The organism is Paenibacillus camerounensis (assembly GCF_000723885.1).
Lineage (GTDB): Bacteria > Bacillota > Bacilli > Paenibacillales > Paenibacillaceae > Paenibacillus_AQ > Paenibacillus_AQ camerounensis.
Map to the genome: position 1 here is coordinate 1 of NZ_CCDG010000049.1, position 57,671 is coordinate 57,671.

Sequence of the window (57,671 nt, forward strand, 5' to 3'; positions counted from 1 at the left end):
CTTCCAAGGGAGGGCCCCAAGGGCTCTGCCCTCTGGACACCCGCTAAGTGCAACTGGCGTGGGCGTTCAGACTGGCGGGATCTTGGGATGATGGATCGGGCATCGCTTTTCGTCCCTAACGGGACCCGCTTGACTACGGCGGTACCGGACGACAGGTTTAACACAAACTACTGCTTAAAAGATTAAGAGCGAAAACCGATTGATCATCTGATGTTGTACTATATCTGATCTAGGGTAAACCCTAAAGATTAAGATCAAAAAAGTTTCAGATCAACGGAAAGGGAACTTCATCCCGGCCTTGCCGCCAAGACTCTTGAGCTGCTTCATGGCGTTTTTCTTGCCGCCCTTGCCGCTCATTCCGCCCATCATACCGGAGAACTGCTTCATCATCTTGCGCATCTCATCGAATTGCTTGATCAGCCGGTTGACCTCGGCCACATTCGTTCCGCTGCCGGCGGCAATCCGCTTGCGGCGGTTATGGTTAATGATTTCGGGCTGGGCTTTCTCGGCTTTGGTCATGGAATGAACAATCGCTTCGACACGGCCCATCTGCTTGTCGTCCACCTTCAGGTCCTTCATGCCCTTGGCCTTATTCATGCCAGGCAGCATATCAAGAATCTGATCGATCGGTCCAAGCTTCTTGACCTGGTCCATTTGCTCCAGGAAGTCATCGAACGTAAACTCTGCATTGCGCATCTTACGTTCCATTTCCTTCGCTTTCTCGGTGTCGATATTGGCCTGGGCCTTCTCAATCAGGGAGAGCATGTCGCCCATACCAAGGATACGGGAAGCCATACGTTCCGGATGGAACGGCTCCAGCGCGTCGATCTTCTCGCCTAGAGCAGCGAATTTGATCGGGCAGCCGGTTACAGCTTTGACGGACAATGCAGCACCACCGCGTGTATCGCCGTCAAGCTTAGTCAGTACTACGCCGGTAAGCTCAAGCTGCTTGTTGAAGCTCTCAGCTACGTTGACGGCATCCTGACCGGTCATCGCATCGACTACGAGCAGGACTTCATCAGGATTCACTGTACTATGGATCTGCTTCAGCTCATCCATCAGTGCTTCATCAATATGCAAGCGGCCTGCAGTATCGATGATGACATAATCCAGATTATTATCCTTCGCATGCTGGATGGCCTGTCTGGCAATCTCTACCGGACTGACCTGATCACCGAGTGCGAATACAGGAACTTTAATCTGCTCCCCTAGCACCTGCAGCTGCTTGATCGCTGCCGGGCGGTAAATGTCGCCTGCTACGAGCAGCGGGCGGTGATTGCCCTTCTGCAGCAGCTTAGCCAGCTTGCCTGAGGTCGTCGTCTTACCGGCTCCCTGCAGACCCGCCATCATGATTACAGTCGGCGGCTTATTCGACTTAGCCAGCTTCGCCTGGCTTCCGCCCATCAGCTCGGTCATTTCTTTGTTAACGATGTCGATGATGACCATGCCGGGAGTAAAGCTGTCCATTACTTCCTTGCCGACTGACTTCTCCTTCACCTTGGACACGAAGTCCTTAACGACTTTGAAGTTAACATCGGCTTCGAGAAGCGCCAGACGCACTTCGCGCATGGCTTCGTTTACGTCATCCTCGGATACCTTCCCTTTGCCGCGCAGCTTGCTGAACACATTCTGCAATCTTCCGGTTAAACCTTCAAATGCCATAGGCGGCTTGCTCCCTTCATGCTACTCTAACCTCTGCAAACGATCCACAAGCTCTGTGAACCGCAATTTATATTGCTCAGGCAGCATCCCATTATCAGGCAGTCTGCGCAGTTCTTCTAAATACCGGTTACGGTCGTCATGTTTGGCCAGCAGGCCAAGCTTCTCTTCATAATTCTCCAGCACCTGCTCGGCACGCTTGATATGCTCATACACGGCCTGGCGGCTGATCTCAAATTCCGCGGCAATCTCCCCCAGGGAGAAATCATCGTGGAAATAATATTTCAGAAACGTTTGCTGTTTATCGGTAAGCAGACGTTCATAGAATGCGAATAACAGGTTAATCCGGTTCGTCTTCTCGAGCCTATTCTCCTGACTCATCAAGGGCACTCCCTTCGTCAAGGAAAAACACTTTACAGCATCACAACGTCCCTTATGATACCGAAAACAAAGAAAGATGTCAAGCTTTTTTGCTTGTCATCTTTTTTTGTATACAAAATGCATCCGCTCCCTGTTATTTTACGGCTTTTAACGGATCGGCAGCAGGTAGATCAGAACGGCAAAGAAGTGTGTCACACTGCCGGCCAGCACGAAAATATGCCAGACCGCATGGTGGAACGGAAACCCTCTCCACACATAAAAGATCGTTCCCAGCGTGTACAGGATACCGCCAGTCATCAAGAGTGCCATTCCGCCGCCGGCAACAGCCGCTGACAGCGGGCTCCAGGCGATTACGATCAGCCAGCCCATGGCGATGTAGAAGATCGTGGACATGAACAGGAACTTCTTAACAAAGAAGGCCTTGAAGGCAACACCGAACAACGCTACGCCCCAGACAATACCGAACAGGCTCCAGCCCAGCGGTCCGCGGATCGCAACGAGCAGGAACGGCGTATAAGTGCCGGCAATGAACAGATAGATGGAGGAATGATCGAAGAACTCAAACAGATCCTTCGCTTTGCCCTCCCGCAGACTATGCACCAGTGTTGAGTTGAGGTACAGCAGCAGCATTGTTGTCCCGTAGATTGAGAAGCTGACCACATGCCAGGCCGTTCCTTCCAGGCTGGCATACACAACGAGCAGAACAAGAGCAGCTACACTCAGCACCGTACCGATACCGTGCGTAATTGCATTTGCCACCTCTTCCCTGCGGCTGTAAGTATAAGTATTTGCCATAACAAAATCCTTCCGTGTGCGGTTTTCTTCTATTATATCCTGTTAAGGGCTGTCATTCCAGCCTGCTGGGCACACCCGGCAGCTGAAAAACTACAGATTATAGAGTTCTTTATATTTCGTTTCCAGATAATCCGCCAGATAATCCGGGTTCAGCGGCTCGCCGGTTACCTGCTCAATAATTTGCGACGGAGTCAGGCTTTTGCCGAAGCGGTAGATTTTATCGGTCAGCCACTCCTTGATTGGAATCAGGTTGCCATCAGCGATCAGGCTGTCGAATTCAGGCAGCTCTTTGCGGAGCGTATTCAAGATTTGTGCGGCATACATATTCCCCAGCGAATAGGAGGCAAAATAACCGAAATCTCCCCCGGACCAGTGTACATCCTGCAGTACACCCAGCGCATCGGATGGCGGAGTAATACCCAGATATTCCTGATATTTGGCATTCCAGGTCTTAGGCAGATCTTTAACCTCCAGCCCTTCATTAAAGATCAGCTTCTCGATTTCATAGCGGATAATGATATGCAGGTTATAGGTCAGCTCGTCTGCTTCAATCCGGATGAAAGAGTTCCCTACACTGTTGATTGCACGGTAGAAGTGCTCCACTTCAATACCGGTGAGCTGTTCAGGGAAGTGCTGCTGCAGATCACCGTAATAACGCTGCCAGAAGGCGCGGCTGCGGCCGATCATATTCTCCCATAGTCTGGACTGGGATTCATGGATACCCATGGAGGTGCCCCCGGACAGCGGCGTTCCCACCAGCTCCTTGCTGATATTCTGCTCATAGAGGGCGTGTCCGCCTTCATGGAGCGAGCTGAAAATCGCACTCGTTACATTATCCAGCAGATAATTGGTTGTAATGCGCACATCCCCCGGATTGAGGCCGGTAGCGAACGGATGCACACTCTCGTCCAGGCGTCCTGCATCAAAGTCATAGCCCATCTGCTCCAGCACGAACAGGCCGAACTTTTCCTGCTGCTCTTTGGCGTAGATCTGGCTCAGGAATTCTGTATCCGGCTTGTCTGGGGCTGCGCTAATCGCTTCTACCAGCGGCACCAGACGGCTGCGCAGACGGCCGAACAGCTCGTCCACCTTGGCAACAGTCAGGTCAGGCTCGTACATATCCAGCAGCGTGTCGTAGCGGGTATCCTTAACGCCCCAATAATCGATGAACTCCTGTTTGTAGGCGACGATTTTGCTTAAGAAGGGCTCAAAGGAGGCAAAATCATCACTCGCCTTGGCTTCCTCCCAGATGCTCTGGGAACGGGCAGCCAGCGCGGCATACTCCTCGAATGTTTTGGACGGGATACTTTTGCTGCGTTCATACTCCTTGCGGCAGTCCTTGACGATTTTGTTCTGGATATCGCTCAACTGGCCCGCTACCCCGGGACTGCTGAAAAAAGCTGTGAATTCGCCCATCTCCTCAGACGTTTCCAGCCGGAACAGCTCCCCTGTGAGTATGCCGATCGTTCCTGAGCGGACCTCTACGCCTTTACGGGGCGCACCAGTCTGCATATCCCAGTGCAGAAGTCCAATTGCTTCGCCGTAGCTGCTGATTTTAGATAATAGTTCCTGAAATGCTTCCCATCTGTCCTGAACTGCCTGTTCCATTTCCATCCACCAGCTTTCTCTATTTTCCTTATTCTTCTTGATGATACTTTTTTGAATGGGGATAAGCAACTATGCTGTATTATATGGACATTGCTGTACGGGTATTGATACACGCAGCCAGAAACGATATGATCTCACCAGGTAAAAATCACCGCTTCAGTTCCAAGCCACTTTTTGGGGCACAAGAATATCAATCAGCCGTTTTCCCCATCAGCGGGCCGGCGATGCCCCCTTTTTCAGTGATGCTAGACACAGGTTATTGACGACCATCATTTATAATCCTTATAATCATCTCAGAGCTTTCAGCTTCAAATTTGAAATAGTTCATTCATTACCAAATTGGTGAATAGACATTACGTACATACGTAAAGCCTACATTACACAATACTACTTTTAGGAGGAAGCATGGTCATGACACACGTATCGGAGATTTTGGATTTTAATAAGAAGTTTGTTGAGGAAAAAGAATACGAAACCTATCTGACCAGCCGCTTCCCGGATAAAAAAATGCTGGTCATCACCTGTATGGATACGCGGCTGGTTGAGCTTTTGCCAAAAGCGATGAATTTCAAAAACGGTGATGTCAAAATTATCAAAAATGCCGGTGCCGTCATCTCCCAGCCCTTCGGATCGGTTATGCGAAGCGTTATGGTCGCGCTTTATGAGCTGGATGCGGATGAGGTTATTGTCGTCGGACATTATGAATGCGGTATGGCTTCCCTGAATGCGGACAAGATGATCAACTCCATTAAAGAGCGCGGCATATCCGAAGAAGTACTGTCCACGCTTGAGAATTCGGGAATTAAGCTGACCAAGTGGCTGCGCGGGTTTGACAATGTGAAGGACGGGGTAATTCAGACTGTGGAGCTGATTAAGCGCCATCCCTTACTCCCCCCAAACGTACCTGTTCACGGCATGATCATCGATCCGGCTACCGGAGCGCTTGAGCTTGTATCGGAAGGTTACGTGGAGAACAAGGCAACTCTCTGACAAATGTTTTGGCGTGGACGATATGTCCACGCACTTTTTTTTGTCCGCACATCATCCGGATAAAATAATTTGAAATTATTTTATTTAAAATTGAAACCTCCAAGGACATACTACGTATTACCGGGCAGAACTACAAATCTTGAGACAACCTTAGGAGGGTACTCGTACTAAATGAAATCGATGAAACGTGTAATGATGATTGTAATGGCCTTTACCCTGTTCTTTGCTGTAACCGCTCCCGATTTTGCGGATGCGCGGCGCGGCGGAGGGTTTAAATCCGGCAGCCGCGGCTTTACCACGACTCCGAAGAAATCAACTACGGATAATGTTAAGAAAAGCGATAGCACTACTGGTACGACAGCCGGAACCGCCGGCACAGCAAACCGGGGATTTTTTAGCGGCGGCGGCCTGATGAAAGGCATGATGATCGGCGGTCTTGCCGGTTTCCTGTTCGGCAGCATGTTTGCCGGAATGGGCGCCTTCGGTAATATTCTCGGCTTCCTGGTCAATATGCTTGCCATCTACCTTGTGGTGGTGCTCGTAATGTCCTTCTTCCGCCGCAGAAGAGAAAGACGCAGACTTGAAGAAAGAGACGGCCGCTACTAATGTCTACGACTGTTCTCAGCATGGATGAAATCATTAATTCGATCTGCCTCCACATGGCTGAACGCAAGGATGTCCGTGTTCAGGACGTCCAGGTCGAGCTCAGCTGGGATGAAGATACCGGCTATTCTGCCGAAGTCTGGATTCAGGGACGCAGCCAATACCTGGTGGAATCCAATATGATTGAAGCCATTCTCCGTTATCTGTACAGCGAGTACGGCATCCGCGCTTACCGCGAGAATGTACGGCTGGATCTGGATGAGGAAATTACCGCAATTGTGAATATGTAATAAGGAATAAAGAGGCAGCCCGGCGGACTGCCTCTTTATTCGCGTGTATGCATGTATGTACCTTTTATATATTATTCATAGAAATATCGTTTAACCGTCCCCCGGCCGTTAACGGCCTCTACCTCAGCATAAGCGCCGTTAACCAGCGTCATTTGCGGCGGAACATGCCCGTAATCAAGGTCATAAAGGACCGGGAGCTGCAACTCTTCTGCCAAATCACGGTATACGTCTTCTGCAGTATAGCCGAGCACCGGCTGGTTCCCCCCGCTCCGTCCGAACAGTATCTCCCGGTCCGCAAGGTGATAGCAAGCAGCAGGAGGCTGATGTCGGAGAATCCCATCACCCATTTGGGTCTGATCCGGTCAAAATCAATAAACTCCAGCATTTCAATCAGCAGTTCTCCGCCCCATGGCGGAATAATCAGATCTATATCCTCATCCTGCATCATCTGATTACATTCAGTTCCCCATTCTCTGCCCGGAGCAGACCTTGCTTTGTCATTATTTGTAGACGGTCTCACCGAGGGTTACCCGGTATCCTCTTTGCCTCATACGTTCGACAGCCTCGTCAAAAAAGACATGACCGATTAAGCTGCACCGCTGCAGCAAAAACGGACCATGCCTTTTGTAATACCCAATACCGTAGTTAGATCAAAGAGATGGCAAGCAGCTCGAACAGCACCAGCGGCAGAATGACATTGTTGTTCACAGGTCCCGGATAAGGATAGCCCGGCCCCGGATACGGCTTGTAATAGGGGTTATAGAAACCGCGCGGTGACTCAACGGTGACAGTGATCATCAGGTATATATTTTTGCTGTCCATTCCGGCAATAATGCCTTCGTGTGTCATTCCGTCAAGCGTCTGCACCTTTACCTTGTGGTTTAAGTATGGCTTACAGGACTGATGCAGCGAATCGCGGACCCCGTGTAAATGCTGCACAACCGCCGGATCTGCCTGATAAATGACCGCAGCCGTCTGGCTGGTATTATATGTCGACATAGCGTATGACCTCCGTTAATGGATTTGCTCCATTCTATGCAGATGCCTATACGATGGTGTCATTCCGGCGGCCGCCCGTTGGTCTCTATGCGATATTGCCTTGCCTGAGTAATTTAGAATCATCCACGCCAAAAAACCGTACATCTGCTGACAGCCAGGTACGGTTCTACGGGCTCTAATAATTATACGGATGAAACCAGGCACAGCTTAAAAGGCTACACCAATTCCGCCTTCACCGGCGTATGTCCCCATAACCGGCCCCATACTGGAGAATACGACTTCTTTGAAGGGATGCTTTTCGAGAATACGCGATTTGATCTCAAGTGCCAGCTTCTCACAGTTGCTGTGAACGATGGCAATCGCCGCTTTTTCATAATCATACTGCTTCTCGTCCAGCTTGCTCAGCAGCAGATTCAGTGCTTTGGGCAGGCCGCGGGTTTTCTCCACTACCTCAACTTTGCCCTCGTCCTCACTGATCTTCAGCAGCAGCTTAATATTCAGAACCGATGCTACAGCGCCTGACAGACGGTTTAAGCGTCCGCCCTTTATAACGTTTTCTAAAGTGTCGAGTGTGAAATAGGCTGTTGTTTCCCCTACTTGCTTAAGCACCTTTTCCTTTAGTTCGGCCAGGCTGCAAGTCAGTGATAATCTCGCAGCTGTTGCCACGATGAGCGACAGGCCTCCGGAAAATCTTTTGGTATCTATAACTTCAATCGCGTTCGGATGTCCTTCTTCCTCATACATCTCCTTGGCAATCGTGGCTGTCTGATAAGTACTGCTGATATTGGATGACATGCAGAGGACCATAATATCTGTACCAGGTTCCACCTCCTTGAATGCTTCGAGGAAACTTTGCGGGCTTGGACTGGCCGTTGTCGGCAGCTCCTTGGATTCACGCATCATTTCATAAAAGACTTTGGTCTCTGTGTGCTCAGGCATCAGATCATGCCCGAAATGAACCGGCAGATGAACAATCGTCACATTATACTTCTCAACATACTCAAGGGGCAGATCGGAACCGCTGTCCGTAATTATCTTGATGACCATCAGGGTGCTCTCCTTTCAAATTCTATATCATTATAGACAGGAGTACAGATTATCAATAGTACATTTTGTAACTTGTCAAAATAACACTTTTATGCTTAGGGCTTGCGTTATGGAATTATTCCCTTTATTACCCCAGCAGCAGACGAAAATACACAGGCGCTTCTATAGCTCCGGTGCTTTCTAACCTTTTCCTGATGTGATATGGTGTATTAATAAGCAGAATGAAGGAGTGTAACGAGTGAGAAAGAACAATGCATGGAACCGGGGCAAGCACAACGGCGGAGGTCTGCCTAAACGGCAGCACCCGGAAGCAATAGCGGCAAGAACACAGACACCTGATGAAAATACCCAGGAACCGGTTAATCCGCGGATTGACGCCGTTAAGCCGATGAACCGCAGCAACTGGGTCAGCCGTCCGGCGCGGGTGGTTCCAAAGGAAAATGGACGTAAAGAGAAATAATAGGGTACAGGAACGGGGCAGCCTGCTTGAATATAGCTAATTTGCCGACAAATAAACATGATTTCAAGAGTATTGAACGGTTGTCCTGCCTGGAGGAATTCCAAGTAATACCTCTGATACCGGAGCTGCTGGAATGGCTGCATATTCTCGACACAGCAACGATAACCAGAATGATGGAATAGGCTTATCCGACTTCAAGTTCCAACTATCTAGTTGGATTTTCGCCACTTAGTTTCTGTATTTCTCGTCCTCCACAACGATTAGCTGGAAATTCACCACCTATTTCGGGCTATTTTCCGGCTTGAAGGTAATTTCAACATAATTAAGTGGCCTTTTTCCAACTAGATTTTCGATAGCGGGGTTTAGCGGTGAATTAGATGGCGTTTTTCCATTTAGATAAAGTTTATTGTGGCCTTCTATTCGGGATAGCCGTAGCATTTGGCCATAGTTCGCGTTATCCAGACATGTACATGACTTCTCGGCAAAAAAAGATGACTCCGTAATACCGGAATCATCTTTTTTCGTTGTTCCTATACGTTTAGAGCCATTCCTGCTCCTCCAGATGCGTTACAGGCTCACGCTTCTCATCCCCTGCTCCGGATAACGCATTCCGGCCGCGCTGCCTTTGGGTGCTGCCTCATTAATACGCTCCAGGTCGCCGTCACTCAGCCGGATCGCCAGTGCGCCGGCATTCTCCTCCAGGTACTTTGTCCGTTTAGTGCCCGGGATTGGCACAATGTCTTCACCCTGGGCGAGCAGCCAGGCCAAAGCCAGCTGTGACGGCTGAACCTCCTGTTCGGCGGCAATCTCTTTGATGCGCTCTACAAGCTCCAGGTTTTTGTTGAAGTTCTCGCCCTGAAAACGCGGGGAATTCCGGCGGTAGTCATCCTCAGCCAAATCCTCAAACGTGCGGATCTGCCCGGTCAGAAAGCCCCTGCCAAGCGGGCTGTACGGCACAAAGCCAATGCCAAGCTCACGGCAGACCGGCAGGATCTCATCCTCAACATCCCGGCTCCAAAGGGAATATTCCGTCTGCAGCGCCGAAATCGGATGCACCTGGTGAGCACGCTGAATGGTAGCTGCTCCGGCTTCCGACAAGCCGAGGAAACGGACTTTACCCGCCTGAACCAGATCCGCCATCGCGCCTACCGTTTCTTCAATTGGCGTATTTGGGTCGACCCGGTGCTGGTAGTACAGGTCGATATGATCGACGCCCAGCCGGCGGAGGCTGGCATCACAGGCCTCCTTTACATATTCCGGCCGGCCGTTAATGCCAAGCATTCTCCCGTCGCTGCTGCGCACATTACCGAACTTGGTAGCGATGATTACATCGTTACGGCGGCCTTTTACCGCCCGGCCTACCAGCTCCTCATTCCGGCCGACTCCATACATATCTGCGGTATCCAGAAAATGAATGCCCAAATCAAACGCACGGTAAATCGTCCGCAATGACTCCTGATCATCCCGCCCGCTGTAGAAATCAGACATCCCCATGCAGCCGAGTCCAAGCGCTGATACGTTCAGCCCTTCACGTCCCAGTGTTCTGGTGTTCATTACATATTCCGCCTCTCCTAAGGATTGTTTGTACAAACAGATTCTCAGATTCTCAGATAATCACATTACTCCGCTCAGGAGTAAAAAGCAAAAAAGGATGCACGGCTGTAATGGCCGTTCATCCTTTTACCGTTCATCTTAACCCTGCTTTACTGATCCTTGCCCTCATAGCGGAAATGTGCAAAATCCGCGAAGCTGCCGGCGAACTGGTTCATATCATGGGCAGCAATGCCGACGAAATTACCGGTGAAGCCGCCGGAGAGGAAGCCGAGCTTTTGGGTTCCGTAAAGGGCTGTCCAGTCCTCCGCATCACTGCTGCGGTAGAAGAATTGCCCCGTTGCACCATCCACGGACACTGCGAGCTGTACAGGCGACTGATCGTCTAACACAATAGCCGCAGGCTCATAGCTGAAGCTGTCCGCCTCGCATTTCATCAGCCGCAGCACGCGGTCCTGGCCCTGCTCCTTCGTGATGTAAGCGTACAGGTAGTTATCTTCATTCAGATAGAGCAGCAGGCCGGCCATCTGCAGATAGCTCTGCGGCTGATATTCAAGCTTCGTTTCTGCACGGAAGCTTATATCACTCTGCCGGACCGCCAGGATATGGTGCTTGAACAGGCTCTGCACCGACTCCCCGGCAGTCAGCCGCAGATAACCGGGACGCGCTGCCAGCGAACACCAGCTGTCGTCAGCCAGAATCCGCAGCGTATTCCATGTCTTCTTCAGCTGCGGACCGTCGAAGCTGTCTTCGAACACGCTGCTGCGGGGAGTCCCGTTCACGGTTACCCCCTCAGGTGCAGCAAGTGTAAGCTGCGGTTCATTCCCGCCTGCACTGAGGCGCAGCCAGCCTGCTTCGTCCCAGTACACCTGCTGCAGCGCTGTCTCGCGCCCGAGAATGGCATACTCGCCGTCCACCGGACGGGTGCAGAGATGAGCCATGTACCATTGTCCGCCCGGTGTCTGCACCAGGCTGCCGTGTCCGGCACACTGCAGCGGCAGGTCCGGGTTGTTCCGCGAGGTAAGCATCGGATTGAGCGGGTCCACCTCATAAGGACCGGCAAGCTCCAGGGAACGGGCTACTGTAACGGCATGCCCTGTGCCTGTTCCGCCTTCGGCGGTAATCAGGTAATAGTAGCCGTTCTGCTTATAGATATGCGGCGCTTCCGTCTTCTTGAGCGGCGTACAGTCGAACAGCTTGGCGGGCTCGCCGATCAGCCGCTGTGCGGCAGCGTCATACTCCTGGATCACAATACCGCTGGACTTATTGCCCTCCAGTATGCGGTAATCCCATAGCGCATTAAGCAGCCATTTCCGGCCGTCACTGTCGTGAAACAGGGACGGATCGAAGCCGCTGCTGTTCAGATAGACCGGCTCTGACCAAGGGCCTTCGATGGAGGGTGCCGTCATCAGGTAATTATGGCAGTCCTTGAACGGCCGTTTGGTGCTTTTAACATCGGTGTACAGCAGATAGAACAGATTATCATGATAGCTCAGCTGCGGTGCCCAGATGCTGCAGTTCTTGGGATTCCCGCGCAGTTCCACCTGCGTGGTGAGAATGTCGGTGCAATGCGCCCAGTCCGCCAGATTGGCAGATGAATAGATCCGCACCCCCGGCAGCCATTCGAATGATGAAACAGCGATATAATAAGTCTTCCCGACACGCAGAATGCACGGGTCCGGATTGAAGCCGGGCAGTATCGGATTACGGATGATTGCAGTCATAAGCCTGTTAACCCACCTTTCTAGTATCTTCTATTACTAATTAACTCGAACGCTAACCTATTTTAAGTGGAAATCCGCCGCCTAATATTTCATTAAACAACGTAAAAACAACATTAGCAGGAAAAAATCCACTTAATTCTGCCGAATTTCCCGTAAAGCTAGATTTTGCCCGAATTAGGCGGAGGATTTCCAACTAATGGATTTAACATCGGCGAAATCGGCAATTTAGATGGCCAAAATCGACCTAATTGCTGGAACAGACACGGTAGCCATTGGCATGCACCCGACAGGCTTTGGCACCGCTCAATAGCTCTAACACAGCATCTTTCATCCAGCTCAGCATCTTTCAGCTAACACAGCACCTTTCATTCAGCTCAGCAACTTTCAGCTAACAAGCAACTTTCAGTCACCCTCAGCAAACTTTCATTCACCTTCAGCAAACCATGTAACACTGTACTCTATAGCCTTCAGCTGCTACTCACTACCTACAAATGCTCCGCCAAAAAGGCCTGCCAGGCCACCCGCATTTCCAGCGTCTCCATGTGTCCGCCTGTTGCTGTGACATTCTGCCAGAGCTCCGGCTTGCCGGCGGCCTCATAGGCTGCAGACAGGCCCTCGTCCAGCAGCTTTATTCCTTCGGCCGGGCACATCCGGTCGCTGCGTCCGTTCAGGCTCATCCGCGGCCGCGGCACGATCCGCTGCTGTATCGCAAGCGTCGTGTAGTGCTTGAGCAGACCTGGAACGTAGGAGTAGAAGCCGTGATAGTCCAGACCTCTTTTGTCGATCAGGGTCTGGGCATCCACCTGCCCGCAAATATCGACGGTTACCTTGACCCGCTCATCCAGCGCCGCCAGCCACCAGGCCATCAGTCCGCCCATAGACATGCCGATAGTGCCGATCCGCTTAGCGTCAATGTCCTCACGCGAGCACAGATAATCAAGTGTGCGGCGGCTGTCGTAGAGCATCATGCCCCACAGTACCTTGCCGGTCCAGAGCATTTCTTTTACCAGCTCACTCTCTGCCTTGCCGCTGCGCTCATTGAAGCCCCACATGTCTATGCAGCAGACGGCATAGCCCATATCTGTCAGCGTCCTGGCAAAGGAAGGCGATTGCAGATAAGGGCTGCTGCTAAGCAGCTCCTTACGGCCGTTCGTATAATTCCCGCCATGTGAGTGGTTGAACAGCACCAGCGGAAACGGCCCGTCGCCTTCAAGCGGCTTCACAAGCGTGGCCGGCACCTTTTCCAGCCCGTTCAGCGTAAGCAGCAGTGATTCCAGCCGGAAGCCGTCATGAATTTCCTGCTTAAGCAGCACCGCTTCTACCGGTCCCGGACCGTGCTCCGGCAGATCACCCAGCAGCGACTCTAATGGAACCTTATGCTCACTCATCCCGTTACCGTCCTATCCCTTCAGATTCAGATCAGCCCCGGCAAGCGTTACCCGCTCTTCCAGCTGCTCCGGCTTACGTGTATTCCGCGACTCGCAGCCGGTAAGCTCAACCCGGTCACCGTTCTCGATGTAGAAGGCCGGGCCTTCATGATTCTCAACCGTCACCTGATGAAACCGCACATTCCGCACATTGCCGAGGTAGAACCCGCGGTTATTCATATCCTCCATGCCGGTCATCATATCCGGATGGCCCGGCACCGCATTCTCTGCCATTGAAATATCAACATTGCTGAACGTTACCTCAGACACATACTGCTCGGCCAAGCCGTACAGGAATCCCGCAGCAGCATGCACATTGCGCGCCGTAATATTCGCAAAATGAACGCGGCGGAAGCATGGCGTCTCCTCTGTAACCGGATACGGGTTCTTGTCCCAGACATATTTCTCCTTGCCGCGTGGGCCGCAGAAGTAATATAGATTCATTGTGAACGGACACAGCACATGGTCCATTACAACGTTGGAGATGCGGATATCCTCAACGGTTCCGCCCCGGCCGCGCCGTGACTTCATGCGGATACCGCGGTCTGTCTCCTTAAAGATGCAGTTACTGATGACGACATTGCGGATATCTCCGCTCATCTCACTGCCAAGCACCACAGCGCCGTGGCCGTGGGCCATCGTGCAGTTCGTGATCGTAATATTTTCGCAGGGAATCCGTTCTGCCGTATCCTCGGTACCTGCCTTAATCGCGATACAGTCGTCCCCGACATCAATGCTGCAGTTGCTGATCCGCACACCGTTACACGACTCGGGATCAATGCCGTCCGTATTCGGGGAATCGGCCGGATTGATAATGGACACATTGTCCACAGTGACATTGCTGCACTCGATCGGATTAACCGTCCAGCTTGGCGAATTGAGCAGCGTTACATCCTTGATCGTTACCCGGCTGCAGCGGTCAAAGCTGATCAGCTTCGGACGAGGATAGGCAAGCTCGCTGCGGCGGTTACGGAATACATCCCACCACGGTCCGCCGTTGCCGTCAAGCGTTCCGCTGCCTGTGATCGAGATATTAACCAGGTCGCTGCCGTAGATACAGGAGGCATAGACCTGCTGCCGGACGCCTTCCCACCGGGATTCCACCACCGGATAATCTCCCTGATCCGTACTGAAGGACAGCACAGCCCCTGGGCTCAGATGAAGCTCGATGTTGCTTTTCAGAACAATGGCACCGCTGAGAAAACATCCTGCCGGAACATATACCGTCCCGCCTCCGGCTTCACTTGCCGCTGCAACCGCCTCATTAATCGCGGATGTCGCGAGGATTCCGCTGTCCCGCTGTGCGCCGTAATCGGCAATATTATACTGCAGCATGAGAACCTCCTTGTCCGGAAACTCCGGAGCCTGCTCTTAGCTGCTCATATTCCGCACAGGCCTGCAGGAATGCCCCAAGCCCCTTCTGGTCATTCGTAATGATCGGCTCACTGATATAGTAGGCATACGTTCCGTCACGTTTATCCGCGCCGCCGAGCCCGGCAACCTGGCAGTTTTTGTTCAGGTTAACCAGTCCTTCCTTCGTAACAAGCACAAATTCGGTGATCAGTCCGGTGTAGCCGCGGTCCAGCATCTCACTCCAGCTGTCATCCAGCACACCGAGACGGATGCCTTTGCCCAGTGCATAGACGATCATGCTCGAAGCCGATGCCTCCAGATAGTTGCCTTTGCGCTCTGCCAGATTAACCACCTGGTACCACACGCCGGTTTCAGCATCCTGATAGCTCTTCAACGCGCCGAGGGTATCCCGCAGAATGCGCACCAGCTCATTATAGTCAGCGTGATCCGCAGGCAGCAGCTCCAGCACATCCACCAGCGCCATCAGGTACCAGCCCATCGAACGGCCCCAGAAATTCTCGGACAGGCCGGTCTGCGGATCGCACCACGGCTGAACCTTTTTTTCATCCCAGGCATGGAACAGCAGGCCGGTTACCGGGTCCTTGGTATGCTTTTCGCACAGAATAAACTGCTTTGTTACATCCCCCAGATCCGCCCCCTCTTCAAAAGCCAGCAGATACTGCAGATAGAACGGCGAACCCATATAAAGGCCGTCGAGCCAAATCTGATACGGATATATATTCTTGTGCCAGAAGGCGCCCTCAGAGGTCCGGGGGTGGGTCCGCAGCTGATCCCGCAGGTGACCCGCCGCCAGCTTGTATTTCTCAAGTCCTGTCTCTGCGTAAAGAGTGAACAGCAGCTTGCCGTTGTTGATATGATCAATATTATTCTCATCCTGGCGGTATCCGCGGATGCTTCCGTCCTCCTGAATGAAGTAATCCATATTATCAGCAATATAGCTGAAATATTTACGGTCGCCGGTCTGCTTCCAGAGCAGCTCATACCCTTTCAATACCACGCCGTAATCGTAAGACCATTTACCGTTGTAACCCTTGTCCTCATAGAGTCTTGGCAGACGCTCCATCAGCGTATCCGCCATCTTTACAGCCCACTTCTCTCCCACTTTGCATCCTCCTCTTATAGTTACAATAGCGCCTTCAGCATTATCCTTTAACTTCAGCCAATCCAGTCCGTTTCCCCGCCGAAAACGGCTTCAGGTGTAAGCTGGTCCAGCTCACGCTCACTCAGCTGCCTGGACCAGCCGACCCGCTTGTCCGCATGCGCTCCCGGTCCCTCAGAACCGGCTTCACCGTAATGCACGGTATGCCAGACAGCAGCCTTGTCCCAGTCACTCCAGCCCTCACGGCAGATATGTGCCCCCATCCAGCAATCTATAAAGGCCGTACGGGCATAGTCACGCCAGGGTCTCCCCAGATACACACTGCCCCCGGCTGCATCGCTGACCAGCCGGCATTTATGAAACACAAAGCCTGTCTGCTTATCCTCAGGGGTAGCGGCAGCCGTAACGAAGCCGTTAATCTCCTTGCCAAGATTCAGGCTGGTAATTTCGCATTCATGAAAATAAGCCGTCGCCGAGCCAAAAATAAAATCGATATCCCCGGTGATCCGGCAATGCTCAAAATAATTACGTCCGCTCCGGTTCAGCTTTTCTTCCTTCGGTCTGGCCAGATAAAGCGTATCCTGCGCCGCCAGAAAGGTGCAGTTCCGGAAAACAACCCGGTCCGCATCCACATACAGGGCAACCGCCTGACCCACCTCATCACTGCTGCCGGCCGTATTCTCAAAAATGATATTTTCCGCCGTAATGTTATCACCGGTAATGTAAGTGCTGCATGAGCCAAAGGTGCCGATGGGCGTCCCTTCATTCCCCGGCTTGCGCGCATAATCGTCATAGGACAGTCTGACTTCACCTTGACCTATCAGCTGCAAGTTAGGTCTATTGATGCGCAGCTTTTCATAATAAATTCCTGCTTCTATGTGCAAGACTGTAATCTCCGCACACTCTTCCGGTATGCTGTCCACCGCTGCCTGAACAGAGCTGAAGTCGCCTCCGCCTGTCCTGCTGATCACTATATGCTTCATCATCTCTCACCTCAGCCCCTGCTAATCCTGCACAACGAACCCACCCGGTGGGGGTGGGCTCGCCAATTGTAACGCAGATTCAATATCTTACTTCTGAGTCAGCTTGTAGGCTGCTTCATATTCTTCAGTAATCTTGGTACCGCCGGAATCCTTCCAGGTCTGTACCGCCTTTTTGAAGTCAGCTTCATTCGATTGTCCCATGATGTACTTGAAAGTCGCGTCAGTAATGATCTTAGCCAGCTCCGTACCCTGCTCGTTGTTTGTTGCGGAATCGAGCGGCACAGTCGGATCAAACACGGCATACTGGTCGTTCTCACGGATCAGTTCATTAGCCAGCTGCTTCTCCGGATTGGCATCCTTCAGCGTATAAGCAATTTCACTTGGTCTGCTGGAGGAGAAAGGCTGTACATCTGCCTGCCAAAGCTCTTTATCAAGAATTTTATAAGCGCCGTTTTCGTCATACTCGTAATGTGTACCTTCGATACCGCCTGTCATGAGCATGAATGCTTCTTCGTCGATCAGGTCATTGACGAACTGCAGCAGTCTTTTCAGCTGTGCTTCGGTTTTAACCTCGGATTTCGGGAATGCCATCAGACCGCCGACGCCGCTGCCTTCGGACCAGATGTGGTACTTGCCGTCACCGTTCGAGATTTTGTTAATCGGCACGAGCTCAAGGCCTTCCTGGAGATCCTGGGACAGTGTTCTCAGGCTGGAGATATCAACCATACCTGTGTAAATACCGGTTTTACCCTGGGCGAACTGCTGCTGCTGGTCGGTTTTGGCTGTAACTGCGAAGTCCTGGGCCAGGTATCCGTTTTCATACAGCTTCTTGGAGAAATTCAAAGTGTCCAAGTATTCCTGGGTATCGAATTCCGGCGTGAATTTGCCGCTCTCATCCACTTTCCAGCCGTTCGGCGTACCGAAGTAGGAGCTCAGTGTTTTAAAGCTGCTGTAACGCAGATCGGAACGGTCACCGAAGCCGGTTGTATCTTTTACACCGTTGCCGTCCGGATCATCCTCTGTAAAAGCTCTTGCCACTTCATATACTTCATCAAGGGTAGTCGGAACCGGCAGGCCCAGCTTATCCAGCCAGTCCTTACGCATGATCAGGCCGGAGCGGGCCAGGTTCTTCTGGAACGGAACACCGTACAGTACGCCTTCAATGGAAGCAGCCTCACGGATTTCCGGAGCAATCTTGGACAGATTGTCATAGTCATCGAGATAAGGGCCTACGTCCCAGAACAATCCGGATTTCAGCGAGCTTCTCACCGAAGAGTTGGTCATCATCGTCAAGGTCACGATATCAGCCAGCTCGCCGGAAGCAAGCGCTGTAGTGATACGTTCTTCCTTGGATGCATCCGGTACCCAGTTGAAGGTAAGCTTAGTGTTGGTATACTCCTCCAGCAGCTTTTTAATTGTTTCTGTAGGAGGTGAAGCGGTGTGCAGGATATTCAGCCAGGTAACCTCCAGCGGTTTGCTTTCATCGGCAACGGCGGCATTTTTCTCTGCTTCTTTATCTCCTCCGCAAGCTGACAGTAATGTGGAAAGCATGGTAACACAGGCAAGCATACTGACCCATCTTTTTTTCATAACTCTTCTCCTTTAAAAGTAGATTAATTGACACTGCCTTAGTAAACGCCGTCTTCGCCCATCTTTTTGGCCAGCTTGTTGGAGGCCATTACGAGGATTAAGCCGACTACACCCTTGAACATACCTACCGTGGTACTGAAGCTGAGCTGACCGTTCTTCAAGCCCGCTGTATAGATGTAGGTGTCAAAAATTTCGGCCACTTCGCGGTTGAGCGAGTTGAGCAGCAAATACATATGTTCAAAGCCAAGATCCAGCGTGCTGCCGATTTTGAGGATCAGCAGGGTGATGATGACTGGACGGATGGCCGGCAGTGTCACATGCCAGGTTTTGCGAAGACGGGCAGCGCCGTCCATTTCTGCAGCTTCATACAGCTGAGGGTCCACCACAGTGATGGCAGCCAGATAGATAATAGTTGACCAGCCGATTTCTTTCCAGATGATCTGGCCGATATAAATCGTGCGCAGCCATTCCGGGGAAGTCAGGAAGCTGATTTTTTTGAAGCCCATGCTGGCAATCACTTCGTTAATTAACCCGCCGTCCAGCGTCATGAATACGTAGGTAATCGATACAATAATAACCCATGACATGAAGTGGGGGATGTAAATGATGGTTTGAATCCAGCTTTTGAGATGACGGTTCTTCAGCTCATTTAACATTAAAGCGACAATAATCGGCAACGGGAAGAAAATCACGATATTCAGCGCGAACAGGACGAGCGTGTTGCGCAGCAGCATCATAAAGGTAGGCTCCGTGAACAGCCGGATGAAATGCTTGAACCCTACCCATTCGCTGCCCGTGATTCCAAGGAACGGCTGATAATCCTGAAACGCTATTACAAGTCCGCCCATCGGCAGGTACTTAAATATGATGAAGTACACCAGGCCGGGGAATATCATCAGATATAAGAGCTTGTATTTCTTTGCTGCGGTCAGGAATGCGCTTCCTTTTTTCTTGTCCAGATTCAGATTTGATGGTGCGGTGATACTTGGAACTTTCACTTGTCAGCCTCCTTTGGTCATTCGGGGATTACGCTCCCTAGACTAAAGAATTTCCGGCGTTACGTATATAATCATTATGTGATTGCGTGGCCCGGACCCTTGCGGCTGCGGCGTTTACGCTTTCCTGACCTCCTGTGATGATTACAGAATAAGATAATGATTATGTCATGCTTGTATAGCATATCCCGGCCTTAAACCCAATACCTCATGCCCGGATTATATACGTAATTTGTCCCTCTTGGTACAGTTGAAAGGTAACCGAATACGAGGAGGATATGAAATGAACCACAGCTCACGAAGAAAAGAATCACTCAGCGGACAGATCTTTACGATCGTAAACGCGGGTGTCCTGATTCTGCTCGCCCTTGCCTGTCTGTTGCCCTTTGTAAACATTATCGCCAGCTCCTTCGCGACCACCCAGGAAGTGATTGCGAAAAAATTCATTCTGTTCCCGACCACCTTTTCACTGGACGCTTACCGCTACATCCTGTCCACACCGACAATCTTCAAGGGTCTGGGCGTATCCGTTGGCGTCACTATTGCAGGTACCGTTGTAAGTATGATTCTGACTGCGCTGATGGCCTATGGGCTGTCCAGAAGATACCTGCCGCTTAGAAACACCATTAACTTCATTGTAGTGTTCTCCATGCTGTTCAGCGGGGGCATGATCCCTACGTTTCTGGTTGTAAAATCGGTCGGCCTGATCAACTCCTACTGGTCGCTGGTATTCCCGGTGGCGATCAACGCTTTCAATATGATTATCATGCGTAACTTCTTCCAGGCGCTGCCTGACAGCCTTGAGGAATCCGCCAAGATTGACGGAAGCAATGACTTCGGGATTTTCCTGAAAATCATGCTGCCGCTGGCCCTTCCTTCTATCGCTACAATCTCCCTGTTCTATGCCGTTGCTTACTGGAATACGTACATGAATGCTATCCTTTATATTAATGATTCGGTAAAATGGCCGATCCAGGTCCTGCTGCGCCAGATCGTTATCGTCTCCAGCGGTATGCAGGCCGAGGGCACCTCAGTCGATATTATCCCGCCGGCCCAGACGATCAAAATGGCTGTTATCGTTGTCGCAACAGTTCCGATGCTGATCGCTTATCCGTTTGTGCAGAAGCACTTTACCAAGGGTGCACTGATGGGCGCTGTGAAGGGTTAATTGTCTAATACAAAAACGGTACCGCCTTTAATTAAGGGCGGTACCGTTTTTTGTGCACCGTATACCGGTTATACAGGTTGTGATGATTATTGCAGTAACCTGAGGATTATATCTCAGTGCTAGGCCTCCTGCTGCAGCTTGCGGTACGTACCCGGTGTAACCTGCTCCTTCTTGCGGAAGGAACGGATAAAGTTCTGCGGATTATGGTACTGCAGCCGCTCGGCAATCTCGCGGATTGTCATATCCGTCTCCGACAGCCATTTTTTGGCCATCTCCAGCCGATAATTCATCAGATACTCACTGAACGAGGTGCCGTATTCCTTCTTAAAGATACTGCTGAGATAATTCGGATTATAGTGCAGGCGCTCGCCAATGCCTTCCAGCGTCAGCTCCTGATCAAACTCGGAATGGACAATTGCGGTAATCTTGTCGGACAGGCAGCGGAACTGCTTGCTCGTCTTCTCCTTCATAGCTGTAGTCATCGGGTAGATGACCTCCTGTACCAGCAGGTGTTCAATCTCCTCGGGATTGCGGATATCCAGCACCCGGTGATACAGCTTGTTGTTATCCTGGGTCAGCAGAACCTGAATGCCGAGATGCTGCTCCAGCTGAATCAGATTGTTCACCAGCCTCACCAGCATGACTTCAAAATTAAGCGTGCTTTTGTTCTTGCCGATCAGCTGGGCGAGGAACGGATAAAGTGCTTCTGCTACTTGCTCCTTATCCCCAAGCCGGATACCGTTGAACAGCTGTGATTCCAGCTCGGCCGGGTAATGAAGCAGCACCGGACCTGAGACAACCCTGGAGATATCCTCATAAAAGATAATGGATTCCTTGCCGAGATTCAACCGCTGATGCAGCGCCTGCTTCCCCATCTCGCCGGCCTCCTTGCTCTCCAGCAGATCCCTGTAGGACATGCTGAACCCGATGCTGATCGAAACCTTCAGATAATTCCGCACCGTCTTCAGCAGCGCGGTTGCATATTCCAGCAGCTCTTTATTCAGCTCCTGCTCCGTTTGCTCCGGCATAACCAGGATAGTCGCCTGGGTGTCATCATTCAGGATAATCGGCAGCATCCGCTGACTCTTGGGAATAATCTCTTCTGCCATCTTGTTGATGGCCAGCAGCAGCACATCCTTATTCGTAGCTCCCTGATCACCAAGGCTGTCCAGCTGTACCAGCATCGTGACGTATTTCCGGCTTCCGTTAGGCGCATAGCCGAACCGCTGCAGGTTCTTCTCCAGCTCTTCAGCCGTAACACGGCTGCGGAACAGGTTGAGAATCAGCTGGGTCTCAAGCTGCGGCAGCTCTGCTTCAATCAGGCTGGCCAGTGATTCCTTCTCCAGCAGAATCGTATCAATGGACTGGATGATATATTCGAACTCGTTTTTGGTATTCACCGCAGGAACCACAGACAGACTGCGCTTGATCCGCTGGATCGGTTTTGTAAAATACGTTGAAACAACATATGCGACAACCAGAATCAGCAGAATACTCAGCAGCCCTAAAGCGAACAAGCCGAATTTGGTCATCTTGAGCGTACCGGCGATCTCTTCCTGGTCCAGCTCGGTGAGGTATACCCAATTATTATAGGAGGACTTGGAATACAGCAGCTGGAGCGGCTGGTGTCCGTCTGCCTCCAGCTCAGTCTTGCCGTTCTCCCCGCCTGCGGTAATGAAGCTGCTGAGCTCCGCAAGCTGCCCCTGAGTCAGGCTCGTCTCTTTCTTCCCGGAATCGTACAGCAGCTCACCGGATTTAGTGAGAATATACACATGCGCATTCTCATCTGTCTTGATGATCGAATCCAGTGTGTGCTGTGAGATATCAGATAAGGCGATAGCCTGCTTTTTGCTGGAGAAGACAGGCAGTGTATTCACGAACCTTATGCCCTTATCCGTCTTAACCCAGAATAAGCTCTGATTCTGGTTAACAATATACTGCTCACGCAGCTGCTCCACATCGTCTTCACTCAGGCTCGTCAGCCGCTCATTCATAATCTGCCAGTTCTGCTCCAGGCTGATCAGCGAATATTCCGTACCTTCCGCCGTCATGGAGGCAATATAGTTCAGCTGTGAATTGACACTACGGTAAGCCTCAAAGTCCTTGACCGTAATCGGGTTCGTCACCAGGTCCTGAAAAGAGCTCGTCGTGCTGAACGTATTGAACGCATATTCAATGCTCTGGATTTTATGCTCCAGATTATTTTTAACCTGTTCAACATAGCTCTGCTTGCTGCTTGAGAACTGGCCGACCACCGACCGGATCGTGCTGAAATAAATATAGCTGCCAAAGCTGGCAACCAGCCCCACCCCGAGAATTAGAATAGGAATAAAGATCCCGTAGAACATTCTCCCTTTATTCATTGCGCTGCCCCTTTATTTTTTGCTCATTAATAATAATTATAGCGCTTTCAAAAAGGGGTTTCCATGATTTTTTTAACGTGTGCAGTAAATTTTGCGTTTTTTTGTAAGATACATCAGAATATTGACCACGTTAACAATACAGACACTACGGTGGTCGACTTAGCTGTATAACTATATATTATCTGCTCTATCTAATCTGCTCTGTTGCAGCAAATTGACGCTTTACAGCTGCTACATTCATCCCTCCAGAATTCACTGAGTGTGAGAACGGTTTTATTGCCAGCAGAACCAAGAAATCATTGTTAACGTGTTCACAATAAATAAGTAATCATATATTCTATCCTTGGTATCCAGTTTATCCAATATATGAATCAAGAGGTGGGAGTTATAATTATGTAGCGGCAAAGCTGAAGTAGGTGGGCAGGAAGTAACCGCACAGTTAATCTTCGCAGACAGCCGGTTGTTGTCCAGTGGACCATTCTGTGAAAACTATCTGCCGGAGGTTCGCTCTATCATTCTGGAACTCCCATCCGGTACCCGCCTCCTATATAATAGATAACTGCACTCCGTACAACTAAAACGCCACTTTTTCCCGGGATTATCCGTTTAACTGCACTCCGTACAACTAAAGAGCCGTCTAAGCTGGTTTTGGGACAAATCAGGCTTTTTTAGTTGTATAGAATGCAGTTATACGTAGCAAATATGGGATTTCGCAAATTTTAGTTGTACAAAATGCAGTTAAAGTGCTCAAGGCAGCAAGAGACTGAGCGTCAGATTATAAAATGCAGAAATGTTGTCCTCAAAGGCGGCTCTTTCAAACATAAAACAGTAGCAATACGGATATACAGCAGCTACAGACGCGGTGGTGAGCAACTGCTTTCTATTCTATATCCCTTCTAAATCAGCACCGCTCCTTCCGCATTCGTTAAGCTGTATACTCTGCCGCCGCTTCATCCCGCGAGGGAGCCTCACCGGCCATCTGCTTGAGCAGCTTCTTCATCATGACCGAGCCCTTGACCTTCGTGGTCAGGCATGGGGACACTTCAATGGTATACCTTCCCTGCTGTACAGCTGACTTAAGCTCAGCAACGGTTGAGCAGTCCTGCTCCAGCCGGTTCACGACACTGCCGTACTGCAGACACTGGTGGCTGTCACTGCCGGCAATGACGGGAATGCCTATGCGCGCCGCAAATGGTTCAATCAACGCCCGGTACGGCTGCTCACCCTGCATGTAAATATCCTTGGCATTGAAGTCAAAAGCGTCCAGCCGGACCAGCAGCTGCGGGTCCAGATGATGCAGCGGTGTTGAGGTGCGGAACGGATGGGCGCCGATTTTCCATAAGCCGCGGGTATCGGCAAGCTCCAGCAGCTGGCGGAACGGGATAAAGCTGTCTTCACCGGTGCGGCCCTCAAGGGCATAGCGCGCTTCCAGGATATGCTCCTTTAATCCGATCAGCAAAATGTGTCCGGTCTCGGCAATATCGACCTCCATGCCTGGGAAAATCCTCAGGCCGTCAGCCTCGTAATAATGCCCGTTGTACGGGTACATCCGGTCCAGCGTCTCATACATCCCGAAGAAATTCGAGGTATTAAAATGCTCTGTGAGCGCAAGCGCCTGCAGGCCGTTCGCCAGCGCCTCCTTGACCATTTCACGGAAATATTCTTCCGAGAAGGCTGATTTCTTCGACAGCTTTCCATGGGTATGCAGATCTATTTTCATATAGGGATGACACTCCTTCATTTCCGGGTTTAGTATAGCAGATTAGGAACAGCAGCTCCCAGCGGGAACAGCAGGCCGATATAGACAACAGTGAAAGCCACAAACAGCCAGTCTCTGCGCTGCATGGCGAGGTAAGATAGACGCAGCTTTTTGACCTTGGGATTATTGACCGCATAGGTATAGCCTCTTGTCTCCAGCGCTTCAACCGTGGTCCGTGAACGTTTGGCCGTGTTCAGCATCAGCGGATAGAAGACCAGTACGAGAATCCGCAGGTAATAAGCGGCTGTCCGCAGATAGAGAAAACCATGCTTCTCCGGCCGCTGCCCCCGGAGCCTGAACGAGAGCAGAATCTGGTGGAACTCCTCCAGCAGTGTCGGGAGAATGCGGTAGCCGTACGACAGGCTGAAGGCAAAGGCATCCGGCACGCCGAGAGCAGATAATCCGTCGCTCAGGCGCTCAGGGTCAAGGCTGGAGAAAACCGTAATGCTTGCCAGCGAAATGACCGACAGCTTGAGCGTCAGGGTCAGCATCGGCAGCAGCGATTCAGCGCCTCCGCCGAAGAATAGCGACAGCAGGAACATCCAGCCGATCTGGCTGACCAGACCGAGACAGAGAATGAAAACAATATAAGGACTGACTTTGGACAATATCGTTGTAACCACCATAAAGACAAACATTCCAAGCAGAATCGTGCGGTTATAGATGAACCACGGAGTAATGGCAAAAAATAAATACCAGATCAGCAGCATCCGCGGGTCAAGCCTGCCCAGAAACGTGCTGCTGCTATTATAGGCGGTACCCAGCAGCTCCAGCTTGATGTGCTCAACCGAGATTTTATTGAGTGCCCGTTTAACAGCTTCCACCATATATAAGCTCCCCCTTTCTCCATTCCGCCATAGCCGTGAATTCCTCCAGGCTGCTGCAGATCTGCGGAAGGTTCAGCAGCCGGCTCATTTCCATGAGCTGGGTCTCGGCCAAGCCGGCGCGCCGCAGCAGCTGCCCGTCGGAGAAGACAGTCTCCTTGTCTCCGTCGGCTATGATCCGGCCTTCGCTCATCACGATGATCCGGGTAGCCCACTCGGCCACCAGAGCCATGTCATGCGTAGCGATGACAACCGTCTCGACATGGCCGCGCAGCGCCTCAAGCACCCGGGTCATCTCCTGCTTCGTCGAAATATCCAGATTGGCGGTTGGTTCATCCAGCAGCATCACTGCCGGACGGACGGCAGCACCGATCGCCAGCGACACCCGGCGCTGCTGCCCGCCGCTGAGCAGCCGGGCATCGCGCTCCGCCAGCTCCAGCAGGCGGAAGGACTGCAGCAGCTCTTCCACTCTTTCGTCCATATCTGCGAGCTTTCTCGCTTTCAAGTAATAAGCGATCTCCCCGCGCACCGAATCGTCGATGAACATATCCTCGGGGTTCTGGAACACATAGGACACCATCCCGGACAGCCGCTCCGGCGGCAGTCCGTTCACTGTAATCCCCTTAACCTGTACAGTCCCGCCGGTCGGAGCAGTAATGCCGGCAATCAGCTTCATCAGCGAGGATTTGCCCGCTCCGTTATTGCCGATCAGCGCAACACGCTCCCCCGCATACAGCTCCAGATTGATGCCCCCGAGTACCGGCTGCAGCGTCTTGTGGATCGTCCGGTAAGAGAGCCGGATCTGCTCCATCCGGACGATTGGCTCTGCCGCAGCCCGGCTAACTGCAGCTTCCATTGCCGCATACGACCCGGTGCCTGGCGAAGCTGCGGCCGAAGCCGCTGCCAGAGTCCGGCCATTGGCAGCACTGTCAGAGTCGGCGGCACTTACAGCGTCAGCCCGCCGCCCAAACCATGCCCGCCCCTCCTCGCAGCTGAGCGGATACTCCCCCGCGGCCTGCCGGTCCGGCCGGAGCAGCAAGGCCGCCCGGGTGACATCGGGCGGATAGATCCCTAAGGCCAGCAGCTCCTCCACTGAGGTGAGCGCTTCACGGACCGGCTTCTGCCAGCGCAGCCGCCCGCCGTCCATCAGCACCACCGAGCGGCAGTACTCCGCAATGAACTCCGCATGATGCTCAATTACAACAATGGTCTTGCCGTGCTGCTCATTAAGCCGCCGCAGAATATCATAGATCTGACGCGCATGCTGCGGATCAAGCTGGGCGACCGGTTCGTCGATGACCAGAATGTCCGGGTCCATCGCAAGAGCTCCGGCCAGGGCGAGCAGATGCTTCTGCCCGCCGCTGAGCTGCCAGATGAATTCACGGCCCAGGCCGCTGAGGCCGGTAAGCTCCAGCGCACGCAGCCCCCGCTCGCGGTAATCGGCCAGCCCGTAATTCAGCGGCGTAAAGCACACATCATCCAGCACCGTCGGCCGGACCAGCTGGTTCTCGAAGTCCTGATACACATAACCGATATGCCGGGACAGCTCACTGACCCGCTTCCCCTCAGCAGACTCTCCCAGCAGCTTAAGCTCCCCTTCGAAATCTCCTGTATAGTAATGAGGGATGAGGCCGTTGAAGCATTTGCACAGCGTCGATTTGCCCGAGCCGTTGCTGCCGATGACAGCAACGAAATCCCCCTGCTGCAGGGTGAACGAAACCTCCAGCAGCACCGGATGCTCAGCACCCGGATAAGTAAAGGACACATTGCTTAATTCCAGCAGCGGCTTATCCATCCAGCTGCCCTGCTTCCTGCCGCCTGCGCGACGCCTTTCGCAGGATCACCGTCAGCACTACCGCCGCAACCACTGCGGCTGCCAGCATGCTGATCCAGATCAGCATCCCCTCATTCGACTCCGCCCCGGGCAGCTCGAATTCGCCGATGCTCCAGCCTGACTCCGACAGCAGCTCTGCGCCCATCGCAATCAGGGCCAGCAGAATGGCGCCGCCCAGCAGCTTCGGCGAGAGCCACGATTTACTCCCGGAAGCATACTGCATGTTCCGTTCGCGCGGCTTCATGCCGAGCAGCGGTTCGATTTTACCGTACAAGCGGGGTACCAGATACATCGTCGGCAGCAAAGCGAACAGAATGCCTGAGAACAGCACATCATTCAGAAAGCCGACTCCTTCGATAATGACAATACTTTCTGCTAAGCCCTGAACCGCCTCAAGCTCCTCCACACCGACCCACACCTTGGCAATGTCGATGACCGAGCTGCAGAACTGGTGAATCGCCACCCCGCTGATCGCCGCGATGCCGACCTGTCTGCGGTTTTTGGGATCGGACACCATGCGGCCGGCGATATACATCGCGAGCGAGAACGTAATGAATTTCTCCAGCTCACCGAGCCCGCCGAACTGCCCCAGCATCAGCTCCCCGAAGATCACCTCGCCGACCGCCGCCCCCACAGCCGCATACAGCGGATGAAACAGCATACACAGCGTCAGCGGAATGAAGGCGAAATACTCGACCGACAGCTCAATCGGCCCCAGCTGGATACTTGGAATCAGCTCCGTGAACATGTTGGACAATCCGTAGAGCGACATGGACAGCACGAAGATCATCATTTTCTGCGATTGGGTCAGCGTGTAGCGCGTTTTTAACGTACTCATTTCGTAATGGCCCCCTTCAAGAATTTAACTTAAGTATAGAAATAGCGTGTCAGCACAGCTTTTCCCGTTTGTTAAGAGGGTGTAATCTTTTTTCCATGATTTTTAACGCTGTAAAAATATTTACATCACACTGGCAGGCTATAGTGGAGAAGCATCATCATCCCAGGAGGACAACTGCCTATGTACAAGGACTGGAACCGCCGTCCCTTTTCCCCGAACCAGCGGGTGATTGCCGATTTTATTCAAAAGAATGAGCTGCGCGTCCTCTACATGACCGAGCAGGAAATGGCGGACGAGCTTGGCATCAGCATTGCCTCGGTCTCCCGCTTCTGGAAAGCGGCCGGCTACCGCCACGCCAAGGATTTCAAGAACAGCCTGCGCTTCCGCTTCGAGTCCACCCCGTCCGAAAAAATGCGCGATGCCATGCAGCGGACCGGCGGCAGCTCCCTCCCGCAAATGCTGCTGGATGTGGCCTCACATCACCTGCAGGAGACAAACCGCTATCTGAACGAAGCCCACCTTGAGCGCGCCGTAGCCGCCCTATCCGCTGCGAGGCAAATTTACATCTACAGTCCCGGACCCTGTGCCGGTCTCGCCGAGCTGATGGCCTACCGGATGGCCCGCTACGGGCTGAATCTGAAACGTATGGCCCCCAGCGGCCATGAGCTGATGGAGTCACTGATGCATGCCGGCAAAAAAGATGTCGTGCTTGTATTCGGCTTCGTCCAGCTGCTGCCCGAAACAGAGGTTATCCTCGACTATGCGCGGGAGGCGGGCTATACGGTCATCCTGATTACCGACAGGCTGGTCTTCCCCCGTTCACAGGATGCTGACATTGTGCTGTATGCCGGGCGCGGCGAGGTGTGGGAGTTCCATTCAATGGTCGGACCCACCTACATCATCGAGAATCTGATCCTCGGCGTCGGCCTGCTCAGCAAGGACAGCAGCCTGAAGAAGCTCGACAAGCTCCAGCAGTTGCGTGCGAGATATGGCAGCAGGCTGCCTCGGAGCTGATGATGTGCGCAGCAAAAAGACGCCTGGCGCGGAACGATCCGCCGCGTTTCAGACGTCTTTGTAATTGGTTAACAAAACATAAACTTCCCCATGTAACCAGCTTGTTCGGTCCACACAATCCAAGGAGGTGATACGGTGTTTTTTATCTTAATACTGATTATTGTAGCATTCTCGGTTCTTTTTATCTTTAAGGATGAGCAGGAGCAATATCTGAAAAACTTCTCCCTGCTTGGCATTATACTGCCTTTAATCTTGGCTGTTCTATTGTTAAGCTCAGTTATTTTTGATTCCGGCTTTGACAGCTTTTCATACTTGGGCGTATATGAGCTTGAAATAACCAGCGCTTCTGCACTACTCAAAAGCTTTGCAGGCGTATCCCTGGTTTCCTTACTCCTGTATTTTTACTCGCTCACTAAGCGCTAAGCGGAGGCTCACAGCACAAAGACGCCGAACGCAGGACTTGTCCGTTCTGTTTCGGCGTCTTTTTATGGATCTCGATCAATATAGTTTGATTTTCGCCAGTTAATTTCAATGTATTTCAGGATTTACGACTTTTAGTTGGAAAAACGTCATCTAAATCGGTCCATTTCCCTCTCTAGCGGCGATTCAGGTGAAATTTAGTGGCGTTTATCCAATTAACTTCCTGTTGGCGGGATTCCTCAGAGAATTAACTGGCGGATTTCCACCTAATTCTGCTCAGCTTAACAAAGTGTCCAGTCTGCTAGGCCGATCCGCTTCATTCACACCGCATCCGGCTCCGCCATAACAATACTAGGCACCGTCTCTATCGTCACATTTCCCGCAACAGCCCGCGAGATCATGCACGACTTTTCAGCCATATGCGCCAGGCGTTCTGCTTTCTTAAGCTCGGCCTCTGACACATCTGCTCTGAGCACAATCGTCGGCTTATGCGTGATTCGTTCGTAAGTGAACACATTATTCGTGACATCAACAGTGGCCTCAGACTCCAGGGTCAGACTCTCAGGTGTAATCTCAGAACGCTCAAGCATCGCCGCCAGTGTAATCAGATAACAGGTAGCCGCCGCCCCCAGCAGCATCTCGTCAGGATTCGTACCTGTTCCCGGGCCGCCCATCTCCTGCGGAATCGAAATGACGGTTTTGAGCCCGCCTGCATCAATCTGACCCTCACTGTTACGCCCGCCGTTCCATACCGCTTTTAAGTGAAAAGGATGCTTCATCCCGCTTCCTCATTCCTCTCTATATCCTTACTGAATTCCTGCTGTACCAAACGTAGACTCTATAGCGCTTTTATAGTTATTCCATTCAAAATAAAAAGGTCCGGCCTTTACAGGCTCATTATTACTCCCCAGCCGAAAATCCTTCCATATGACCACATCGCCTTCCCTGTCGATTTTAACAGAGATATAGCCGCACTCCTCATCCGCACACCAGGGACAGACCAATATTGGGTATCTGTAGAACATATACTCATGGGGCTCTGCCAGTAAAAAATAATCGATCATGCGCCGTTGATATGCCTCACTCCCCCAGCCCAGCGCCGGAACCAGATCATGCTGTTTGAGCTTCTGGTACAGGGAATGTCCGTCAATAATCAGATCAGCAAACCTGGTATTTTTGTTTCCTTCCTGCGCAGGATCGGATTCATCGAACCGGGTTCCGGGTCTGGCCACCAAGTGATTTATTGTGTTCATTGATTCTCCTTAAGGGTGAAATAATGAAGCCAATGCTAAGCCGTATTATACCATGGCACAACAGCATCTCAATGTTCAAATCTATCTTTATCTTTTCGCACTCCATATATTTACATATTTTGTTACATATGCTATATTCTCTATGAAAGCGCCATCATGAATCAGTAGACTACAAGTTATTCATCCTATTTCATTATGGAAAGGAAGATGACGATGAAAGATTTAGTCAAAAAGGCAGGCGCATTGATGCTCGTAGTTACTATGCTGCTTGGAATGGTGAGGATTGCCCCCGCTCATGCAGAAGCCCCGCTGTTCACGATTGAAAGCGAGAATGCCCAGCTCAGCTCCGATCTCCAAGTGGTTACTCAGATTTATGGCACACCCAAGCCCGGCTACTCCGGAAGCGGCTTTGTCTGGATGCAGAACTCAGGCACCTTAACCTTCTCAGTGACTGTCCCGGAAACCGGTATGTATTCAATCAGTACCCGGTATATGCAGGAGCTCAGCGCTGACGGCAGACAGCAGTCATTGAATGTTAACGGTGTTACCAAGGGCTCGTATATGCTGCCCTACACTACCACCTGGAAGGATTTCGACTTCGGCTTCCAAAAGCTGAACCAGGGCGTCAACACCATCCAGATCAAGGCAGGCTGGGGCTTCGCATATTTCGATACCTTCACTGTCGATTATGCTGATCTCGATCCTCTGAACGTGCAGCCGCTCCTCTCCGATCCCCAGGCTACTCCGGAAACACAGCTGCTGATGAACTATTTAACGGAGGTCTACGGCAATCATATCATCTCCGGCCAGCAGGAGATTTACGGCGGCGGGAATGACGGCAATGCCGAGCTTGAATTCGACTGGATTCACAATCTGACCGGCAAATATCCGGCCATCCGCGGCTTTGACTTTATGAACTATAATCCGCTGTATGGCTGGGAGGACGGGACCACGAGCCGGATGATCGACTGGGTCAATAACCGCGGGGGGATCGCAACAGCCTCCTGGCATATCAATGTGCCCCGTGACTTTACCGCCTATCAGGCCGGCGATTTCGTAGACTGGAAGAAAGCCACCTACAAGCCGACAGAAACCAATTTTAATACGGCCAATGCAGTCGTTCCCGGTACCAAAGAATATCAGTATGTGATGACGGCTATCGATGATCTGGCGGAGCAGCTGCTGATTCTGCAGGATAACAACGTTCCAGTCCTGTTCCGTCCTTACCATGAGGCAGAGGGCAACGGCGGGCTGAACGGGGAAGGCGCCTGGTTCTGGTGGGCATCGGCCGGGGCTGAGGTCTACAAGCAGCTATGGGATCAGATCTATACCAAGCTCACTGAAACGTACGGACTGCACAACCTGATCTGGACCTACAACAGCTATGTATACAGTACTTCTCCGGCATGGTACCCGGGCAATGACCAGGTTGATCTGGTCGGTTACGATAAATACAATACGATCTACAACCGCTATGACGGTTTGTCCGGCGTGCCTAATGAGGATGCGATTACTTCGATTTTTTATCAGCTGGTCGATTTAACCGGCGGTACCAAAATGGTAGCGATGACGGAAAACGACACCATCCCGAGCGTAAAGAACCTGACGGAGGAGAAATCCGGCTGGCTCTACTTCCTGCCTTGGTACGGTGAGCATCTTATGAGCAGCGCCTTTAATTATCCGGCGACCCTGACAACGCTCTACCAGAGCAATTATGTCATTACCCTGGATGAGCTGCCTGACCTGAGTGTAAATAACCCGATTCCAAATGCATCCATTACCCCGGCAAACGTCGAGTTTGACAAATATGCGCCTAATCAGAGCGACAAAGCCATAACTGTGAATCCTAACGGCAATACACTTACCGCTCTCCGGGCAGGCACAGCTGCCTTAACTGCAGCTCAGGATTATACTTTAAGCGGAAATACGCTGACTCTGAAAAAAGCGTACCTGGCCCAGCTGCCTGTCGGCGAGCATTCGATCGTGCTGGATTTCAACCAGGGACAAGACCCTGTCCTGAAGGTAAAAATTATTGATTCAACACCGGGCGCAGCAGACGCTACAATCTCGCCGGTAACCGCAGCCTTTGACAAAGCAGCAGCCCTGCAGCAGGACATCTCCGCAGCTCTTACCCTGAACGGGCATCAGCTGACCAGTGTGACCAAAGGAACCGCTACGCTTGTCTCCGGCCAGGATTATACAGCAACAAGCACTGCGGTTGTTCTGAAAAAAGCGTATCTAGCTACACTGCCGGTCGGCCAGCATGTGGTCACCTTTCATTTTAACGCAGGAAATAATGCCGTCCTTACCGTAAATGTAACAGACAGCAGCGTTACCGTACCGTCAGGAAACCTGACGATTCAGGCCTTCAATGGCAACACCACTGCCTCCAGCAACGGCATTTCGCCAAAATTCAAAGTGATCAACAACGGAACCTCGGCGATCCAGCTTAGCGACGTCAAGCTCCGGTATTACTACACCATTGACGGGGATAAAGCGCAGAGCTTCTGGAGCGACTGGGCCAGTGTCGGCAGCGCAAATGTCACCGCCAATTTTGTGAAGCTGGCAACCCCGGTTGCCGGAGCGGACTATGCGCTGGAGATCGGCTTTACGAGTGCAGCGGGAGCCCTTAATCCCGGCCAGAGCGCAGAAATCCAGACCCGCTTCTCCAAAACTGACTGGTCCAATTACAACCAGGCTGACGATTACTCCTTCAAGGCCTCCGGCACCCAGTTCGCTAACCATGATAAAGTCACCGGTTACGTGAGCGGTCAGCTGGTGTGGGGAATTGAGCCTTAAGCAGACCAAAAGAGTGGATCAGGGGTATACCTGGTCCACTCTTTTTTTTTGCTGGGAGCTTTATTTAGTAAGTCAATTTCAGTTACAGAGGTAAGTTGATGTCTGAGACATTAAATCCCCTCACAATAAAAGAGAATTTAAGTAAACTGACTTTTCAACATCAGATTATTTTCGCATCACTCTGTAGTGAAAGATTAATTCCAAATTATATTGAGTTTGATTGAATTGAAGGATAGGAGATGTTATGATCCTCGGCCAATCATTACGTTCCTAATCATTACACCATGCTTATCGAATCTACTTACTCGTAAAAGAAATATTAAATGGTTCTGTCTATTCGTTTAAAATCAGTGATTTCAAATTTATAAGTTTTTTGTAATTCTGCCACCTTATCCTCTTGCTTTTTTTCAAGCAGCATTAATTGATGTTTTAAATATGAATTGTTAATTTTGCGTCCATCTCGACTAGCTTGATTTGAAAGTTTTAATTGTTCAATTTCCGCTTTAAGTTTCTCTTGTTCAAGTATTTCTGTTTGTTGCTTCTTTTTTGTCAGTTCAATTGATTCTCTAATGTGTTCATCAACAAGTTTTTGACTTGAATTGTTCAGTAATTTAGTTACTAAAGGAACACCTATCAAGCTTACACCTATTGAAACAAAGTCAGGATTTATCTTTTTATATTCAATTAGCTGTACAAAATTTTCGTCCGCTTTCTTTTTGTTCACTTGCCCTTCAACCAATAAACTACATGTTCCTGCTTTTCTATCTACGATATATATAAGCGGCCTACTTACTTTATTAAAGTAATACTCAAATTTATTAAAATAATCTTTCAACTTTTTATTTTTAACTTCAGTATGGTTAGACAGAGATTTCTTAACCTCTTCTATCGCAATATAATTTTTCTCATAATCTTTTAAGTTTGCTTTTGACTTTTCAAATATATCACTTAAAATGCTATCTGCTTTATCTATATCACTTTCACGTTTTTTCTTGATTTCCATTAGTATTTCAGATTTAATTATTTCTTGATGTTTATCTATAGATTCAAAATCAATCCCATTTAACAATTCACTTAAAATCCAATCAGTATTACGTTTTGAGTATCCAAACTGATTTATTCTATTTCTAATTTTTTCGACAATACTAAAAATTTCAAATAACTGTACGTTTTCTGCTGAAGGGTATAAAAAAATGGGTTTCCCAATATAAACTAACTGCATCATTTCACTTGCTGAGTTCAACTCAATTCGTTCTAATTTATCGTTTATGTTTTCAGCCTTAAAAGATGAGTCCATTATGAAAACATCCTCAGGCCTAATTCCGTCTGAGAAGGCAGTTCTCAATTCATTTAATAGTGAATTTTTATAAAAACTTGAATTTAACTTCATCAAAAAACGACTTATTTCCCAAACTGACATTCTATATTCCTGGTTTCGTTTTAGATGCAATTCTAACTTTTCCATACTCAGCTGTTCACCGTTCCTTGTCTCTCTGAAATGGTTTCTTGCTATTTAAAAACATAAACTTGTTATCATCATAACAAATATCCCCAGTTGCGTATAGATCATAAGAACTACGCTTTGATGCCTCTCGAACTGTAATTTGCAACTTCTTAGTCGATACTTTCAAAAAATTAGTAGTATTTGAAATAGAAAAAGCAGATAGTAAGAAATAAATCTAACTATCTGCTTTTTCTATTAGAATCATACGGTAACAGACAATCCACCATAAATGTAATGAGTGTTCGTTTTTAAGCAGACTGGTGGGGTAAGCCCTTTATCGCTGATGAAGGATGAAACAGTTAGAGATAAGCTCATCTAAGGAGGCGTTAAGAAATTGTACATAGACAGAATAAACACACTCATGGCGAGTGATATTCTAAGCTGGAAGTATGATAAACCCTATGACTTTTACAACAATGAATTTAGCCCGGAAGCGGTAAGCGAAATGCTTGAGGACTCTTATTTCGGAGTATTTGATACCGGGAAGCGATTAGTCGGATTCTTTTGCTTAGGTTTAGCAGCGCAGGTTCCCAATGATGAATACGTTTATTCGAAACAATATATCGATATCGGAATAGGAATGAGACCTGAATATACCGGTCAGGGAAATGGAGTCTCATTCCTTGGATTTATTCTTAGCTATATTAGTAAAACGTACGGAAACACTCCCAAACGGCTAACCGTTGCAAAGTTTAATCTCAGGGCGATCCGTCTATATGAACAATTCAGCTTCCACCGTGAGAGCGAATTTGTTAAAGGGACAATAGCATTCGTAACGATGATACAAGAAAATGATTCTTTTAGTGAACCTGGCTAAACCTTTATTCTATCTACCTGTTATGCTTCTAACACCAGCGTTCTTCAGCAGCCCGGCTATTGTTATACATTGGCATATTGCCGATAACACGCAGCTGACCGCAGCAAGCCCCATCCAGATAAAGACTGCAGAGGACATCCACACGCTGATCATGTAGTAATTGTATTGAATCAGATAAGGCCAGATCACAATTAGCAACAGGAGCAGCAGTCTGAGACTTAGAGAGAGCCCAGCTATTACTCTTTTTCGGCTTCTTGACCGTTCGTTTCGAATATCCCCCCTGCTCCCTCCGGCCAGTCTGATCCCCTTAAGGGTTACACTAATAACCGCCAGCAGGACTAAGAACGAAAACACCACGTCAATTAGATTATATGTATCATCGTATTTATAGGCTTTCATGGCATTGCCGTTTATATTTTCATATATGTTACTTGCAATCAGCGACGGAGCCGCCGAATTAAGGTTGGCGAGTACAAACACAGCTGTCTGCTGTTCCAGATTAATGATGACCTGTGAGGAATAGTTGGGATTGCTCCCGCTATGGCGGATTACCTGCTCATCCTGTTCATTGCTCCAGCCATACGAATAATATTGACCCTCCGCCTCCAACCCTGCTGTCTCAGGGCTTGCTTCATGTGATTGCCGGATTGCTTTTCTTAAATGATCCGGAATATTCCCGGTATCCAGTTGGGCATGAACCCAGCGCTCCAAATCCTTAACATTCGTTACCAGGTACCCGGCAGCTATATTACCATAGTATCTAGGGGCGTCGTACGCTATGCTTTTGCCAAAAAACACACGATAGCCCTTACTGAGCTGCTCCGGTTCCTCTTCCTGCCCTGTTGCAAAATAACTGTCTGTCATTCCTAGAGGCATTAGAATATTGTGTGCTACATAATCCTGATAGCTCATACCTGTAACCTGTTCGATAATCAGCGCCAAAATATCATAATTAACCGTAGCATACTGATATCCGGCGCCAGGGTATGTATCTAATTCAATGTCAGAAATCTTATGTATGGTGTTCTCGAGCATCTCCGCCGTAGTGCCCTCAGGAATTAACCGGATGCTCCAGGCCGGAATTCCGCTGGTATGAGCCAGCAGTTGATTGATCGTTATACCCGTCTTTGCCCCCTTAAAAGCAGGCCCGAACCATGGCAGATAGTCTGTTACCGGATCTGAATACGACAGGCGTCCCTCCTGCTGCAGCAAAATAACAGCCAGCGCTGTAAAAGCTTTCGTAGTCGAGCCCAGCTCAAAAAGAGTATCTTCAGCGATCAGCTTTTGCTGTTCAGCATCTGCGTAGCCGTATAGCTTAAACTCTGTTTTTCCCTGATTGCTTATTAAGGCTGCTACACCCGGAGTAGCTGTTTTGAGCATGACGCTTTCTGCCATTTCATCTACCGTCCCATACTTTCCTGCCGTGAACAGGCTCCCTAGCCCCTGCCAGCAGAACACCGTAAATATCACGATTATGAGAACCAAACTACCTATGACCGTCCCTTTTCCCCGACAAAATCTCCTCATTGCTTCTCTCTCCCCCAGATCATTCGATCCCTGCTAACTCCATATTCAGGTAATTCTTTATATAGAGTTTGACGTTCTATCTATGAACTTCACTGCGTCTTGCAACCATCTTCACAGAACAAATCCACCCGAATTGAGGATCTGTATATAGAGATTACTTAAGAACCTAATTGCTGACTTCTAGCAGCTGCTTAACTTTAATTTGGTCTTACCCACTTAGCCTAATGTATACGAAAAACTGAATACAATAGGCCACTAAGAGGGCAAACTGGCCTAATGTATGCGAAAAAACGAATACAATGTGGGGGTTGCTATCAGGTCGTTTCTTCCCTGTCTCCTGATTCTTCACGTCCACCCCTCCTTTATTTTTCATCGGAGTTATCCACATTTTTTTGCATTGTATAATTTCCTATACAATAAAAAAGCCCCCGCTAAAGATCAGCAGAAGCTTTCCCCTCTTATTATTCATTTTGTAAACACCGCACAGCCTACCTGTTCAAAATCACATTCACTTCCTCAGCCAGCTTATCCAGGCTCTCCTGAATGTTCAGGTTCTCCAGCCAGATCTCGTTAATCCGGCCGCCCATCAGATCCTCGATCTCATGGTATGCGCCGGTCATTGGACGCATTTTGCTGAACTCGAGCTGATCGGAAGCTACCTGGTAGCCGGGAAATGCCGCGATCGTTTCTTTCATCAGGTCCGTGTCCAGTGAAGACAGGCGGGTCGGCAGATAACCGGTGTTGGCAGAGGCGTAAGCAGCCTGCTCGGTATCCGACAGCCATTTCATGAATTCGAACGCAGCCGCTTTTTCCTGGTCACCTCCGGTATTAGCCAGATACGTATTGGAGCCGCCAACCGGCACGCCCCGTGTTCCGTCTTCGCCTGTCGGGATCATCGATACGCCCAGCTCAAGCCCGTTCTTTTGCGCCATACCCGCGAGCGTCTTGTATCCGCCGATACTCGAGAAGATCAGGGCCGTGCTTGGCTTGGCAATCGCGGCATAGAAGGCATCCGAATCGGTAACGCCGAGCACCTTGACCAGTCCTTTGGACTCCAGATCTTCAATGAAGGTAATCAGCTTGACCGCACCTTCGCTGTTGATATTCGATTCCGTTTCTTCCTTATTAACAACCGTAGTCCCGGAGTAGGAATGCAGCAGCGCCTCCATTACCCAGAAATCGTAGTTGAACAGGTACATCGGCGGTTCGCCGGTAGCGTCATGTGCTGCCTGCAGATATGCTTCAAGCTCGGCAAAGGTAGCAGGGCCGTTCGCATCAAGTCCCGCTTTTGCCGCCAGCGTCTTATTCACATACATCACCGGCACACTTCTCATATGAGGGAAGGCATACAGGTCCTCACCGACGTACAAATTGCCCAGATCCCCGATCTGAAAGTCAGACCGGTCAAAGTCCGTAGCCTTAATATAAGGCTCCAAATTCACAATAATATCATTGTCGGCAAAACCCTTGGTCATCGCCACTTCATCCACGAATACATTCGGCAGCGTACCGGCAATAGCCGCGGCATTCACCTTCTGCTGCATTTCCCAGTAGTCGCCCTGATACTCAGCATTAACGTGGATGTTCAGCTCAGCACCCTTGGTTTCATTGAACTGGTCCACCAGCGTCTGATTCACCTCTTCAACAGCGGAGGTCCAGAACTGTAGCTCGATGGTTTGATCCCCCTTCTCATAGGGTGCAGCCGATACCTCAGCATCTGTCTGCGTACAACCAGCTAACCCCATTGTTACAGGAACTGTCATCATCAGCGGCAGAACTTTCTTTTTCCACATACTCATTGTCCACTTCTCCTCCTGGAAACTTCTCTAATGTGTGTACTGCTGAAGCTATGGATCAGCACGGGAGCCCGCGGACGCTGCCGCTACTTCACTCCCATGTAAGTAAACGCCTTGATAATCTGCTTGCGCGCCACCACAAAGACGATCAGAATCGGCACAATCAGCATCATATTACCGGCCATCACAATCTGCGGGCTTAAGCCCTCAATATCCTGCAGCCTCTGAATACCGAGCGGCAACGTCCGGACAGCATCTGTCGTCGTCCACACCAGCGGAAAAAAGTAACTGTTCCACGTCCCGATAAACGTCAGCAGCGCAAGCGTTGACAGGGTCGGGATCGCGGCGGGCATCATAATCGTGTAGATGATTTTGAATTCTCCGGCATTATCGAGCCGTGCGGCTTCGAGCTGGGAGTCAGGAACCTGCATGAACGTCTGCCGCAGCATGAAGATAGCCGTACCGCTGGCGATAAAAGGAACAATCAGCGACACATAAGTATTCAGCAGCCCGGACTTCGCGAACATCACGAAGATCGGCAGAAAGATCAGCTGTCCGGGGATCATCATTGTTGCCAGCACAGTGCCGAACAGCCCATTTTTGCCCTTAAAATCATATCTCGCAAACGCATAAGCCGCCGGAACAACCACCAGCACCTGACCGATCAGCGTTCCCAGCGTAATAATCAGGGAGTTCCGCGTATAATGCAGGAAATCAATCCTGGTAAAAGCATCTTTAAAATTCTGCCACTGCAGCGACTCGACCCAGAATTTCGGCGGCATCGCCAGGACTTCGCCCAGTGTTTTGAAGGCGGTCAGGATCATCCAGTAGAACGGCGTCAGGAAGATGACGATCAGCAGCACCGAGATGAGAATTCGCAGGATCAGCCCGGGCGCTCTTATCAATGTTTTCACAAGTCTGCTCCTTTACCGGTAATGGACCCGTCTGTTAAGGGCCTTGAAGTAGAAAATCGTAATCAGCCCCACTATCGCCATCAGCACCACCGCCATCGCCGCCGCATAACCGACCCGGTAGTACTCAAAGCTCTGCTTGTAGATACTGAAGATCAGCGTGTTCGTGGCATTCGCCGGTCCGCCCTGGGTCATGATGTTGATCGTCTCAAATACCTGGAAGGAGCCGATGATGTTCATCAGGATCAGAAAGAACAGGGTCGGGGAGATCATTTTGAGCGTAATCTGGAAAAAGACCGACTGCTTCGATGCATTATCCAGCGCCGCAGCCTCATACAGATGAGCGGGAATCGAGCCGAGTGCCGAGGTGATAATCAGCGCATTGAAGCCGACCGACTTCCAGACCGACACGAGCACCAGTGAAAATAACGCCACCTGCTTATCCGTCAGCCAGCCCACCGGCCCGGCCCCGATCAGGGAGAGCAGATAGTTGAACAGCCCGGTATCGGTATTCATCAGCCACATCCAGATCAGCGAGACCGAGATCAGGGAGATAATGTTCGGCGTGAAGCTCAGTGTCTGAATGAAGCGGTTGATGAAGGTGTTTTTCTGCAAAAAGAGGGCTAACAGCATCGCCAGCACCATCACCAGCGTCACATCCATCACCATGTAGAGCAGCGTATTACTCAGGGTACTGAGAAAATCACGGCCCTTGAACAGCTCGATGTAATTATTCAGTCCGGCGAACTTCATCGGCCCGCGCATATTCCAGGTGAAGAAGCTCAGGTATACGTTGTAGAGAATCGGATAGATGTAAAAAATCGTCAGAATCATCACCGCCGGCGCAACCAGCAGATAAGGCAGCAGCTTCATGCTCTTACTACGGTTCTTCATGCTGTGTCCCCGATGGACGATACAGTCACGCCTGCTCTGCTGCCGTCTGCCGGAGTCCGCTGCTCCTGTGCGTCGAAAAAGAATAAATGCTCCTTGTTCACATACAGCTTAACCGGCTCCAGGCTGCGCTCGGGACTGTCGAAGCATTTGACGGCTACGCTCTGCCCGCTTGCCAGCACCGCTTTGTAAATTACCTCTGAGCCAAGCAGCTCGCGGCTGCCTAGAACAGCATCCAGCTCAAGCAGCTGCTCACGCGCAAGCCCCGGCTCGGGTATAAATTTTGCTTTTTCCGGCCGGAACCCGAAGAATTTCGCCCCGTGCGGGGCTTCGCTGAGGATGCCGCCTGACCGGACAAGCTCCAGAATGTTCATCGGCGGCGTGCCGATAAAATGGCTGGTGAACATATTGCGCGGCTCATTGTAGATCCCGTGCGGCGTATCCTCCTGCATAATCCGCCCGCCGTCCATCAGCACAATCTGTGTGCCCATGCTCATCGCTTCCACCTGATCATGTGTAACATAGATGAAGGTCGCGCCCAGCTTCTTATGCAGCTCAATCAGCTCGATGCGCATCTGCTGGCGGAGCTTGGCATCGAGGTTCGACAACGGCTCATCCATGAGGAAGACCGCCGGCTTCTTGACCATCGCTCGGGCCAGCGCGACCCGCTGCCGTTCGCCGCCGGAGAGAAACTCCGGCTTTTTGTGCAGATGCTTGGTTAAGCCCACCGTCTCCGCAATTTCAGTGATCAGGCGCTTCCGCTCCGCTTTGGGTACCTTGTTATTTTTCAAGCCGTATTCGATGTTCTTCTCCACCGTCATTGTGGGGTACAGCGCATAATTCTGAAAGACCATCGCCAGATTGCGCTTGCCCGGCTCCACCTGATTCATGCTCTTGCCGCCGATGGAGATTAGGCCTCCGGTCTGCTCCTCCAGCCCGGCAATCATCCGCAGCGTCGTCGATTTTCCGCAGCCGGACGGCCCGACCAGCACAGTGAAGCTTCCGCTCTCAATCGTCAGATTCAGTCCTTCTATGATGCTTTTATCGCCGTAGGCTTTGCTTACGTTCTCCAGTACAATGCTGCTCATGGTTTCCTCCTTTGGCGGGGTTAGTAACATTTGGGCTTCGCCGTGACTCCAGAGAATGTTTGGACTTCCGGCCGCTGCCCTTCTGCAGATTTCTTGATTTATACCGTTCTTAACGGTGGAAATCCACAGACTGCTTATGCTTCCGGAGCTAGCTTTTCTACGAAAAGCTTTTAGGCGGATGCTAACGCTCCTACAGTTCCAAAATTCTCCTCCGCCACTTCCCCTTATTGTTAAATTCAGTCCAAACTATACCGTCACCTTATTCAGCGCCCCCACGCCGACATCCGGCCGGTTGGTCATAATCCGTGTCACTCCGAGCTGCTGCAGCCGCAGGATCTCCGCTTCATCATCCACGGTCCACGGATTCACCTCGTACCCGCTCTTCTTGGCTATTTCCATGAACGCCGCGTCCACGCCAAGGTAATACGGATGCAGCACATCTGCCCGGCAGCTGGCCGCATATTCATCCAGCCGATAGTAGCTTTCCATAAAAGCAATCGCCGTCTGCAGCTCCGGATACCCGCGCTTCAGCCGGGCCATCGCGTTATGGTTAATGGAAGAGATTAATGTCTGTTCCTGATAGCCGCTGGCTTTTACCAGCTCTGCCGTGCGGACATTCACCTCACCGTAAGGATTGGCATAGTCCTTAGTCTCAATGTTGATGAACAGCCCATTCTCCTTGGCGAACTGCATGACTTCCTTAAGCTCAGGAATCCGGCTGCCCTCGGTGCTATACTCTCCCTGGAAGGTGTAGGAGAAGTCGTATTCCCGCAGCTCCGCCAGCGTCAGTTCGCTGACCCGGCCTTTGCCGTTTGAAGTACGGTCAATCGTATGGTCATGGATAACGGCCAGCTTGCCGTCCCGGGTCAGCTGGACATCCAGCTTGATGCCTTGTGCCCCCATCCTGCGGGCCAGCTCAAACGAAGCCATCGTGTTCTCCGGCGCATAGGCGCTTGCCCCTCTGTGGGCTAATATGGTTGTCTTGTTCATCCTGCTACCCTCTCAGCCCGATGCAGACATCCGGCCGGTCCGTAATAATCGCATCCACTCCGGCCGCCAGCATCCAGCCGATATGCTCGGGCTCATTTACCGTCCAGGCGTTAACCTGCACTCCGGCGGCGCGGGCTTCGTCCACTGCCTCACGGTTCACACCAAAGAACACCGGATGCAATGCGTCAGCCTTGGTCAGCTTGGCGTATTCAGCTCCCTGGTACAGTCCGGCAATGTACAGCAGCCCTGTTTTCATCTCCGGGCACTCATTCTTCAGCCTCACCATCGAGTAATGATTGAAGGAGGAGAAAATCACCTGCTCCGTCAGCCCGTATTCCCGCACCAGCTCAGCTGCTGCGCCGGGAAGTCCGGCGTACAGCTCCATTTTGGACAGGATATCCTTGACCTCAATGTTCAGATACAGCCCGTGCTCCTTCACCAGCTCCAGCACCTCGCGCAGCGTAGGGATGCGTGCGGTTGTATATTTTTCTGCAAAACCCTTATTGAAATTGAAGGCTTTCAGCTCCTTCAAGGTGTAGGCGGTAATGTCTCCCTGTCCGTCTGAGGTCCGGTCAATGCTGTCATCATGAATGACGACGATCTCCCCGTCCTTGCTGAGGTTAATGTCGATTTCAAAACCGTCTGCCCCCTGCTCAACCGCCAGCCGGAAGGCTTCCATCGTATTCTCAGGGGCATAAGCGCTCGCTCCGCGGTGGGCCAAAACCTTGCAGCTATTCATAATCTGTTCAACCTCCTTGTGAATGGGTCTATATAGAACATCATTAAGAGACTAGCAAAACGGCTCCAGTTCCCGCTTTAGGTACAGCGGCGGGCAGCAGTGGATCTCCCCTGCTAAAGCGCCAACCTCAGTCAGCCGGTTCAGAGTCAAATCGGTTTAAGTGTACTTTGTACAATTAAAACAGCAGAAATTAATCATTATTAGAGAATAACTGTATTCCGTACATCTATTCTCCTTAAAAAGGCCTGTTCCGGGCGTTTTCGGAAAATATTAATGTATAGAGTGCAGTTAAAACCTGCTGCGGAGCTATTTAGCCAGGTTTAGTTGCAGAAAGTACAGTTATTTCAGCCTGGCGCATTCATTATGCCGTGCCATTACCTTCAAACAGGGCAAGTGCATCACCGAGAAGAAGAAAGGGCGGGCACTGCCGCCTTTATTTGATTTCATAGGATGTTCTCGATGTGGAAGTGATAAATCGTCTTCTCATCAGGTTATAAATATAGTTGCGTGCTATATTAGCTTGTTCTTTCATGTATGATTCCCGGCAGAACAATATCGGCCAGCGTGTCCAGCACATAATGCGGCTGAATCTGCATCCGCTCAATATCCGTGCGGGAGCTCACTCCCGTTAGTACCAGTGCGGTATGCATGCCGCTGCTATGGCCCATCAGAATGTCCGTTTCCAGCCGGTCGCCGACCATCAGGCACTGCTCCGGGGCAAATCCCAGCTTGTGCAGTGCTTCCCGGGCATAGTACAGTGACGGCTTGCCCATCACCAGCTCAGACGGCTTACCGGCTGCGATCTCCAGCGCCTTGACGATGGCCCAGGTATCGGGAATATAGCCGCCCGGCACCGGGCAGACCGGATCAGGATTCACAGCGACCAGCGCTGCCCCCGATCTCGCCGCCGTCATTCCAAGCCGCAGCTTCTCGTAGGTGAAGCTCCGGTCCATGCCGATCAGCACATGCGTTGCCGCCGCCGGATCGTCCGTAACCGTCACGCCGCACAGCTCCATCTGCCTGCGCATCACGTCTTCACCGACCAGATACAGCCTCGCCCCCGGCTCCTGCCTGGCAAAATACATCCCGCTGACATACAGCGCGGTCAAGATCTCCTCTTCCCGGCAGCTCAGGCCCATTGCGGCCAGCCGGTTCAGGCAGTCCAGCGGGGTGTGCACCGCGCTGTTGGTGAGAAAAAGAATTTTTTTGCCGCGCCTGCGCAGCTCTGCCACTGCCTGCTCCACTCCCGGTAGCAGCTGATCCCCGATGAACACAGTTCCATCCAGATCAAAGCAATATGCCTCATACGAAGCGATGTCCATCTGCGGCCACCTCATTTCTCTCATGTTGCCGGTACAACCGGAATTTTGCGCACAAAAAAACCAGCTCCAGAAAGGAAGCCCTCCTCTACGCGTATAGGTATACGTTAGATCGGAACACCAATTTCTGACCGCTGGGTTTTCTCATCGTCTCCACCCCGGGGTGCTGTATGTAGTTTCAGGTCTTTCCATAATGACGCGTCGCCGATTGATACGTAGTCTGCGCCGCTCTCCAGTGCACTGCTGATCTCTTCCTCGTGCCGGATCAATCCGCCAACAATTAGCGGCTGCCGGATACGCTGCTTCATCTCACTAATAATCCTTGGCATAAGACCGGGCATCAGCTCAACCTCATCAGGATTACTCGACTTAATCATACGCAGCGCAGTCTCTATAGCCGCCGAATCGATTGCAAATACCCGCTGGATACTGGCTAGCCCGTGCTGCCTGGCTGTAGCGATGGCATTGCTTTTGCTAGTAATAATCCCGTCTACCTTAAAAGCATCAGCCAGATACTGGATCGCCGCCGCATCCCGCCCGATTCCGCCGACCATCTCGACATGTACAAAAACCTGCTTGCCCGCTTCCTGCAACGGCCGTACAAGCTGTCCCAGATTGTTAATGTTGCCGGTCATCAGGTTTACCCTGTTCACCGTGCAGCTTATAGCCTGCCTGATCTGTGATTCTACTGTAATGGAAGCAATGATAGGATTATGCTTCATACTGAGGCACACTCCCTTTCGCTTATCGCGTGGTCACCGGCTTGTATTGCTTCCGGCCCTGAAACCAATGTTACAGCTCTTTTGTTGGCCCCGTATTCGGGGGATGTAAAAGTTAGTGTTAACAGGAACGCAGGTATTTTGCTTTCTTTTAACCGAATGACCGAGAACCTGCCTGCATTGCCGCATACAAAAAAGACACCACCGGAGTGATGCCTTTCTACGAATCTATATAGTACAGAAAGTATCAGAAAGTTATAGATCGTTATAGATTGTTACAGCTCCAGACTTCCGCCGTATTCAAGCGCTGTGCCGGGAATCCCTTCCTTAGCCAAGGCATCCACAAAGCTTGCCACATCCTGACGGATCGGCGGGAAGGTGTTGTAATGCACCGGCAATACATGCTTGGCATTCAGCCATTTGGCAGCAATCAGCGCATGCTCCGGCCCCATTGTGAAATGTCCGCCCATCGGGAGAATCGCCAGGTCGATGTTATACAGCTCGCCGAACATTTTCATGTCACTGAACAGCCCGGTGTCTCCGGCGTGCAGAATGGTTTTGCCGTTCGCTTCAATGATGTAGCCCGCAGGCATGCCGCCGTAAATAATCTGCTGCTCATCGTCAAGTGTAATGCCGCTGGTGTGGAAAGCATGAATCATTGTCGCTTTGGCAAAACCGAGGTCCACCGTCCCCCCGATGTTCATCCCGATCGTCTGTTTAACACCCTTCCATCCGATATACGTAGCCAGCTCCACAGTTGCCACCACCGGCGCGTTATTGGCAATCGCAATCGGCGCAGCATCCAGAATATGATCCGCATGCGCATGGGTCAGCAGCACCGCATCTGTCTTAATATCCTCAAGCTTCGTCACCGCAGCCGGGTTACCGCTAATAAAAGGATCGATAATCAGCGACTTACCGCCTACCTCAAGCTGTACACAGGAATGGCCGTGAAAAATAACCTTCATCTCTTATCTCTCCTCTTCTTCTATCAAAGTGATGGACTTACCGTGCAAAAGCATATCGTTTACGTTACAATGACAAATGAGTACAGACGGGCTTCGCAGCTTTTGGGGTTGCCCTGCTTCCATTGCTCAATATATCTATTTTCATAACGAACGTATACATTTATAATATATTTGAAATCACTACCTGTCAAGAGAGGCGTGATAACGTTGCTGTCTGTCGAAAAAACCATGCTCTTCCTGCTGTCCCGTGTGGACCGGATGAATGTCCAGCAATTCGTGGAAATCTATGAACTGAGAGGCTACACCTCTACCTATATCCGCAACAGCCTGTCCCGCCTGAAAAAAGAGGGCTACATCGCCTCACCGGTCCGTTCCCTGTATTGCATCACCTCTGCGGGACGCGCCTATATCAAGTCCATTAACAGCAAACCGGCCCGTTATGAGCAGCAGTGGGATCATACCTGGGATGTGGTCATGCTCGAGGTCCCGGAGCAGGAGCGCAGGAAACGGGATGCTTTTCGTACCGCTATTCTGCAGCTTGGCTATGGGCTTCTATATAACAGTGTCTACATCTCCCCCTGGAATTATCGCCAGGAAGTAACGGACTCTGTTGCGAGCCTGCAGCTCACCGGCAATGTCTCCATTCTGCGCGGCGAATTTGCGGAGGGAACGATTACCCCGGCCAAGGCCTGGGACATCTGGCAGCTGGACAAGCTCGAAGCACTGTACTTGGATAAAAGCGCCTGGATCTCCCGGGAGTTTATCCCGCTTGCAGATAAGGCTATCCGCACCGGTGAGGCACTGCCGCTGTTCCTGCTGTTCCTGCAGATCGGCGAGGAGATGAGCGGCCTGATCATGGCCGACCCTTCCCTGCCGGATGAGCTGCTGCCGGCCGGCTGGCCGGGCAAAGCCGTTATCGCTGAGCTCCAGACCCAGTGGCGCAGGCTGGCTGCAGCGATTCCGCGGGATTCCTTTTATGCTGAGTTTACCTAAGTTAGCAGACTGGGTCGGAGACCAAGGGAAAAAGGGGCAGCCCGGCATGGGCTGTCCCTTCTATATTTGTGTTACACCTGCCGGCCCGTAGCCAGCAGCTCCTTGACTGCTTCCAGACTGGTAAGCGGAGCACGGCAGGCAAAGTTCCGGCATTCGTATGCCGTAGCCTGCCCGTCCACCGCCGGTTTATCCTGTAGATGAGGCAGGAGCTTGTGCAGGTCTTCGCCGTCACTGCCTGCATAATTGACAATTAACGAGGCATCCGGCAGGTAAGTCTGCTGGACCTGGGCCAGCATGCTATGCAGGACAGGGTCCTCCAGCTTGCCGGACAGCACCCATTCGCGTCCGCCGGACAGCAGCGCCAGATGCGCCTGCAGGTACATTGAATAACCCGGCGGATATTCTCCCGCCGCAGAAGCCAGTACCGCAGCTGTCCGCTCAGCTATCGCCTTCAGCTCCACATCCTGCGTAATCACCGACAGCTTGTACAGCTGCTTGGCTGCAACCGAGTTACCGGACGGCAGCGCCCCGTCATACAGCTCCTTCGAGCGGATCGGCAGCTCTTCCCCGTCTATGCCGGTGAAGAAAAAGCCCCCGCCTTCCTCGTCGCTGAACAGCGCAAGCAGTCCATCCTTCAGCTGCAGTGCCCGGTCCAGATGGACCACTTGGCCTGTTGCTTCATATAGCTCAGTCAGGCCCCAGATCAGGAAGGCATAGTCGTCCACATAGGCTGGAATCGCCGCTTCCCCGTCACGGTAACGGGCCAAGAGGCGGCCATCCTCACGCCGGCGCAGCTGCTCCCAGATGAAATCTGCCGCCGCTGCTGCTGCCTTGGCATACTCCGGCTTTTGCAGCGCCTTCGCGCCTTTCGCCAGTGCCGCGATCATCAGACCGTTCCAGGCAGTAAGCACCTTATCATCCTTCAGCGGATGAATCCGCTCCTCGCGGTAAGCGAACAGCTTCTCGCGCCACTCTCCGGTCCGCGTCTTCATGCCAAGCGGATTCATACCCATCCGTTCAGCCATATCCTCCGGCAGACCCTGCAGTAGATTCGGAATATTTGCCCCCTCGAAGTTGCCCTCAGGTGTAATTCCGTACACGTTGCAGTAGGAGTGCATATCCTCCAGATCCAGCGCTTCTGCCAGCTCATCGCGGGTGAAAACATAGAACTTGCCTTCTACACCTTCGGAATCAGCATCCTCAGCCGAGTAGAACGCCCCTTCAGGCGAAGTCATATCACGCCGCACATACGTAAAGATCTGCACGGCAATCTCCGCATACAGCGGCTTCCCGGTAATCTGGAAAGCTTCCAAATAGGCGATAGCCAGCAGGGCGTTATCATAGAGCATTTTCTCAAAATGCGGCACCAGCCATTCCCGGTCCGTCGAGTAACGGGAGAAGCCGAAGCCGATATGGTCGTAAATCCCGCCGCGGTACATACTGTCCAGCGTCTTCTCCACCATCCGCAGCGCTTCCGGCTGCTGGTAAGTCTGGCTGTATGCCATCAGGAACGACAGATTATGCGGCGTCGGGAACTTCGGCGCATTGCCGAACCCGCCGTATTCCTCGTCGAACTGGCGCTGGTATAGCGAGAACGCCTCATGCAGCAGCTCTTCACCGGGCAGCGCTCCGCTATCCCCGCCCGCCTGCTGGGCATTCTTGCGGTCCAACTCATGCAAGCTTGCGAGCAGATCATCGCCGAGCTTGTCCAGCGCATCGCCGTCCTGCTCCCACTTTGTATGGATCTGCTCCAGAATATCCATAAGTCCAATGCGCCCCAGCATCCGCCGTTTCGGGAAATACGTCCCCGCATAGAACGGCTTCTTGTCCGGCGTCAGCAGCACCGTCAGCGGCCATCCCCCGCTCCCGGTCAGCGCCTGACACACCGACATATACAGCCCGTCAATATCCGGCCGCTCCTCGCGGTCGACTTTGATGGCTACGAAGTGGTCGTTGAGAAGCTTGGCGACGTCCTGGTCTTCGAAGGATTCTCTTTCCATTACGTGGCACCAATGACAGGTACGTGTGAATCAACAACTAGCTATACCCAATAGATAGGAAGACAGGTTTATTCTCCTGTTTAGCTTTATTAAAAGCTTCTTCTGACCAAGGGAACCAGTTCACCGGGTTATGCGCGTGTTGCAGCAAATATGGCGACTTTTCCTTGGCTAATCTATTGGGTACTTTGTGAGTTGTCATGGGGCATCACCTCTTTTCGTTGGGATTTGGGTAATGTATTGCTTAGGGTTAGTTTACCCAAAAAAGTGGGGGAAGGCGCAAGGAGTTGAAATGTATTAAGATAAAATAATAACTGGAGTATGCTACGAGTGGATAGATACCCAATATTACTTCGCAGAATTGTCCCAGTTTTATTAGTATTAGATGCTAATAAAGATATATTGATTCTTTTCCGGAATTCATCTCTGGTCATTAGGGATGTCTTAAAGGTTATTTTTTTATACAATAAAACTTCTATGTCTTGATAGGATTTCCATATGGTAACTGTAACAATAAATATATTAAGGATCTTCTATAGTTAATGATTTTCTTGATTCAGTATGAAATCTCTTGATACATCTATCCAGTAATTTGTGTACAGAGGAACAAAAAGAAAACAAATACAATAAGTATCCTCTCTCCAACCCTCAATTAGTATTTAAAGATTTATATATTTATCAGCAGCTATTTTTGCTGCTATAGATAAAACATTGAAAGAACCAGTAGATTCCTACTTTAGAAAAAGTGATGATACAAAACCTTAAAGCCACCGGTTAATTTAAAATGCATAAAAAAAGACTATCAGTGAAATGAAAGTCTCTTTTAAAGAATATTCTAATCTATTTCTCTTGAATTACCACGTTCAAAATTCTTTATGTATGGAGTATAGAACTCTTTTCCATTAGGGTCATAACCATCATGATTTTTATCTACTTTATAGCCTTTAACATCCCATTGTAATGATAATCCTCCATTTTCCACACTAATCATATATGGCAAAGCACTCTCAAACTTATAATATTTCTCATCTATATCGTCTTCATCAAATGGATTCTGCTGTTCTTTTATTTCATTCTTATCAATTAAATAATCTATGTATGCATAATAATTTGTATACTTGTCATCGTAATAAACTGCCCTAAGCCTTGCTAATACTCCATATCTTAGTGACGTTTCTTCAGCGTATTTATGTATTTTCTCTACAATATCAAGACCCGGGAAATGCATATTAAGTCTTGCAGATAAATAAATAAATGAATATTCAAAATGGGCCGCCCATAATGACGGTGAGTTTGCATTGTATATCTTCCACCCAACGTGCTTAGAACTAATAGGGAAAAATTGGTCTACCAATTGAAAATTCGTTGGCTTTAATAGTTTTTCTTCAAGTTTAACATCATCCCAATAATCAATAACTAACTTACGTGAAGATTTAATTTCTTCATATGCCTGAATTAAACCAGAAGACAAAGAAGTTGTACAAACCATTAGATAACCTTCAGCATTTATCCTTTCACAATCTGTTATCAAAGAGTTAGCTTCATCTTTACCGATACTATTTCCAGAATGTGCTTTATGTTTACACTGAATAAGCCATTTTCGTTCAAATTTACTAAGCGGTCCCTGTACCTTTTCAATAACAATTAGGTCTCGGCCTCCATCGGGACCCTTTCCTGTCCAATGTACTTCATAACCTTCACGATGAAATAATTCCCTTGTTAGTCGTTCCAAGTCTGTTCCATCTCTAGGTAGTTCTTTAAAATTTATCATTATTCAATTCTCCTTTAAGTTTAAATGGTTTCTTAAAATCGAATTTTTCTAAATATTCTAAATAATAGAACTTAATTATCACAAGAACATTTCAATTAGCTAAACCAGCGCTTTGATTGATCATATTAAAGAAAAAAATCCTCACCACTTTTTTTTATTCGATCATGTAACCAAATATTAAAATTATTATCTCTGATCATCATTTTAATGAACTTTTTCTCCTCTACAGAAAGGCGAGTTGCCAACTTTGGTCTTGTCATTAGATAAATTCGTATAGCTGAAGAGAGATACATTATTACCACTTCCAAAGTTATAAAAAGTAAGCTTTTCCAATCAAAATGACCGAAACCTATTGATTTTGTAGATGAATTACTTAGTCCTAGAGGAAAAGAATGAATACTATTAGACAATATATTGTATACACCTGATTCTATATTTCTATCCAAAGGACTCTTTTTGTTGACCATTTTTGCCCAGTGATATGGAATCTTGCCTTTTATGATTTCCTTTTGCAATCCTTCAGAAAGAGAGAGATAAATAGAGTCTTCTAATAAATCTTCAGTAGCAGGTATTCGAAAAACACAATCATACATTTGAATAATGTAACCCTGCTCTGAGAAGCCAAATCTGTTAATAATCTTAAAATAATCTGTGATGTTATGGTATTTCATCAATTTTACTCGGTAATTAAACTCTTCTTGTGAAATATTACGTTCACAAACATATTGAAGTATATTATGGGTTTCAATGATATTTCTTGCGATACTTGCAAAAGTAGCAGAATCAAGATACAGTTCACTTTTTTCATCATCTTTTTTCGGCCATAATTTAAAAAAACTAATACTATACAATACTAGTTTTTCGAATATTATCTCGGCATATTTTGTCCTTTGAGTTGAAGGTTTTAAATAAGATTCCGAATCGGATATTCTCTTACATAATTCAATAAGCTTAACTAAGTCCTCTGGTCTAAAATTCATATTTGTCATATTTCCACCTGCACTAAATGTAATTCAAGCACTATCTCTATAATAGAATCTTAACCCAAATCTAAATTTGAGATACTCTCTGAGTAGCGGATAGAATCCTCAAATCAAGAATTCCTCCCCTGGCAGTTCACCTATCTACATACCTATAATCTATTTGCTTAACATGGATAATACGAGATTGAATTATCATTTTTCAAAATACCTATTGCACTAATAAATTAGAATTTATGCAGTTTCAAATATTTATTTTATTGGTAGATATACTTGGGACATTATTTTTATATCTGGTACTTCTGAATCCTCTACCTGAGTATCTAAAATCGCTCTCATTAATGCCATACAAAATTTCATCCTAACTTCTTCAGACATTATATCCTTTAAGTAAATATTTGAATTATCGTATTTCTCGGGAAAATCAATACAAAAATATGTCATTTTTTTCTTTTTTCTTCCCATATTCTATATTTCACCGTACCTTTACCATCAATTTTTCCTTCAATACCTTTTGTTAGAAATTTATCTATTTGTCCCACTTTACTCCACGTGGCTAAGTTTTTATTTATATAAACTTCATCCCATGTATCAAAAATAGGAAAATGCAATAATAAATTTCTTATAAAACTTAACAAATCATCCGCAATTATCCCTTCAAAATGAGGTCGTCCACCTTTTTTCATCCAATTAATATATTTTTTAATCGGCTCATAACTCAATAATTCTTTATATATCGAAAATGATTCTCTTAGTTTATAAAATCTTGTTTTAGCCTCCTTATTAATAAAATCATCATTTACAACTTCTTCATATAAATCATAGAATCTATTATAAAATAATGATAATACTTCGTTCTCTTTTTCGGTTGGTTTTAATTCTTCTATTTTAATCCCCTCACAAATTCCAGTTTAGATTCATTTTACATATATTATATGGAATATTATTTCATTGTATCTTTTCAAAATAAACTTAGAGCGATTCGATCTTTACTTATTATCTTTCAAATAATGTAATATTCACGAAATTCTTAATATAGAGAATCATACTGATTCATCTTAAAAATCACTTGTATTTCTTTAATAGTGTAATTTGGTTTTTAATTGAATACACCTCTATCTGTGTACCAAATTCGTTAGTGGTCGCTTCTCCATAACAAACTATTAATGAGTTCTCTATGGATTTAATAAATTCTTTATTCTTCTCTGCGTAATCCCAACTAATAAACAAGGAAAAATCATTCGTATTCTTATATATTGGATTATTCCCTTTTGTTAGTGGAATCTTAATGTTATTTTTAATAATCTGAGCAGATCTTGTATTGCCTCTCAAAATACAGATAGCTCTTTTTTCTTGCGATTGTTCTATTCTTTCAATAATTTCATCCTGACTCCCAATTAATTCTTTCAATTTTATAGTGCTTCCATCCTCTATTAAAAGCTGCAACTCCTCAAACTCCGGCTTTATTTTGAAATAATTCTTATTATCTAATAAATTTATCAGACTATATATAAATTTCTTACTTCTTTTACCCGCAAATACCCTGGCTTTTTTTGATCTGTTAACACTCAAGTTAGTTTGATTACTATTTAATCTCTTTGCTCTAGGAAGAATTGTTGATACTAATAGTTCAACTTCACCCACATTTTCATGTTTTTCTTTCTGGCTTTCTATAATAGGTATAACACAGTTATTTTTGTGACTAGTAAGAGGCCAATTTTTAAAATGAGGATCATTATGCTCTTTACCTCTGGAAAATTGAACTTTTACACCACAAAAAATACAAGTAAATTTATCTCTGGTCTTCTCATACTTGTGAAACTCGCCATCTACATCAAGTGCGCACAAATACGTTTGCTTTCTATTAAAATAAATGGCATGACTCATTCTTGACATTACTATCCTCCAATTCACATCAATTTCTGATAATGTTCTGTTCTTCATGAAACTTGACGAATTTAGACCATTAGGCTAGGAACGAGTGTGCTTAACCGCGTAGGGGTATCCGTGGTAGACTACCTACATGGATTGTCACATACGGATCGAGGTAAGTCTATTGCAATAAGTACTCCATTCTTATGTAGACTAATATGATCTTTCTTTAGAATCACTTTCGCATATTTTTGAACATATGAACATGGCAAAAGTATGGCGAATCAAAAAGTCCCCCATCATACTGCAACTTTATATTTTTTTGATTCACACAAACATCTCATCAATGACAAGTTCTTGGGTATCAACAACTAGCTATACCTAATAGATAAGAAGACAGGCTTATTGTCGCGTTTAGCGACTTCAAAATCCTCTTCAGACCAAGGGAACCAATCCACCGGGTTGTGTGCATGTTGCAGCAGATACGGCGACTTCTCCTTAGCTAATCTATTGGGTACTTTTTGAGTTGTCATGGGGCATCACCTCGTTTCAATGGGATTTAGGTAAAGTATTGCTTAGGGTTAGTTTACCCAAAATGGTGGGGGAAAGCACAGTTTAAGGAAAAAAGGTAGCAACACCTCAATGTATTAAATGTTTTCCTCATTATCTCAATTAGTTAACCGCAGATAATGCATTTTAATATCTTGTAATGCGAAACTTAAATCAAACGATGCTTCAATAGCAATATAAAAGGCAATAATACTAGCTAATAGAAATACAACTGCTACATCTTTAAGTATTTTCCTGTTCTTCTTACAAAGGTAAAAGCAAATCACTGCTACTATTATAAAGTATGATGACGATATGATTAGTTTTGAAAATACCCGTTTAATATCACTTACAGCCATCATATAATTTTGCAATTCATCTTTATTGTCGATACTTTCCTTGATAGTGGTTATATCTCCTTTGTAACCTACCCTCCAGGAGAATGAATTTCCCTCTTTGGTTACGCTGTACTCATAGCCCATACCTGTACCATCAACTATAACTCCTGAATATTCTTGTGTATCTTCTTCACTTTGGGTACAAGCCGATAATATTAAAGTGAAACAAAGCAAGACAATCGGAATATATTTTTTTATGATAATTATCCCCTCCCTTAATTAGTAAGCACCACCGACATCCCACCAAAGACAATTAGAATAGCCGATGCTCTTTATAATAACGTCCATCATCTTAGCCCTCTAGATAATGCTGACTTTCGCAATATCCTTTCCAGCCCAAAGATTAAAGCTATATCCTGATTCGAGCAATTGCCAAGGTGCTTCGTCAACTATAAAAGCAACATCAGCATATGTATTCCACGTATCTCCAATATGTCCTGTTATCCTAACCAGCACAGTCCACGTTTCGCCATAACTTGTCTTATCCTTCATTTCACCATAGTATACAACTAGGTCACGCATCCACTCGTTCACTGGGAACTTGCTCGGGTCTTTATTCCACTTAATGAGCGCTTTACACAATCTATTCTCCACAAATATCTCTCTCCATTGTACAGATTGCACGTTCATATATTTTATTTATACGTACGTATCGCCCATTCATCTTTATTATATACAAGCCAATATTCTAAGTTAGCTTTCGCCTTATGTCTTTCCATGTTGTTATATACATCATCAAAGTCCATGTTTGTTCCAATAATGTTGAAAGGGATTTCTATGCTGTTGCTTGATTTAACAATTCTATAAAAATCGACCAGTATCCCATCTTTAGCGAATAACATTAATTGTTCTCCAATATCGGGACCTAATAACGACACATTCTTTCGATAAGACTTCAATCTATTTGAAAGCAGACGTCCTAACACATCAAGATATTGATTTTTATCTTTATAGTAGATTTTATTAAACCAGCCATCATCATGCGCTAAGTACACAAACTTATTATTGAGTTTTTCAAAGAAAGGGCCTTTAAGTGGTTGTTTATAATGCCCTAAATACAATAGCTCCGCTTTCTCATGTGATGTAAGATTATCCAGGTTAATCATCTCATCAAAATCCACCCAACAAAAATCACCATAAGAATACACATTTTCTCTATACAGGTCGTTTAGATTTTCTTTTCTTACAAATTCTAGCCTTAGCCCATTATGAAAGTCCTCACCTGTATATCCAGATGCAAGGAGCAATATATTGCGTGGTTCAATTGTAAGGCTATTGATAAAGTCAATAAATTCAATTCCCATTGATGTTACTGACTGTTCACTTTCGTTATAGATCATATAAATAACATCTTTTGTTTTCATCTGCCCCCCCCCCAATTTTCACCAGCCAATCCACAAACCTCACTCTCCCCTCTATGATACTCCCTATTTCTTCAATTGTAGAGTTTAGCAGTCACTACTCAATATAAGGTATAGTAGTAAGTGATTGATTTCCAATTGCTTCTGCTATCCTATTTCTTGCATATTGCATATTCGATTGTAATTAGATGAAAGACGAGCCACTTTGAATGAATGGGGGATTAGTGATGGGCGTGGTATGGACAAGCTCTATGAGTGGTGCACCCTGGACAAGAAGTAAAATGATGGACGCGACGAAACAGCTGCGGCAGCGGGCGCTTATTTCATTTGTCATTGGTATAGACAAGCTCGAAGATTTGGCTGAATTAGATAAGCATGTGTTTGCTATACGCCCAGATTTAGTGCTGTCCATTAGTCAGGTTGATATGAAGGGGCGTTATACCCAGCAATTGCTACAGGCGATAGCGGAATTACAACATATCACTGCCTTGCAGTTACACCTTCGCCATAGCATTGATTTAAGTATACTTGGTAAGTTAGAGCGGTTGCATTATTTTTCAATAACCAGCAGACAGCCGGTACATTTAAGCTTTATTTCGAGCTTTACAGAGCTTAAATATCTTTCGGTGCATGG

The 57,671-nt window shown here is 48.9% G+C and carries 56 protein-coding genes and 1 pseudogene (1 of these 57 running past the window's edge); 12 read left to right on the top strand and 45 right to left on the bottom strand.

Translation table 11 applies throughout. From position 1 onward, the window contains the following. Nucleotides 1-270: 270 nt before the first annotated feature. The 4 genes from ffh to BN3772_RS18250 all read right to left on the bottom strand — a co-directional run bounded on the left by ffh (nt 271) and on the right by BN3772_RS18250 (nt 4,443). A complete protein-coding gene (gene ffh, locus BN3772_RS18235; protein WP_042201212.1) occupies nt 271-1,662 on the bottom strand; it encodes a signal recognition particle protein in 1,392 nt (463 codons plus the stop codon). 21 nt (nt 1,663-1,683) lie between these two features. Continuing rightward, nucleotides 1,684-2,040 carry a putative DNA-binding protein gene (locus BN3772_RS18240; protein ID WP_042177597.1) on the bottom strand — a complete coding sequence of 119 codons (357 nt, stop codon included), beginning with the start codon at nt 2,038-2,040 and terminating at the stop codon, nt 1,684-1,686. Between the two features lie 147 nt (nt 2,041-2,187). Further along, entirely contained in the window at nt 2,188-2,835 is a 648-nt protein-coding gene (gene trhA / locus BN3772_RS18245; protein WP_042177599.1) for a PAQR family membrane homeostasis protein TrhA, read from the bottom strand. Nucleotides 2,836-2,925: 90 nt separating this feature from the next. Continuing rightward, nucleotides 2,926-4,443, bottom strand: coding sequence for a carboxypeptidase M32 (locus BN3772_RS18250; protein WP_042201332.1), 1,518 nt, complete (start codon nt 4,441-4,443; stop codon nt 2,926-2,928). A 411-nt stretch (nt 4,444-4,854) separates the two neighbouring features. Here BN3772_RS18250 and BN3772_RS18255 point away from each other — a divergent pair, with 411 nt between their 5' ends. The 3 genes from BN3772_RS18255 (at nt 4,855) to BN3772_RS18265 (ending at nt 6,326) form a co-directional block, all read left to right on the top strand. Then, the gene (locus BN3772_RS18255; RefSeq protein WP_042201214.1) at nt 4,855-5,433 is read left to right on the top strand and encodes a beta-class carbonic anhydrase; all 579 of its coding nucleotides are present in this window, start codon (nt 4,855-4,857) and stop codon (nt 5,431-5,433) included. A 171-nt stretch (nt 5,434-5,604) separates the two neighbouring features. Then, entirely contained in the window at nt 5,605-6,039 is a 435-nt protein-coding gene (locus BN3772_RS18260; protein WP_209443668.1) for a hypothetical protein, read from the top strand. After that, a complete protein-coding gene (locus BN3772_RS18265) occupies nt 6,039-6,326 on the top strand; it encodes a YxcD family protein (protein WP_042201215.1) in 288 nt (95 codons plus the stop codon). Before BN3772_RS18260 ends, BN3772_RS18265 begins: the two co-directional genes overlap by 1 nt. Nucleotides 6,327-6,397: 71 nt before the next feature. Here the strand turns inward: BN3772_RS18265 and BN3772_RS31655 are convergent, their stop codons facing one another. The 4 genes from BN3772_RS31655 to BN3772_RS18280 form a co-directional block, all read right to left on the bottom strand. Beyond that, nucleotides 6,398-6,541 (bottom strand): hypothetical protein, encoded by a 144-nt coding sequence (locus BN3772_RS31655; protein ID WP_341872579.1) that lies wholly within the window; start codon nt 6,539-6,541, stop codon nt 6,398-6,400. Then, complete coding sequence (locus BN3772_RS18270) at nt 6,475-6,846, bottom strand: LD-carboxypeptidase (RefSeq protein ID WP_341872580.1); 372 nt, start codon at nt 6,844-6,846, stop codon at nt 6,475-6,477. The genes BN3772_RS31655 and BN3772_RS18270 overlap by 67 nt, the downstream gene beginning before the upstream one ends. Nucleotides 6,847-6,971: 125 nt before the next feature. After that, a complete protein-coding gene (locus BN3772_RS18275; protein ID WP_042201217.1) occupies nt 6,972-7,325 on the bottom strand; it encodes a hypothetical protein in 354 nt (117 codons plus the stop codon). 207 nt (nt 7,326-7,532) lie between these two features. Then, on the bottom strand, nt 7,533-8,372 hold the full coding sequence (locus BN3772_RS18280; RefSeq protein WP_042201218.1) for a DegV family protein: 840 nt from the start codon (nt 8,370-8,372) through the stop codon (nt 7,533-7,535). Between the two features lie 238 nt (nt 8,373-8,610). Here BN3772_RS18280 and BN3772_RS18285 point away from each other — a divergent pair, with 238 nt between their 5' ends. Together BN3772_RS18285 and BN3772_RS30720 are read left to right on the top strand one after the other, a co-directional pair. Next, complete coding sequence (locus BN3772_RS18285; RefSeq protein WP_042201219.1) at nt 8,611-8,832, top strand: hypothetical protein; 222 nt, start codon at nt 8,611-8,613, stop codon at nt 8,830-8,832. 26 nt (nt 8,833-8,858) lie between these two features. Beyond that, nucleotides 8,859-9,014, top strand: coding sequence for a DUF5071 domain-containing protein (locus BN3772_RS30720; RefSeq protein WP_157643617.1), 156 nt, complete (start codon nt 8,859-8,861; stop codon nt 9,012-9,014). A 385-nt stretch (nt 9,015-9,399) separates the two neighbouring features. Here the strand turns inward: BN3772_RS30720 and BN3772_RS18290 are convergent, their stop codons facing one another. From BN3772_RS18290 to BN3772_RS18325, 8 genes are all read right to left on the bottom strand, one after another. Then, on the bottom strand, nt 9,400-10,386 hold the full coding sequence (locus BN3772_RS18290) for an aldo/keto reductase (RefSeq protein ID WP_042201220.1): 987 nt from the start codon (nt 10,384-10,386) through the stop codon (nt 9,400-9,402). Nucleotides 10,387-10,535: 149 nt separating this feature from the next. After that, nucleotides 10,536-12,107 carry a glycoside hydrolase family 43 protein gene (locus BN3772_RS18295; protein WP_042201221.1) on the bottom strand — a complete coding sequence of 524 codons (1,572 nt, stop codon included), beginning with the start codon at nt 12,105-12,107 and terminating at the stop codon, nt 10,536-10,538. 485 nt (nt 12,108-12,592) lie between these two features. Next, nucleotides 12,593-13,495, bottom strand: a complete 903-nt coding sequence (locus BN3772_RS18300) for a dienelactone hydrolase family protein (protein ID WP_042201223.1) — start codon at nt 13,493-13,495, stop codon at nt 12,593-12,595. 12 nt (nt 13,496-13,507) lie between these two features. Then, nucleotides 13,508-14,869 (bottom strand): glycoside hydrolase family 28 protein, encoded by a 1,362-nt coding sequence (locus BN3772_RS18305; RefSeq protein ID WP_042201224.1) that lies wholly within the window; start codon nt 14,867-14,869, stop codon nt 13,508-13,510. Beyond that, a complete protein-coding gene (locus BN3772_RS18310) occupies nt 14,856-15,986 on the bottom strand; it encodes a glycoside hydrolase family 88/105 protein (protein ID WP_042201334.1) in 1,131 nt (376 codons plus the stop codon). Before BN3772_RS18310 ends, BN3772_RS18305 begins: the two co-directional genes overlap by 14 nt. Nucleotides 15,987-16,063: 77 nt before the next feature. Next, nucleotides 16,064-16,993, bottom strand: a complete 930-nt coding sequence (locus BN3772_RS18315; RefSeq protein WP_052380579.1) for a pectinesterase family protein — start codon at nt 16,991-16,993, stop codon at nt 16,064-16,066. Nucleotides 16,994-17,077: 84 nt separating this feature from the next. Beyond that, nucleotides 17,078-18,580, bottom strand: a complete 1,503-nt coding sequence (locus tag BN3772_RS18320) for an extracellular solute-binding protein (RefSeq protein ID WP_042201225.1) — start codon at nt 18,578-18,580, stop codon at nt 17,078-17,080. A 38-nt stretch (nt 18,581-18,618) separates the two neighbouring features. Next, nucleotides 18,619-19,578 carry an ABC transporter permease gene (locus BN3772_RS18325; RefSeq protein WP_269322196.1) on the bottom strand — a complete coding sequence of 320 codons (960 nt, stop codon included), beginning with the start codon at nt 19,576-19,578 and terminating at the stop codon, nt 18,619-18,621. A 280-nt stretch (nt 19,579-19,858) separates the two neighbouring features. Between BN3772_RS18325 and BN3772_RS18330 the strand changes: the two genes are divergently transcribed. Next, nucleotides 19,859-20,743, top strand: coding sequence for a carbohydrate ABC transporter permease (locus BN3772_RS18330; RefSeq protein WP_042201226.1), 885 nt, complete (start codon nt 19,859-19,861; stop codon nt 20,741-20,743). Between the two features lie 119 nt (nt 20,744-20,862). On the opposite strand, the gene BN3772_RS18335 is transcribed toward BN3772_RS18330, so the two are convergent. The 5 genes from BN3772_RS18335 to BN3772_RS18355 form a co-directional block, all read right to left on the bottom strand. After that, nucleotides 20,863-23,106, bottom strand: coding sequence for an AraC family transcriptional regulator (locus tag BN3772_RS18335; RefSeq protein ID WP_042201228.1), 2,244 nt, complete (start codon nt 23,104-23,106; stop codon nt 20,863-20,865). A gap of 925 nt (nt 23,107-24,031) precedes the next feature. Beyond that, the gene (locus tag BN3772_RS18340) at nt 24,032-24,826 is read right to left on the bottom strand and encodes a PHP domain-containing protein (RefSeq protein ID WP_042201230.1); all 795 of its coding nucleotides are present in this window, start codon (nt 24,824-24,826) and stop codon (nt 24,032-24,034) included. Nucleotides 24,827-24,855: 29 nt separating this feature from the next. Continuing rightward, the gene (locus tag BN3772_RS18345; protein WP_341872581.1) at nt 24,856-25,692 is read right to left on the bottom strand and encodes an energy-coupling factor transporter transmembrane component T family protein; all 837 of its coding nucleotides are present in this window, start codon (nt 25,690-25,692) and stop codon (nt 24,856-24,858) included. After that, a complete protein-coding gene (locus BN3772_RS18350; RefSeq protein ID WP_042201231.1) occupies nt 25,676-27,484 on the bottom strand; it encodes an ABC transporter ATP-binding protein in 1,809 nt (602 codons plus the stop codon). Before BN3772_RS18350 ends, BN3772_RS18345 begins: the two co-directional genes overlap by 17 nt. Beyond that, entirely contained in the window at nt 27,477-28,361 is an 885-nt protein-coding gene (locus BN3772_RS18355) for a DUF8171 family membrane protein (protein ID WP_042201232.1), read from the bottom strand. Before BN3772_RS18355 ends, BN3772_RS18350 begins: the two co-directional genes overlap by 8 nt. A gap of 180 nt (nt 28,362-28,541) precedes the next feature. On the opposite strand from BN3772_RS18355, the gene BN3772_RS18360 reads away from it, so the two are divergent. Both BN3772_RS18360 and BN3772_RS18365 read left to right on the top strand, forming a co-directional pair. After that, entirely contained in the window at nt 28,542-29,375 is an 834-nt protein-coding gene (locus tag BN3772_RS18360) for a MurR/RpiR family transcriptional regulator (RefSeq protein ID WP_042201233.1), read from the top strand. Nucleotides 29,376-29,510: 135 nt separating this feature from the next. Then, the gene (locus BN3772_RS18365) at nt 29,511-29,798 is read left to right on the top strand and encodes a hypothetical protein (RefSeq protein WP_042201234.1); all 288 of its coding nucleotides are present in this window, start codon (nt 29,511-29,513) and stop codon (nt 29,796-29,798) included. Nucleotides 29,799-30,115: 317 nt separating this feature from the next. Here BN3772_RS18365 and BN3772_RS18370 read toward each other — a convergent pair whose 3' ends face one another. Both BN3772_RS18370 and BN3772_RS18375 read right to left on the bottom strand, forming a co-directional pair. Then, the gene (locus tag BN3772_RS18370) at nt 30,116-30,574 is read right to left on the bottom strand and encodes an OsmC family protein (RefSeq protein WP_042201235.1); all 459 of its coding nucleotides are present in this window, start codon (nt 30,572-30,574) and stop codon (nt 30,116-30,118) included. A gap of 27 nt (nt 30,575-30,601) precedes the next feature. Next, nucleotides 30,602-31,048, bottom strand: a complete 447-nt coding sequence (locus tag BN3772_RS18375) for a hypothetical protein (protein WP_042201236.1) — start codon at nt 31,046-31,048, stop codon at nt 30,602-30,604. 213 nt (nt 31,049-31,261) lie between these two features. Here BN3772_RS18375 and BN3772_RS18380 point away from each other — a divergent pair, with 213 nt between their 5' ends. Continuing rightward, the gene (locus BN3772_RS18380) at nt 31,262-33,847 is read left to right on the top strand and encodes a glycosyl hydrolase (protein WP_042201237.1); all 2,586 of its coding nucleotides are present in this window, start codon (nt 31,262-31,264) and stop codon (nt 33,845-33,847) included. Nucleotides 33,848-34,166: 319 nt separating this feature from the next. On the opposite strand, the gene BN3772_RS18385 is transcribed toward BN3772_RS18380, so the two are convergent. Beyond that, nucleotides 34,167-35,312 carry a hypothetical protein gene (locus BN3772_RS18385; protein WP_157643618.1) on the bottom strand — a complete coding sequence of 382 codons (1,146 nt, stop codon included), beginning with the start codon at nt 35,310-35,312 and terminating at the stop codon, nt 34,167-34,169. Between the two features lie 373 nt (nt 35,313-35,685). On the opposite strand from BN3772_RS18385, the gene BN3772_RS18390 reads away from it, so the two are divergent. Continuing rightward, nucleotides 35,686-36,168, top strand: a complete 483-nt coding sequence (locus BN3772_RS18390; protein WP_052380580.1) for a GNAT family N-acetyltransferase — start codon at nt 35,686-35,688, stop codon at nt 36,166-36,168. 9 nt (nt 36,169-36,177) lie between these two features. Here BN3772_RS18390 and BN3772_RS18395 read toward each other — a convergent pair whose 3' ends face one another. The 10 genes from BN3772_RS18395 to BN3772_RS18440 form a co-directional block, all read right to left on the bottom strand. Continuing rightward, nucleotides 36,178-37,563 (bottom strand): serine hydrolase domain-containing protein, encoded by a 1,386-nt coding sequence (locus tag BN3772_RS18395; RefSeq protein ID WP_157643619.1) that lies wholly within the window; start codon nt 37,561-37,563, stop codon nt 36,178-36,180. Nucleotides 37,564-38,183: 620 nt separating this feature from the next. Further along, on the bottom strand, nt 38,184-39,494 hold the full coding sequence (locus BN3772_RS18400) for an ABC transporter substrate-binding protein (protein WP_042201241.1): 1,311 nt from the start codon (nt 39,492-39,494) through the stop codon (nt 38,184-38,186). A gap of 83 nt (nt 39,495-39,577) precedes the next feature. Beyond that, nucleotides 39,578-40,405: a carbohydrate ABC transporter permease gene (locus tag BN3772_RS18405; RefSeq protein ID WP_244444783.1), complete on the bottom strand. Its 828-nt coding sequence runs from the start codon at nt 40,403-40,405 to the stop codon at nt 39,578-39,580. A 12-nt stretch (nt 40,406-40,417) separates the two neighbouring features. Continuing rightward, entirely contained in the window at nt 40,418-41,296 is an 879-nt protein-coding gene (locus BN3772_RS18410; protein WP_042201243.1) for a carbohydrate ABC transporter permease, read from the bottom strand. Further along, nucleotides 41,293-42,381: an ABC transporter ATP-binding protein gene (locus BN3772_RS18415; RefSeq protein WP_042201245.1), complete on the bottom strand. Its 1,089-nt coding sequence runs from the start codon at nt 42,379-42,381 to the stop codon at nt 41,293-41,295. Before BN3772_RS18415 ends, BN3772_RS18410 begins: the two co-directional genes overlap by 4 nt. Nucleotides 42,382-42,627: 246 nt before the next feature. Further along, entirely contained in the window at nt 42,628-43,371 is a 744-nt protein-coding gene (locus BN3772_RS18420; RefSeq protein ID WP_042201247.1) for a glycerophosphodiester phosphodiesterase, read from the bottom strand. 4 nt (nt 43,372-43,375) lie between these two features. Further along, complete coding sequence (locus tag BN3772_RS18425) at nt 43,376-44,110, bottom strand: glycerophosphodiester phosphodiesterase (protein WP_042201248.1); 735 nt, start codon at nt 44,108-44,110, stop codon at nt 43,376-43,378. Nucleotides 44,111-44,625: 515 nt separating this feature from the next. Then, nucleotides 44,626-45,432 carry an HAD-IIA family hydrolase gene (locus tag BN3772_RS18430; protein ID WP_042201249.1) on the bottom strand — a complete coding sequence of 269 codons (807 nt, stop codon included), beginning with the start codon at nt 45,430-45,432 and terminating at the stop codon, nt 44,626-44,628. A gap of 104 nt (nt 45,433-45,536) precedes the next feature. Then, a complete protein-coding gene (locus BN3772_RS18435) occupies nt 45,537-46,151 on the bottom strand; it encodes a glycerol-3-phosphate responsive antiterminator (protein WP_086074644.1) in 615 nt (204 codons plus the stop codon). A 272-nt stretch (nt 46,152-46,423) separates the two neighbouring features. Continuing rightward, nucleotides 46,424-47,116, bottom strand: a complete 693-nt coding sequence (locus BN3772_RS18440; protein ID WP_042201250.1) for a metal-dependent hydrolase — start codon at nt 47,114-47,116, stop codon at nt 46,424-46,426. A gap of 207 nt (nt 47,117-47,323) precedes the next feature. On the opposite strand from BN3772_RS18440, the gene BN3772_RS18445 reads away from it, so the two are divergent. Beyond that, nucleotides 47,324-48,109, top strand: coding sequence for a PaaX family transcriptional regulator C-terminal domain-containing protein (locus BN3772_RS18445; RefSeq protein WP_042201251.1), 786 nt, complete (start codon nt 47,324-47,326; stop codon nt 48,107-48,109). A 71-nt stretch (nt 48,110-48,180) separates the two neighbouring features. On the opposite strand, the gene BN3772_RS18450 is transcribed toward BN3772_RS18445, so the two are convergent. From BN3772_RS18450 to BN3772_RS18495, 11 genes and pseudogenes are all read right to left on the bottom strand, one after another. Then, nucleotides 48,181-50,109, bottom strand: a complete 1,929-nt coding sequence (locus BN3772_RS18450) for a thioredoxin domain-containing protein (RefSeq protein ID WP_042201253.1) — start codon at nt 50,107-50,109, stop codon at nt 48,181-48,183. A gap of 37 nt (nt 50,110-50,146) precedes the next feature. Next, nucleotides 50,147-50,308 (bottom strand): DUF255 domain-containing protein, encoded by a 162-nt coding sequence (locus tag BN3772_RS31570; protein ID WP_086074645.1) that lies wholly within the window; start codon nt 50,306-50,308, stop codon nt 50,147-50,149. A 633-nt stretch (nt 50,309-50,941) separates the two neighbouring features. Beyond that, complete coding sequence (locus tag BN3772_RS18460; RefSeq protein WP_042201254.1) at nt 50,942-51,877, bottom strand: restriction endonuclease; 936 nt, start codon at nt 51,875-51,877, stop codon at nt 50,942-50,944. A gap of 125 nt (nt 51,878-52,002) precedes the next feature. Beyond that, entirely contained in the window at nt 52,003-52,866 is an 864-nt protein-coding gene (locus BN3772_RS18465; protein WP_042201256.1) for a hypothetical protein, read from the bottom strand. A 243-nt stretch (nt 52,867-53,109) separates the two neighbouring features. Next, nucleotides 53,110-53,322 (bottom strand): hypothetical protein, encoded by a 213-nt coding sequence (locus BN3772_RS31350; protein ID WP_244444784.1) that lies wholly within the window; start codon nt 53,320-53,322, stop codon nt 53,110-53,112. Beyond that, a complete protein-coding gene (locus BN3772_RS31355) occupies nt 53,298-53,579 on the bottom strand; it encodes a hypothetical protein (protein WP_244444785.1) in 282 nt (93 codons plus the stop codon). Before BN3772_RS31355 ends, BN3772_RS31350 begins: the two co-directional genes overlap by 25 nt. Nucleotides 53,580-53,922: 343 nt before the next feature. After that, nucleotides 53,923-54,753: a hypothetical protein gene (locus BN3772_RS18475; protein ID WP_042201257.1), complete on the bottom strand. Its 831-nt coding sequence runs from the start codon at nt 54,751-54,753 to the stop codon at nt 53,923-53,925. 350 nt (nt 54,754-55,103) lie between these two features. After that, a pseudogene (locus BN3772_RS18480) lies at nt 55,104-55,262 on the bottom strand (DUF255 domain-containing protein); the annotation flags it as partial. A 135-nt stretch (nt 55,263-55,397) separates the two neighbouring features. Then, nucleotides 55,398-55,760 (bottom strand): hypothetical protein, encoded by a 363-nt coding sequence (locus BN3772_RS18485; RefSeq protein ID WP_042201258.1) that lies wholly within the window; start codon nt 55,758-55,760, stop codon nt 55,398-55,400. Nucleotides 55,761-55,976: 216 nt separating this feature from the next. Continuing rightward, a complete protein-coding gene (locus BN3772_RS18490) occupies nt 55,977-56,270 on the bottom strand; it encodes a hypothetical protein (RefSeq protein WP_052380581.1) in 294 nt (97 codons plus the stop codon). A gap of 41 nt (nt 56,271-56,311) precedes the next feature. Continuing rightward, entirely contained in the window at nt 56,312-57,040 is a 729-nt protein-coding gene (locus BN3772_RS18495) for a hypothetical protein (protein ID WP_042201261.1), read from the bottom strand. Nucleotides 57,041-57,264: 224 nt separating this feature from the next. Here BN3772_RS18495 and BN3772_RS18500 point away from each other — a divergent pair, with 224 nt between their 5' ends. Continuing rightward, on the top strand, nt 57,265-57,671 hold the start of the coding sequence (locus BN3772_RS18500) for a leucine-rich repeat domain-containing protein (protein ID WP_042201263.1). The gene runs 631 nt beyond the window's last position; only the first 407 of its 1,038 coding nucleotides appear in the window; it begins with the start codon at nt 57,265-57,267; its stop codon lies off the right edge, out of view.

Coding starts and splice junctions, on each gene's coding strand:
- BN3772_RS18310 (WP_042201334.1), bottom strand. CDS start 15,986: ATGGCGGATACGCTGATGGAGCGTCTGCCAAGACTCTATGAGGACAAG.
- BN3772_RS18385 (WP_157643618.1), bottom strand. CDS start 35,312: ATGGAAAAGTTAGAATTGCATCTAAAACGAAACCAGGAATATAGAATG.
- BN3772_RS18295 (WP_042201221.1), bottom strand. CDS start 12,107: ATGACTGCAATCATCCGTAATCCGATACTGCCCGGCTTCAATCCGGAC.
- BN3772_RS18345 (WP_341872581.1), bottom strand. CDS start 25,692: ATGGTGGAAGCTGTTAAACGGGCACTCAATAAAATCTCGGTTGAGCAC.
- BN3772_RS18305 (WP_042201224.1), bottom strand. CDS start 14,869: ATGCTGCAGTATAATATTGCCGATTACGGCGCACAGCGGGACAGCGGA.
- BN3772_RS18255 (WP_042201214.1), top strand. CDS start 4,855: ATGACACACGTATCGGAGATTTTGGATTTTAATAAGAAGTTTGTTGAG.
- BN3772_RS18375 (WP_042201236.1), bottom strand. CDS start 31,048: ATGAACACAATAAATCACTTGGTGGCCAGACCCGGAACCCGGTTCGAT.
- BN3772_RS18380 (WP_042201237.1), top strand. CDS start 31,262: ATGAAAGATTTAGTCAAAAAGGCAGGCGCATTGATGCTCGTAGTTACT.
- BN3772_RS18320 (WP_042201225.1), bottom strand. CDS start 18,580: ATGAAAAAAAGATGGGTCAGTATGCTTGCCTGTGTTACCATGCTTTCC.
- BN3772_RS18280 (WP_042201218.1), bottom strand. CDS start 8,372: ATGGTCATCAAGATAATTACGGACAGCGGTTCCGATCTGCCCCTTGAG.
- BN3772_RS18400 (WP_042201241.1), bottom strand. CDS start 39,494: ATGAGTATGTGGAAAAAGAAAGTTCTGCCGCTGATGATGACAGTTCCT.
- BN3772_RS18350 (WP_042201231.1), bottom strand. CDS start 27,484: ATGGATAAGCCGCTGCTGGAATTAAGCAATGTGTCCTTTACTTATCCG.
- BN3772_RS18275 (WP_042201217.1), bottom strand. CDS start 7,325: ATGTCGACATATAATACCAGCCAGACGGCTGCGGTCATTTATCAGGCA.
- BN3772_RS18460 (WP_042201254.1), bottom strand. CDS start 51,877: ATGATAAATTTTAAAGAACTACCTAGAGATGGAACAGACTTGGAACGA.
- BN3772_RS18440 (WP_042201250.1), bottom strand. CDS start 47,116: ATGAAGGTTATTTTTCACGGCCATTCCTGTGTACAGCTTGAGGTAGGC.
- BN3772_RS31350 (WP_244444784.1), bottom strand. CDS start 53,322: ATGGGAAGAAAAAAGAAAAAAATGACATATTTTTGTATTGATTTTCCC.
- BN3772_RS18315 (WP_052380579.1), bottom strand. CDS start 16,993: ATGATGAAGCATATAGTGATCAGCAGGACAGGCGGAGGCGACTTCAGC.
- BN3772_RS18250 (WP_042201332.1), bottom strand. CDS start 4,443: ATGGAACAGGCAGTTCAGGACAGATGGGAAGCATTTCAGGAACTATTA.
- ffh (WP_042201212.1), bottom strand. CDS start 1,662: ATGGCATTTGAAGGTTTAACCGGAAGATTGCAGAATGTGTTCAGCAAG.
- BN3772_RS18335 (WP_042201228.1), bottom strand. CDS start 23,106: ATGAATAAAGGGAGAATGTTCTACGGGATCTTTATTCCTATTCTAATT.
- BN3772_RS18465 (WP_042201256.1), bottom strand. CDS start 52,866: ATGACAAATATGAATTTTAGACCAGAGGACTTAGTTAAGCTTATTGAA.
- BN3772_RS18355 (WP_042201232.1), bottom strand. CDS start 28,361: ATGAGTACGTTAAAAACGCGCTACACGCTGACCCAATCGCAGAAAATG.
- BN3772_RS18395 (WP_157643619.1), bottom strand. CDS start 37,563: ATGGCAGAAAGCGTCATGCTCAAAACAGCTACTCCGGGTGTAGCAGCC.
- BN3772_RS18415 (WP_042201245.1), bottom strand. CDS start 42,381: ATGAGCAGCATTGTACTGGAGAACGTAAGCAAAGCCTACGGCGATAAA.
- BN3772_RS31570 (WP_086074645.1), bottom strand. CDS start 50,308: ATGACAACTCACAAAGTACCCAATAGATTAGCCAAGGAAAAGTCGCCA.
- BN3772_RS18420 (WP_042201247.1), bottom strand. CDS start 43,371: ATGAACAAGACAACCATATTAGCCCACAGAGGGGCAAGCGCCTATGCG.
- BN3772_RS18450 (WP_042201253.1), bottom strand. CDS start 50,109: ATGGAAAGAGAATCCTTCGAAGACCAGGACGTCGCCAAGCTTCTCAAC.
- BN3772_RS18425 (WP_042201248.1), bottom strand. CDS start 44,110: ATGAATAGCTGCAAGGTTTTGGCCCACCGCGGAGCGAGCGCTTATGCC.
- BN3772_RS18240 (WP_042177597.1), bottom strand. CDS start 2,040: ATGAGTCAGGAGAATAGGCTCGAGAAGACGAACCGGATTAACCTGTTA.
- BN3772_RS18495 (WP_042201261.1), bottom strand. CDS start 57,040: ATGAAAACAAAAGATGTTATTTATATGATCTATAACGAAAGTGAACAG.
- BN3772_RS18370 (WP_042201235.1), bottom strand. CDS start 30,574: ATGAAGCATCCTTTTCACTTAAAAGCGGTATGGAACGGCGGGCGTAAC.
- BN3772_RS18340 (WP_042201230.1), bottom strand. CDS start 24,826: ATGAAAATAGATCTGCATACCCATGGAAAGCTGTCGAAGAAATCAGCC.
- BN3772_RS18435 (WP_086074644.1), bottom strand. CDS start 46,151: ATGAAGCATAATCCTATCATTGCTTCCATTACAGTAGAATCACAGATC.
- BN3772_RS18485 (WP_042201258.1), bottom strand. CDS start 55,760: ATGGGCTATGAGTACAGCGTAACCAAAGAGGGAAATTCATTCTCCTGG.
- BN3772_RS18265 (WP_042201215.1), top strand. CDS start 6,039: ATGTCTACGACTGTTCTCAGCATGGATGAAATCATTAATTCGATCTGC.
- BN3772_RS18260 (WP_209443668.1), top strand. CDS start 5,605: ATGAAATCGATGAAACGTGTAATGATGATTGTAATGGCCTTTACCCTG.
- BN3772_RS18300 (WP_042201223.1), bottom strand. CDS start 13,495: ATGAGTGAGCATAAGGTTCCATTAGAGTCGCTGCTGGGTGATCTGCCG.
- trhA (WP_042177599.1), bottom strand. CDS start 2,835: ATGGCAAATACTTATACTTACAGCCGCAGGGAAGAGGTGGCAAATGCA.
- BN3772_RS18430 (WP_042201249.1), bottom strand. CDS start 45,432: ATGGACATCGCTTCGTATGAGGCATATTGCTTTGATCTGGATGGAACT.
- BN3772_RS18330 (WP_042201226.1), top strand. CDS start 19,859: ATGAACCACAGCTCACGAAGAAAAGAATCACTCAGCGGACAGATCTTT.
- BN3772_RS18475 (WP_042201257.1), bottom strand. CDS start 54,753: ATGTCAAGAATGAGTCATGCCATTTATTTTAATAGAAAGCAAACGTAT.
- BN3772_RS18360 (WP_042201233.1), top strand. CDS start 28,542: ATGTACAAGGACTGGAACCGCCGTCCCTTTTCCCCGAACCAGCGGGTG.
- BN3772_RS18290 (WP_042201220.1), bottom strand. CDS start 10,386: ATGAACACCAGAACACTGGGACGTGAAGGGCTGAACGTATCAGCGCTT.
- BN3772_RS18410 (WP_042201243.1), bottom strand. CDS start 41,296: ATGAAGAACCGTAGTAAGAGCATGAAGCTGCTGCCTTATCTGCTGGTT.